The organism is Paenibacillus glycanilyticus (genome assembly GCF_051200795.1).
Taxonomy (GTDB): Bacteria; Bacillota; Bacilli; order Paenibacillales; family Paenibacillaceae; genus Pristimantibacillus; species Pristimantibacillus glycanilyticus.
In genome coordinates, this window is record NZ_CP195155.1 from 784,216 (window position 1) to 841,886 (window position 57,671).

A 57,671-nucleotide genomic window follows, 5' to 3' on the forward strand; every position below is an offset into this window, starting at 1 on the left:
ATTGGTCGCTGCCTGCCGGGAACCAGGTATCCTTGCTCAGCTTGATGCCAAGCTTCTCCTCCATAAAGCGGGTGTGAACGTTGTCTTCCTTGGTCTCGCCCTCTCTATACTTCTTCGGCATAAGAATCGTGCTGATCTCGATTGGCGGGTCGTATTTGCCTGCCGCAAAAGCCTTGTCGGCAGCGGATTGCTCCGCGGATGCCGATGCGGAAGGACTTGCGCCGTCGTTAGCGGAAGGACTTGCATTGTTTCCGCCGTTATTATTCGAGCAGCCAGCCAGAACGACGAGCGACATGGCAGCAGGTACGAGCCATTTTTTGTTGAATTTGCTCATTTATCTATCCCCCAACGTTGTTTGGTGTCTTCATGTGTAACTCTATCAAGAGTTTGGGGACGGCATCTATATGGCGATATTAGTTTTCGTAGGACTCTCTTAGGCTGTTGGCGCAAAATCAACGTCCATCCCGGTATTCCTGCGGAGTGACATCGAATTGCCGCTTGAACACTTTGATGAAGTAAGCGGGATCCAGGTAGCCGATGTCGGCGCTGATTTCGTAAATCTTCTTGTCGGTCGCCTTCAGCAGATGGCAGGCGCGTTCCATCCGAACGGAGGCTACGTAGTCGCTGATTCCTTCACCGGTCTCCAGCTTATAAATTTTCGACAGGTGAGTAGGGTGCAGGTTAACGTAATCCGCCAGCGCGCGCAGCGATACGTCGAGATGGAGACGCTTGTCCACGTAATCCCTAATCTTCTGAACGTATTGGGAGCGGGCGTTTTTTGCGTCGTGAGCCGTTCCTTCGCGCAGCTTCGCCAGAGCGTTAAGCGACCACTTCCGCAGCTTGCCAATCGAAGCGAAGGCTTCTCCGCTTTGCAGCAGCTCCATATCCGGTCCGATCAAATCTGCCAAGGTGTGTCCGCTGCGGTGGGCAAGGTGCATGAAGGCGGAGCTGATCGTATAGCCCATCTCGAGGCAGTGTTCCCATGACTCGGAGCCTTTGTCCTCCAGCTCGTCGAACGCTGCGGCCAGCTTGTCCTCCGCAGCATCCCAGCGGCCGGCCTCCGCAAGGTTGAGGAGCCCGGGATGACCGTGAATGACATCCAGCGCGCCGAAAGCGGCCGTTTTCTTCGTACCGTCCACCTTCATGACGAATTCCTGTTCATCCCCAACGATTTGCCGGAAGTAGGAGACAGCTTGCCGGTATTGCTCCGGCAGCTCTTCCGGGAAGAGGAACGCATCCGTCACCACGATGGAGACAGCGCCCTTCAGGAACTGCTTCACCTTGGCCTGTATCTGCATGGCGAGCTTCTCGAGCAGGATGTCGGGCCGGTCTACCGCCGGATGCTCCTTGGCCTGCAGCAGAAAGGCCAGGTATCCGTGCTCCTCCCTGACGCTCCACACGCCCATGAATTCCTGGAGAATCTCTTCCGCGATATTCATAATGGCGTATTCCACAAGATGCTGCCCGTTGCCTCGGTATTGGCCGAATTCGTCCTCCAGACGCACGAGCGCCAGCGCGCAGGAACCGCTCCGGAAGGGCAAGCCGTACATGTCCAGCTTCCGGATCCATTCCTCTTCCGCTATGCGTTCCCCCCGGAAGGCGCCTAGAAGCAGCTGCCCTCTAAGAAGCGGAAGGTTCTCACGCAGGGCGAATTGCGTTCGCTCCTGGGAGCTGATGTTTTCCCATTCCGCCTTCAGCTGATCGATCGCGGTTTGCGCGGCGCCAAGCAGCTCCTCGTTGGTCGGCGGCTTCAGCAAGTAGTCTACGGCATGGTGCCGAAGCGCCTCCTTGGCGTATTCGAAGTCGGCATGGCCGGACAGGATGATGCACTTGATTCGCTTGTCTTGCTCCCGAATCCGTTCGATAAGCTCGATTCCGGTCATCTCCGGCATAAGCACGTCCGAGATGACGATATCGATCGGATTCGTGCCGATGATTTGCAGCGCTTCGCGGGCGGAATAGGCGCGGTGGACCTGCTCGATCCCAAGCGTATGCCAAGGCTTGTGCATGGACAGGTTCTCAACCCAGTGGGCTTCGTCGTCTACGATTAACAATTGCATGGAAGAGCCTCCTTGTATGTGTGCTGCGAATTGGGATTATGAAGCTTCCTTCGGAATCTCCCATACGATCTCGGTCCGGAAGCCGCCAAGCTCGGATGAGGAGAAGGACAGGGAGGAGCGGGGGCCAAAGCAATGGATAATCCGCTGATTGGTGTTCCAAAGCCCGTACCCCATATCGTCCTGCATGGGACCTCTCATTTTTTGATTCATGAGCTCCAGCTTCTCCTCATCCAGGCCGGGTCCGTCGTCATCGACGAAGATTCGCCAGAAGCCGCCGTCGATCCGTCCGGCAATGCGGATCTCCCCCGAGGAATAGGATTTGCTTACCCCGTGAATAACGGCGTTCTCCACCAAGGGCTGCAGCATCAGTCTCGGTACCTGTTGTCCCCGCATTTCTTCCGGAATGTCGATGGAATAATGAATCCGGCCGTTTCGCATTTTTTGAATATCCAAGTAGTTGACGATTAGCTGAATTTCGTCCTGAAGGCTGGATACCGGCTTCTCCATCCGGGTGATGTAACGATAATACGCGCTAAGGCTGTAGCCCATCTTGACGACGGCCTCTTCGTCCTTCATCTGCGCCATATTGATCATGTACCCTAGACAGTTATATAAAAAGTGAGGATTGATCTGCGCCTGAAGCTGCTTCATCGTTGCTTCCTGCGCGATCAGCCGCTCCTTCAGCACGTTGTCGATTAACGTCTCGATCTGCGCCGACATATCGTTGAACCGATAGAACAGGAAGGTAAATTCGCTGTTCGCCTTGGCATGGATGCGAGCCGAGAAATCGCCGAGCTGGACCTTCTTGAGGCCGCGGATCAGCTTCAGAATCGGACGCTGCACGTCCCGGTAGAGCACGATCGAGAAGAAAGCTCCGATAACGAGCAACAGGGCCATAGCCAGGTAAAACAGATTACGGCTGGACGAGATCGGGCCGAGAATCTGGTCGAGAGGCACGGGATCAACGAGATACCACTCCAGCTGCGGCGACTTCACCAGGCTGACGAGATAGCTTTGCCCGTTCAGCTTGATCGTCTTCTGCATCGTATCCTCCAGCTTCTGGCCGTCCAGGTAATGCTTCAGCTCCTCTGCAAGCTCCGGGGAGGCGCTTCGGTTCAGAATCGGCTTCTGGCCCGGGGCGTAGAAGAGGGGATCGCCTTGCCCGCCTTCCTTGTACGTATCCAGCATATTCTGTATGTTCGAGGCGCCAAAGCTGGCTCCCACGACCAGATTGCTGCCCGTAAGCTTCTGCTGGCCAAGCGAGTCGGCGTAATACCAGCGGAACGCCATTCCTTCGGTACCCGTCGCTCCTTCGCTATAGGTCCAATTCTTCGAAATATTGCGCTTTAAATATTCCTCGTCGTACGCAACGCTTGTGCTGGAATTTGAGAGCGCTTCCTTATGCAGCTGCGAATATACCGTGAATTCGACCGGCCAGATGTTGACGACGCCGGACTGAAGCGCCATTTTTTCCAGCACCATATATCTCGTCTGCATCCAATCATAGTTATCGTCCCAGATGTTAAGCCCGTTGTACTTCTGTACGTTGGGATCCTTCGAGAAGGTGAACACGAAATCCATCGTCTGGTTGATCCGGGATTCAATCTGGCTGGACAGGAAGCTGAGCTGCTTAATGTTCGAGTTGCGGATCTCCTTGCCGATGACGCCGGTGGCGACATTATTGGAATAAGCGAATAAAATGCCGATCGGTATAAACAGCAGAATAATAAGCCCCAAGTACTTGACGAACAGGCTGATCTGCAATGGCTGTCTCGTTTTCTTCATCGTTTCCGTTCCCCCCGGAGATATGCCTAACAAAACCCTATCGATCCTAACAATGTCCTATAGTGGGACGATGCGCTTGATTGCTACGATAGCTAAGCAAGGATTTGCTCCATTATACCAGTTAACGATTTTTAGAAAATAGATAGGAGAGAGTGCCATGGAAAATACAACAAACAGTCTCGAATTATCGACACCGCCGAAAGCCGGCAAAAGACGACGCTACAAGCAGCCATGGATTCTCCACTTTATGGTGCTGCCGGCCGTTCTGCTGTCGTTTGTCTTCTCCTACATCCCGATGTCGGGTGTCGTGATGGCCTTTCAGGATTATAAGGCCCGGCTTGGCTTCCTCCATTCGCCATGGGTGGGATTCAAGCATTTCCATTACATGTTCTCCAACGATTACTTTGTGAAAATCATCGGGAATACGCTGCTGTTCGCCAGTTCCAAAATCGTCCTGAACCTCATCATCCCGTTCGCCTTCGCGCTTCTGCTCAACGAAGTCCGCAACATGGGACTAAAGCGTTCCGTTCAGACGCTGGTGTACCTGCCTCACTTTCTGTCCTGGGTTACGTTGTCGGGCATACTGATCGATGTGCTGGGACAGACCGGTATCGTCAATCAGTTCCTGACAAGCGTTTTTGGCATTCAGCCGATCTTCTTTCTCGGGGACGGCAGCTGGTTCCGGATAACGATCGTCGTAAGCGACGTCTGGAAGGAATTCGGCTTCAACACCATCGTCTTCCTGGCTGCGCTCTCGGGCATTAATCCGGCCCTTTACGAAGCGGCGGAGGTGGACGGGGCGACCCGCTGGAAGCAGACGATGCACATTACGCTTCCGTCACTGCTTCCAATGCTGATCGTAGTCGCAACGCTGGCTATGGGCAACGTGCTGAACGCCAACTTTGACCAGGTGTTCAACCTGTACAGTCCGATGATCTATCAGCAGGGCGACATCATCGACACGTTTGTTTACCGTGAAGGCCTGTTAAGCGGCCAGTTCAGCTTCGCCACGGCGGTTGGTCTGTTCAAGTCGGTCATCAGTCTGGTTCTGATCGTGATCTCGTACCGGATTGCCTACAAATTCGCCGGTTACCGGATTTTCTAGGAAAGGGGAGGGGAACCCATGTATCACAAAACGATACCCTACCGCGTATTCAGCGCTTTTAATAACGTCATTCTGCTCGTCATCGGGATCCTGTGCCTGCTGCCCATGTTCCATTTGCTCATGGTGTCCTTAAGCTCCAGCGCGGCCGCGAACGGAGGCTTGGTCACGTTCTGGCCGAAAGGCTTCACCTTCGAGGCGTATGCCAAGACGTTCGACAATAAGAACTTTCTTACCGCGCTGTGGGTAGCCATCGAGCGGACCTTGCTTGGCACGGCGCTTGGCCTGTTCGTAAACGCGATCGCGGCTTATGCACTGTCAAAGGACACCAGGGTATTCCGCGCGAGAAACATGTACCTGTGGTACTTCGTCATTACGATGCTGTTCAGCGGCGGCCTCATTCCAAGCTACATTCTTATCCTGAAGCTGCATCTGATCAATAACCTCATGGCGCTTATCCTGCCGGGTCTTGTGGCGGCTTACAATATGATTCTGCTCTTGAACTTCTTCCGCACGGTGCCCAAGGAGCTGGAGGAAGCGGCGTTTATGGACGGCTCGGGCCATCTTCGGAGCTTCTTCTCCATCTATCTGCCGATCTCGCTGCCTTCGCTAGCGACGGTAGGCCTGTTCACCATGGTTGGTCACTGGAACGCATATTTCGACGGCTTAATCTATATGAAGGACGCGGCCAAGCTTCCGCTCGCAAGCTTTATGCAGACGCTTATCGTGCAGTCGGACATGACGTCATTCGACGCAGCGGCTATCGCGAACATGTCGCAGCGGACGCTCCGCGCTTCGCAGATCTTCATCGGCGCTTTGCCGATTCTGATTGTATATCCGTTCCTCCAGCGCTTCTTCGTAAAAGGCGTCGTCATCGGCGCCGTGAAGGAATAGACCGGAACTTCATACCGCAACAAAGTCATCCTCTAAACGCGGCCGCTCTCCTCGAGTGAGTGGTCCGATTAGAGGTTTTTTGTCAACAAACGCAACATTTATGAAAGGAGCACCAAATACGGATCGTGTTTGCGTTTCTTCCTATAATTAAGGATTGACTTTGATAATGAGAATTGTTATCATCACTTTAGTCAATTAACGAGATTACAGCGTAACAGCTTATAGGGGGACGTATTTGTGTTCGGTAAAGGGAAGAAGCTAGTTATTGTACTTCTGAGTGTAATGTCTCTTTCGCTTGTCCTTGCGGCATGCGGAGGGAATAAAGAAAATAACGGTAATGCGAATAACGCGGCAACGGAAAGCGCATCGCCGACACCTGCGGCGACGGAGACGGCAGCGGCACCAACGGAGCAGAAGCTGACGGACGGCATGGGCCACGAGGTTACGATTCCGGCTAATCCGCAGCGAATTATTGCTTCCTATCTGGAAGATTACCTGGTCGCTCTTGGCGTGAAGCCGGTTGCGCAATGGAGCGTAGCAAACGGTATTCAAGAGTACCTGCAAGGCGATTTAAAGGATATTCCGACAATTGCTTATGATCTTCCATTCGAAGCCGTAACAAGCTTTACTCCGGATTTACTGATCCTTGGCTCGAACAGCACGGTTGACGGCGGCAAATACGATCAATACGCGAAGATTGCCCCAACCTTTGTTCTGGGCGACGAAGTGAATAACGATTGGCGCAAAGCGCTTCTGAAAATCGGTGAAGTGCTGCAGAAGAAAGATCAAGCTCAAAAGGTGCTTGACGATTACAATGCGAAAGCGTCAGATGCGAAAACAAAGCTTCAGGCAGCTATTCCTGACCAATCGGTTGCGGCAATCTGGCTTGTAGGAAACAAATTCTATGTGGTTAGCGATAAACTTTCGAGCGGCACGGTTCTTTATAACGACCTTGGCCTGAAAGTTCCGAATGTCGTGAAAGAAATTTCCGCTTCCGGAACGGGCAGCTGGAATGAAATTTCCCTTGAGAAGCTTGCCGATCTGGACGCTGACCATCTGATTCTGGTCAACAGTGACAAAGAAACCGGCTCTGAAGCGTTGAAAGATCCGATCTGGCAATCTATTCCGGCTGTTAAGAACGGTCATGTGTATGAATATGACAGGACGTCCAGCTGGTTGTACTACGGACCGGTAGCAAGCTCCCAAATGATCGACAATGTCTTGAAAGATCTCGTGAAATAATGAAATACGGAGTAGTAGGGATTAGAGGGAGCTGCTGCTCCCTTTTTTGCCGTTCTGAACGGCGTTTCGCCTTGCGTTAGTAAAGAGAGTATAATTTGCTCTATACAGTACTTATATTAATTCAGTTGGAGCGGAGATAAGACGATATGGCTGAGAACTCTAGGCTACATAACTCTCAATTGGAATCCGAACCCGCGTTGGCGGACCCGGAGGTTGAACGGCTGTATTCCAGGCCGATTACTGCGATTCTCATCATTCTCGGCGGTCTTGTTGCGCTGATTCTGGCGCTGGTTCTGTCGGTTTCCTTTGGCGCGATGGACATCAAATTTTTGATGGTATGGGATGCCATTTTTCATTTTAATCCGGATTTGAAGGAGCATCAGGTTATTCACGAGCTGCGCTTGCCGCGGGTACTAGGCTGTATGCTGGTAGGCAGCGCTTTTGCGGTTGCGGGCGCGATTATGCAAGGAATGACGCGTAACCCGCTTGCCGATTCCGGTCTGCTTGGCCTGAACTCCGGCGCCGGCTTTGCGCTTGCTTTATGCTTTGCTTTTGCTCCGGGTCTTTCTTATTCCTACATTATGTTGTTCTCTTTCCTTGGCGCGGCAGTCAGCACTATTGTTGTCGTTGTTCTTGGGGCATCCGTACGCGGAGGGCTGACGCCAATGCGGATGGTACTTGCGGGCGTAACGCTGTCCGCCTTGTTAACCGCATTAAGCGAAGGGATTGCGCTGTACTTCCACATTGGCCAGGAGCTTGCCTTCTGGTATGCCGGAGGGGTTGCAGGTATCCGCTGGGAGCAGTTGAAAATTATGTCTCCGTGGGTGGGCGTTTCGCTTATCGCTGCGATGGTGCTGTCCCGTTCCATCACGATGCTGAGTCTAGGCGAGGAAGTGTCCAAGGGTCTTGGCCTGCGGACGGGACCCGTTAAGCTGGCAGGCGTTATCATCGTCATTATGCTGGCGGGTTCGGCGGTATCGGTGGCAGGGGCGGTATCTTTTATCGGCCTTCTTGTTCCGCATGTGGCCCGCAAGCTGGTAGGCGTGGATTACAAATGGATTATTCCAACCTCGGCCGTGCTTGGCGCTTTGCTTGTTGTGCTTGCGGATTTGGCTGCCAGAACGGTCCATCCTCCATATGAGACACCTATTGGTACAATGATTGCGCTGATTGGCGTTCCATTCTTCCTGTACCTTGCCAACAAGGAAAGGAGGGAGCTGTAAGCGATGAAAGGGACGATGATTTCCTTAGCCGAAGTACGCAGAAAGCGGCGTAATACTCTTGTTATTTCCGTCATGTTAATCGGTATTCTTGCAGCATTTCTAATAAGCATGAACACCGGGGTTATCCGAATGTCGCCTCTTGACGTGGTCAAAACGCTCTTTGGCTTCGGAACCGCCCAGCAGCATCTGGTGCTGTTTGATTTCCGGCTGCCTCGTATTATCATTTCCATTCTGATCGGCATGGGGCTGGCCGTATCCGGCGCCGTTCTTCAGGCGCTGACCCGAAATGCGCTGGCTGATCCCGGCATTATCGGAATTAACTCCGGCGCGGGCATGGTTATTCTGCTCTATGTCGCGTTTTATTCTTCCCCGACAGCAGCGCCGGCGTATTTGCTGCCGATTCTCGCTTGGCTGGGAGGCGGCGTTGCCGCATTGCTGGTCTTTATTATCTCTTACCGCAAGCATAAGGGACTGTCCTCGAACCGGCTTGTGCTGAACGGCGTAGCGATAAGCTCGGGCTTCTCGGCGGTGACGATTCTGGTCTCCTTGCGGATTAATCCGGAGCAGTATCAATTCGTATCGACATGGCTAGCGGGGAGCATCTGGAGCAAGGACTGGAGCTACGTAACGGCATTGCTGCCATTTATCGTAGTATTGCTGCCTTTCGTTTATTTCAAGTCTCAAACGATTAATGTCCTTAACCTAGGCGCGCCGCTCGCGACGGGTCTGGGGGCAGCCGTTGCCAAGCAGCAGATCTGGCTTCTGGCCGCTGCCGTTGGCCTGGCAAGCTCGTGCGTAGCGGTCAGCGGCAGTATCGGCTTTGTTGGGCTGATCGCGCCGCATTTGGCCCGAAGGCTGGTCGGGCAGCGCTATCAGATCCTGCTTCCCGCCACGGCGCTTGCCGGAGGACTGCTTGTCCTTGTAGCCGATACGCTCGGCAGATGGATTCTGCAGCCGTCGGAGATCCCGACAGGTATCGTTGTTGCGGTTATTGGAGCTCCATATTTCCTCTACTTGATGTTCCGGACAAAAGGATAAGCGTGCCCGATGATGGAGGCTGTATTCCCGTGCGTATAGGCAAAGAGGCAGTTACCAAAAGCCATATCATTGGCTTAGGCAACTGCCTCTTTTTCGTTTTAACTAACGAAACGTCATAGTCTTATTTTGCCGATTTCGTCCTCTTATGAAATCTAACGAAACCTGGTATCGTTATTTGCCTGTTTAAGCTGCCTTGCGAGGCATTTTCGTGAAAATAGCGTGTCTACGTTTCGTTAGAAACTCGTAATGCTGGATTTTGGCCAAATAAGGATTCTACGTTTCGTTAGAAGGACGATGGATGCGGGGGAGGCGTTGTTCTGCCCGTAATCTCGTCGTAGAAGTGGGCTTGAGCAACTTGGAAGTAAGGGTAAAGCCATAGCAGGCCAATACCACAGGTTAATATAGAGAGAATACCCCATCCGATGAATGTGAGCTGCAGAACAAACAAATCAATTTTACGGCCATTCATTAATTCCTTGCTGCGGCGAATTGCTTCCAGCGCGCTGATATCCGGATTATCCTGCAGAATATAAAAAGCTTGCGAATAGCGATAAATGGCGATTATGCCTGGGACGATGAGTAAAAGCATCCACAAAAGCGTGAAGATTATCATGAGAATATAAACCTGGAACGCTTTAAGAAATTGTGAAAAGCCGCTGAAAATTTCAGTGACTGGAGGCTTCTTATTTCTAGCGATGCCAATACAGAAAATGACCATTCCAAGCGTAAGCGCTCCGGAAACTAAAAAATTCACAATTGGACCGATAAAAGGGATTTTGTCCAATAGGTTAAGAATAACGCTCAACGCGGCATAGATAGCTGCAGCCCCAACAGCTTTGCCCCAGTTGCCTTGCAGACTCTCTCTTGCTCTTGCTCGAAGTTCTGAGTACGTTGCGTTCATTGCGAAAAAACACTCTCCTATTTGTCTCTGTCTTTTGAGCGGTTCCGTAAATAAAGGCCGGCAGTCCCTCAAGGATTGCCGGCCTTAACGATTACTTCACATTGTCGTCGATTGCTTTAACGAAATGCTCGTTGCCATCAGAAGTGCGCTTAGCTTCGTGGCTTCTTGTTGCTTCTTCGACTTGACCAAACGCCCAGTTGCTCTTCGCAACATCCGGGAAGGATGGTTCCACGTCAGTCAGCGGGCCTCTGTACAGAAGGCGGTTGATCAGCGTTACGGCTTCAAGACGTACGATGTCTTTGCCCGGTTGGAACGTACCGTTCGGATAACCCGTTGTCAGGCCGTTGCGGAACAATGCCTCGATTGCCGAGGAGGACCAGCGTCCGTCGCTGTCTCCGAATTGCGGAGTGATTGGCATAGACGTCTCCAGCTTCAGGTAACGTACCATAACCATAGCCAATTCTTCGCGGGTTACAGGCTGGTTCGGACGGAAGGTGCCGTCCGCAAAGCCTTTAAAGATACCGCTGTCCGTTACGATCCGGATATAGCCGCTAGCCCATTGGGTAGAAGGCACATCCTTGAATTCGGCTTTCAGCGTTGTCGAGCCGCCGTTCAGGAGGCGTGCGATTATGGCCGCAAGCTCCGCGCGGGTCAGCTTCTGGCTTGGTTTGAATTTGCCGTCAGGGAAGCCGAGGATGTAGCGTTGATGCTTCACAATCTCGTCTCCGGTCTTGAACAGCAATACTTTCACGGATGCCTTTGCCGCTTCAGGATTGAGAAGCTCTTGGCTCGCTTTGCCTTCCGCGGAGATCGTAACAAGAAGTTCTGTTTCCTTAATGGAAGGATACTTCACTTCAACATTGCGTACGCCTTTATCTCCGATGTTCAAGTCTCCCACATTCCAAGTCACTTTATTGCCTTCTACCTTGCCGCCGTCGGCATTGGTTACCGTTGTGCCCTCAGGAAGGGTCAACGTCACGGTTGCGCCGGTAGCTTGCTTCGTACCGTTGTTCAGGTACTCCACTTTAATCTTGCCTGCAGTTCCTTCTTCCTGTCTGTCCTTGTCTACGGATACGTTAACAACGACGTTTGGCTTGCCGACAGGAGCAACAGACGCTTTGGACATCTGAATGTCATGGCGGACAATCGCAAACTCGACAGGGATCGTTGGGCTCGTATAAGCGATATAGCCTGGAGCCGTTGCAACGATGTAGTAATCGGTTGTCGGATAAACCATGTACGCGTATTTACCGCCGTCTTTGCTTGTCTGCGGGTTCGCGTTGTCGCTTGGAGCAAAGCCTGCGATTGCAGGCAGCTTAACTTCCGTGCCAGGCGTATTGCCGTTTGTAATATTGCGCGGCGTGTTTGCGTAATACAGCTTTACGGTTGCTCCGTCAATCGCAGCATGGGTGTTGATGTCGGTAATGTCGCCATACGGGTCAATGAGCTCGTTAAGAATGTTCATTTCGCCATCGGCTGCCAGCTTGATTGTCGGAAGCGTGCCGTTGTTGTCTAATGCGTTAATGATGATGTCTTTGAAGCCGCCGTGTTCCGCATCCGGAACCTTGAAGATGATTGCAATCTGATACTCCGTATTCCGTTCAAGGCCAGGAATATTAAATACGCCGCCGTTCAAAGGTGCCGTGTATTCTTTATGATCCGGTGCCGGACCAATCAGCTTCACGGTTACCTGGTTCATGAAATCCTGTTGAAGCACGTCATTTTGACCGGTTGGAAGCTTTTGCGTAAGGAGGCCGGTAATGGTCTTCGTAGATTCAAAAACCTCGCCGGGATTACCGCTTACCGCGCCAACTTCAACGGTTTGCTTGAAGGAAACCTCTTTGGTCTGGCCGCCTATTTGAACGGTCTTGATGACTTCGATATCGTAGCTTTCGTCACCGCGCGGAACGGCGATGCTATACTTGCCATCAGCGTCGGTAATGGCTTCGGCCGCGAAATCGATAATGCCGTCGCCGTCAAAGTCTTTCGTGATTTTAACGACTGCGCCTGCAACAATCGTACGCGTTCCGTTATCCGTTGTTGCTACAACGCCCGTTACGGAAGCAGGCTCGAAGGTAATGATAATCTGCTCTTGCGCGTAAATGCTGCGTTCTACGTCATTGGCCGTAGCCGTTACCGGAACGCTTTGCGATAAAATACCTTCGATCTTGGACGATTGGTAATCTATCGTGGCTTTGCCCGCTGCATCCGTCACCGCGGTTGGGGAACCGCCAAGGAAGGTTCCGAGCGATGCGGAGAAGGTGATGCTGACATCCTTGAGCGGTTTGCCGTCAATGTCAGTCAGAATAGCCGTCAGTTTCGAAACCGTATGGCCGTCACCTACGATGGAGCTAGGGTTAGCGCTAAGCTTCAAGATGTATTTCACAAGCTCGAAGTTTTGATGAATTGTTGTTTCAGCCGCCAAGCCCGGCAAGGCATTAATCACTTGATTGCGTGTTGCGTAGCCTTGCTTCTCTACGACAATCAGGTAATGCTCGGTACGGACATTCGGGAATTTGTAGTAACCGGAAGCATCCGTAGTTATATTAGCCACTTTATTGGTTCCTGTCGGATCATACAGGGTTACCTTTGCTCCTTCAATCGGAGCTTGGGTGTTGCGATCTTTAACCGTTCCGTCAACGGAAACGGTGCGGATCACGGTAAAATCATTGTTTAGAAGCCTGGAAGCTGCTTCAGCCGGTAAAACCTCGTTACCCTTCGAAGAGGTGAAGGTTACCGAATGAGCCCCGCTCGTTACTTCGGAAGGAAGACGGTATTGCACGTTTTCCCATTTCTTGAATCCGTCTGTCTGGTAAGTATCGCCGTTAGCCAATGTCAGCGTAACCGAATCGTTGTCCGTTCCGTTATCCGGACCGTCGAAATCAAAGGTTGCCGTAACTGCCGTTGCGGTTACTTCCGTAATAGCCGAGATTTTGAGCGGTTTGTTAGGCGCTACGGTCCATTCGGATGTATCCGTAACAGAACGGTCGCCAACCCAGCCGTCAAGCAGACGAACGGTTAAAGCGATGGTAGCCGTATTGGAGTCAAATTGTCCGTCATTGGCTTTAAAAGTGAAGCTGTCCGTGCTGCCGTAACCTGCGGCTGGCGTATACGTGTAAGTACCGTCGTTGTTGATAACAACCGTACCATGCGCTGGCGGAGTTACAACCGTGAAGGTAAGAGTATCGCCGTCTACATCGCTCGCCTTAAAGCTGCCCGTTACGCTGGAGCCGGATTCAACAGCTTTGGAATCATCCGATGCCGTTGGTGCGTCATTCACGGCAGTAACCGTAATCTCTACAGTCGCCGGCGCGGAATCGGCCGTTCCGTCGGTTGCTTTAAAGGTGAAGCTGTCCGGTCCATTGTAATTAGGATCCGGCGTATACGTGTAAGTGCCGTTCGGATTCAGAATAACCGTACCGTGCTCAGGCTCCTTTACAAGAACGTAGGTAGGCGTTGTACCGTCTACGTCGTTGCCGGTTACTGTACCGGTTACCGGCTGATCTTCAACCGTTGTGTTGGTTCCTGCATTTGCCGTCGGCGCGTCGTTTACAGGAGTTACGGTAATGCTGACAGTAGCTTCCGCGGATTCCAACTGTCCGTCATTTACCTTAAACGTGAAGCTGTCCGGGCCGTTGTAATCCGGGTCTGGCGTGTAAGTAAAGGTACCGTCCGGCTTCAGATTAACGGTTCCGTGTTCCGGTTCATTCACAAGCGTGTAGGTCAAAGTATCGCCGTCTACGTCGCTTGCTTTTACCTTATCGTTGACCGCCGTGTCCTCTGCCGTGCTGACGGAGCTGTTCTCCGAAGCCGGTGCATCGTTGACCGGAGTAACGGTGATGTCCACTTTAGCAGGAGCAGAGTCATCCGTGCCGTCGTTAGCTTTAAACGTAAAGCTGTCCTCGCCGTTAAAGTTCGGATCTGGCGTATACGTATAAGTGCCGTCCGGCTTCAAATCAACCGTGCCATGCTGCGGCGGGGTTACAATCGCGTAAGTCAGCGGGCTTTCTTCCACGTCGCTTCCCGATACCGATCCGTTAACAGGAGTATCTTCGGCCGTTGTTTTCGTTCCGGCGTTTGCCGTTGGCGCATCGTTGACCGGCGTTACCGTGATGTTCACGGATGCCGTATTCGAGTCTTCCGAGCCGTCATTCGCCTTAAACGTAAAGCTGTCCGGTCCATTGTAATTAGGATCTGGCATATAGGTGAACGTTCCGTCCGGATTCAGAGTCAAATCGCCATGAGCAGGCTGGTTGACTACCGAATAGTGAAGCGTATCGCCGTCGCCGTCTGTTGCATGAACGCTGCTGGTAAGAGGTTTATCTTCCTCAGTCTGCACAGTATCGTTTTGGGCAACAGGAGCTTCATTTACTTCATTAATCGTGATGCTTACGGTAGCAGGCAAGGAATCAAGCTTGCCATCGTTAGCTTTGAAGGTGAAGCTATCCGAGCCAGAGTAATTATGGTTCGGAGTATAGGTGTAAGTACCGTCTGCATTCAGTACGATCGTACCGTTAACAGGCGCCGTATCAAGCACATAAGTCAATGTGCTGCTATCGATATCCTGTCCCGTCACCACTCCGCTTACCTGCTGGTTCTCATCGGTTGTTTTGCTCGAATGGTTTGCGGTAGGTGCATCGTTAACGGCGTTAATCGTCAGAGTAACGGTTGCCACGTTGGAGTCCGCTTTGCCGTCATTCGCCTTAAAGGTAAAGCTGTCGGAACCGTTGTAGTCTTGGTTCGGCGTATACGTGTAAGTACCGTCTGCATTCAGTACGACCGTACCGTTAACCGGCGCTGTGACAAGCGAATAGGTTACAATGTCATTGTTCCCGTCAGTTGCAGTTAATGCACCGTTAACCGGAGTATCTTCATCTGTAGATTTACTATCATCTTGCGCTACAGGAGCAGCGTTGGGAACTGCTGTAACGGTAATAGTGACAGTTGCCGTGTTAGAGCCCAAGTCGCCGTCGTTGGCAGTAAACGTAAAGCTGTCCGTTCCAACGAAACCATTGTTAGGTGTGTAGGTGTATGAACCATCAAGTTGTAAATCAACATGCCCATTAGTCGCATCTTGCTCAGGCCAATAGGATATAAATTCACTATCTACATCTGACCCGGTGACAGAGCCATTAACAGGGGTGCTTTCCAGGGTGCTTATGCTGGAATCATAAGCGACTGGTGCGTCATTTATAGCATTTACCGTAAGATCAACCGTAGCTGTATTAGAGTTCAGGAATCCATCATTTACTCTGTATGTGAAGCTGTCGGGACCGTTGTAATTCGCGTTAGGCGAGTATGTAAAAGAGCCGTCCGAGTTTAAAATCAAGGTACCATTTGATGGTCCTGTTACTTTGGAGAAGGTAATTGCCTCACCGTCGATATCGCTGCCTTTATCGCTCAGGGATTTGTTAAAGCTTGTATCTTCGTCGCCTGAGAAGGATGCATCCGCAGCGGTAGGAGCAGAATTCACTTTATCCGTTGTATCCGTTGCCGTCTTGGCCGGATTGCCGTCGGAGCTGACCGTGTCTGCCGATACGGTTACTATTCCGTATTTTAGAGCAGAGAAGTCAAGCTGTGTGGCATATTTCCCGTCGGACCCAACGGTTGCCGCATAATTTCGTTCCGTGCCCGAGGAATCCTTCACCGTAAGGGTGACAGGCTGTCCAGCGCCCGCATTGGTGGATCCGGAGATATTAACCAGTTTAAGATTATCTTGTCCTGCGGTCAGTTTGCCGTCTCCACCGTCGTCAATAGAAACGTTGATGGTTGGGGAAGCGCTGTTGTCTACCTGCTTCGGATCGCTGAATGTACCTCCAGGAGCGCCGAAGTTAATCGAGAATTGTCGATCGCTCATTGCGCTCGTATTCCCTACGACGAGATCAAGTCCGTTGATTGGAGAAGTATAGTTGACAATAACAGAGGCGGTATCTTCAAATGAAGTTCCGTTCAAAGAAGATCCTCTTCCTTCGAATCTGGTTCTGCCATTCGTCAAGGTGGAAATCGTTAGCTGTGTGTTTTTATTCACAGAATAACTCGCAAAGCCGGACAATTCGACGTATTCTTTGGAAGTTGAACCGCTTCCGTCAATATCGATAACCGTCACAAAGAAGTTTTTAATGGAAACCGGATTACCGGTTGCCTGGTCAATAAAATCTAAGTGGAAGGTCAGATATCCATAGTTTTGACTTGTTGTCACCCATGGATTAAAACGATTATTGAGGCCGCTGACATTATTATCAAGTACATTATTGCTCAAAGAGGCGTTGCTAACACCCTTGATTGTCAGTTTAGCGTCAATAGTGTTGCCGTCTTTTGTAAATACGTTGGTGTATTTGTAGACAGCATCTTGCTTTCCATCATTGCCGGAAAGCTTGGTGTAATTGGTGAAATCCATCGCATTACTCTTAATGTCAACCACATTTACCGCTGCTTTGGTGGCAGTTGGATGCGTGACTGCGAGCATGACGCCGAATACAAGAAGCAATAGGGCAATTCTTGTAAAGGCCGATGATCGAGCCAACATAGACTCACTTCCTTCCTATTCTTATAGTCTTTCTGAATGTGTCAAATTTTAGGAATAAAGTCCCTGATAGGTTCGACACCCGACTAGTTCTAAATAACTATAAATGACAGCAGGCGACAGCGTCAACTTGAAATTTTCTAGTAATATCCATTTTTTCGACACGAGATTACATTCCTTAATCTGGAATATTGCTATTAAAGGAGAGATAAGCGAGAATAACTTATTTTAGGCGGAAATTATTAACTGCTGAAGCTTTAAATAATAGAAAAACAGCTAAGTACGTCAAAGAATAATAGAATAAAAAATAGTATTTTTTTGATTTACATATCTAGTAAACGAGGGGATCCGGGAACTTTTTTTCTAGAATCCAAGAAGGCAAGGATAAAAGAGAGTAACAAATTTCACGAATTCTTAATGGGGTGTATTTACAATTTAAGGAATGATGTTTATTATATAAATAAACGTTCATATATTTAATTCGAAAGGAGATCTCTCGAGCATGGCAAGGACTGTCAATGAGCAAGCCAGACAAGAGAAAAGGGAGCTTATCTTACAGGCAGCCGTTACTGCTTTTCCCGAGAATGGCTTCTCCAGTACTACATTTGCACTGCTGGCCAAGAGCTTGGGGATAAGCGCGGCAACGATTCTGCTTTACTTCGAAAGCAAGGAGGAGCTGTTCCGATGCGCCGTGCTGGAGCCGCTCGAGCGGTTCCGCCAGCCATTTCTTGCGTTCATGCAAGGGGAGGGAACGCCTCTGGACAGGATCAAGTCCATGATTGACGTGCATATCCGGATTGCGGCCAGCAATTCGTCCTTTCTGCGGCTGGTGCAATACGTGCTGGGGCAGCACCAACGGTTCCCGGAGGAAGCGGAAGCGATGTACCGGTTCGCCAATGATTATACGGTTGGGCTTACCACGGTTATAGCGGAAGGCCAAGCGGCCGGCCAGCTACAGTCCTACGATGCGCATGAAGTCGCGTGGGGGTACTTTTGTTTTATTCAAGGCGTGGGACTGGTGAATACCGATGATCCTTCTTCACCCGTATGGGATGGGATGCGCCGGGTTGGATTGCAGCTGTTTGCACCTGTAACAAACCAATAATCTTGGAAACAAGAGGTGGATTGCCGATGGAGCTAATCGAGATTGACCAGGTCAACAAGGTGTATAAGAAGGGGAAAAAGCAAGCAAACATCGATATCAGCTTTTCCATCCGGGAAGGCGAGATTCTCGGACTGCTTGGGCCTAACGGAGCGGGCAAAAGCACGTTAATCAAGCAGATCGTTGGACTGCTGGCTCCAACCTCCGGCGAAGTCCGGTACGCAGGCGTTAACGTACTCAAGCAGGCGAAGAAGGTGGCCTCGCAGTTCGGTTATTACGCGCAGGAGCCGCATGCCCTTGGCGCGCTGACGGCCAGAGAGGCGTTGCTCTTCACCGGGATCCTTCGAGGCATGGCCAAGAAGGAGGCCGAAAAGCAGACGATGGAGCTGCTGGAGCGGTTCGGCATGGCGGAGTTCGCGGGCCGGCCAATCAAGAAGCTGTCCGGCGGACAGAAGCGGATGGTCGGAATCGGAACAACCATTATTGGCGATTCCCGCGTGCTTGTGCTGGATGAGCCGACTAACGAGCTTGATCCTCTGAACCGGCGGCTGGTATGGGATATTATCGTGGAGCGGAACCGCCAAGGGGCTACCATTCTTCTCGTCACCCATAACGTGCTGGAAGCGGAGAGAGTGGTAGACCGGGTTGCTTTTATCAACTACGGAAGACTTCTGGAGATCGATAGCGTTCCTCACCTGAAACAAAAGGTGGACGGCAGGCTGAAGCTGGAGCTGACGGCAGTGGAAGGCGAAGCGGGGAATCTGATGAAACGGCTGGAGGAGTGGGGAGATATCCAGCAGACTGCCGAGAACCGGCTGCGGCTTCTGATCGATAAGAACCGGGCGGGTACGATGCTGGACTGGATGGTTCATGCGAACGATCTGCCTATTGACGAATACGCCATGCTTCCTCCCAATCTGGAGGATGTCTATCTCTATATTGACAGTCAGAAGGAGAAGGCTGCAGGGTATGCTATCCGTGAGGAAAAGGTGGGGAGCTTCATTGGCTAACGCTCTTGCTTTTGTCAAAGGACGAATGTGGACCGAGCTGTATATCCTATTGCGAATCCAGGTTGCTATCGTGCGGGAGCAATGGATATGGATCTTTATTATGGCGACGATCTTTCCGCTTACGACGCTGTTGTTCATGAAGTTTATGTACGGAATCTCCTCCGGGGAGATCATGGTGAATGTCATCGTCGGCAATATCGTATTCGCCATTATTATGATGGGCTTTAACGCGCTCGGGCAGGAGATCTCCTGGCAGAAGCATGCCGGGTATTTTACCTTCTACTCTTCTCTTCCGATCTCCAAAGCCGTCTTTGTCGTCACTCAGCTGGTGCGAGGATTGATGACGGCAATGCCTTCGGTTATCATCATGGCGTTTATCGGACAGTTTGCTTATGGCATCAGGCTTCATTACGAGTGGGGGCTTATTCCGATCTTTCTTCTGGCCGTATTAAGCATGGTCGGCGTTGGGGCGGGAATCGGGTTCTGGTCTCCGGACCACCAGATGACGAATATGCTTGTGCAGGGGCTGATGATGTTTGTCGGGTTCCTGTCGCCGGTTATGATGGAAGCCAGCCAGCTGCCGCCGGTTCTGCGGTATATCGGGGTTATTTTTCCGACCACCTATTCCGCTTCCGCGCTCCGGGAGATGCTGACGAAAGGCTGGACGCATGAAGTAACCGTAGACATGTTCATTCTGATTGGTTTTATCGTTGTGTCGTTTGCCTTTATTTCGAGAATGATCAACTGGCGTGCAGCCGATTAGCTCCAAGGATAGCATTAACCGCTGGCCTCCAAGGCGGCGGTTTTTTTATTATCCGGCTTTTGGCCTTGGCCTAACGGAATGATACAATAATTTACGGTAATGAAAGAGTGGAGGGTGCTCGATATGACAACGATTGAAATACGGGAAGCGGGACTACGGGATCTTCAGGATCTGGCCGAGCTGTTCGAGGTGCTGATGGAGGTTCCTTCTAATATAGAAGCGATGGGCAGGCAGCTGGCAAAAGTGACGGAGGATCCGCATTATTTTCTCGCGGTGGCTTGCGACGGCGATAAGGTGATTGGAACGGCAATGGGGATCGAATGTTATGATCTCGTCGGGAGCTGCCATCCTTTCCTGGTCGTGGAGAATGTTGTGGTGAATCCCGATTACAGAGGACAAGGCGCCGGAAAAATGCTGATGAAGCGGCTCGAGCAATTCGCAGAGGAGCGGGTGTGCAGCTACATCATTTTTGTGTCCAGCGGTTACCGGGAAAAGGCTCATCAGTTCTACGCGCGCTGGGCTATTCCGGCGATAATCAAGGGTTTAAAAAACAGCTTAGGGTATTGGGATAACGGCAGCGGAAAAGGCAGCTTATCAAGGCTGGGTGCTTCGGCAGCCGGCTTTTTGTTTATCCATTTTTAAATGGAAAAGGTATGGGATTTTACCAAATTCGGCATTCTAGATAAATCACGGATAACAGAACATTCCTATAATGAGAAGATGGCTTAACTATAGTCAGGAGGTGTTGCCGGTTGCCGCTGTACCGCAAGCTGGCGCCAACGGTGCTCAAGGTCGCTGTCTTGGCCATCATCGTCGTATTTATCGTTCGCAACATCCCGCTTAAGCTGGAGGATCTTACTTCCTTCCTGGTACATGCGAACGACCGGTTTTACTTGTCCTTGCTCTTATTCTCGATCTTTCTGATGCTTCAAGCCGGTATTTGGGTGTTAATCGTCAATGCCTCCTTATCCGATACCGGCCGCTTAAGCGGCAGTTCGGGACTCTCGATGTTAGGCGGTCTCCGTATTTTTATTGAAACCCAGTTCGGCAAGTATATTCCCGGAGGCTTCTGGAACGTTGCCGGAAGGATTGTCATGGCGACCAAAGCCGGTGTACCGCTGGATGCCCAAGTCGCAGCTATCGTATACGAGAATATTCTGCTCGTTGCGGCGGCGCTGGTCTACGCCATGATGCTGATTGTCAGCCTGCATATTGTCCCGGTCTGGGTGGGGCTTTTGCTGGTTATCGTGTTTGCTCTTATTTATTTGTTCTACAGCCCGCTGACGGTAACGGTCAAAAGCTTGTTCGTCAAAGCTTCAAAGTGGAAATTCCTTCAGAAGATGATCGGAAAAATGACCAAGTCGTTTGGCAGCGCGCAGATGGCCGGCTCGGAGGTCAGCCTGACGCGGAATCAGTTTTTTGCTTATTTGGCATGCTTTCTGGCCAGCCACTTTGTCATGGGTATCGCTTTTTGGCTATTAACCAACAGCTTTGACAAAGGTAAGGTAGGTTTGTTTTACGCTGCGGGAACGTTTGCGACTTCCTGGCTTCTCGGGCTTGTAAGTCCGCTGCCCGGCGGGCTTGGCGTAAGGGAGGGCTTCCTGGTCTATTTCCTCTCCATGAAGCTTGGGACGGAGACGGCGCTCCAGATTTCGGTTATTGCCCGGCTTTGGAACATTATGGCGGAGGTGCTGTTCTGGGCGGTTATTCGGGTTGTATGCTATCTGACGCGAGGGGAGAAGGTATATGAAACGTAGGAAGATCGTGCTGGTCGCGGGGGTTTTTCCGCCGGGTGTCGGAGGGATGCAGAACTACTATTACAATCTGTCCAAGCATACAAAGCATGAGATGACCGTTATCGCGCCGGAATATCCGGATTGTGCTTCCTTTGACGAAGATCAGCCGTACCGGACCATAAGAGGAGCGTTTATGCGTGGGGAGCGTGCCGATGTGTTCAGTTGGGGACGGCTGTTCCGGCAGGTCAAAAAAACGCTGCGCAGCGAAGAGCCGGATGTCACGGTGTACGGCTATGTGTTAATCGGCTTTATCGGATTGCTATTTCGGGTGTTTGGCCGGCGCAGCTATATCATCTCGGCTCATGGCATGGATATGCTGATGTTCCGTCGTTATTTCGGCCTTAATCAGGTGGTGAAGCTTATTCTGCGCAAGGCGGATGGCGTGATGGTGAACAGCGAGTTTACCCGCCGCCTGGTCGAGGAGTACGGAGTAGAGCCGGACAGAATCGGAATTGTTCATCCCGGCGTTGAAAGCCTGTTCGAGCCAAAGGCGGTTAACGAGAAGTTAAGGCGGGAGCATGGGTTGGTAGGGAAATATGTGCTGTTGTCGGTAGGGCGGCTTGTTACCCGGAAAGGACATGATAAGGTGATCGAAGCGATGCCTGCGATTTTGCGCCATATTCCGGGTGCCGTTTACGTCATTGTAGGAGAAGGGCCGGAGCGGGACAGACTGGAGCAATTGGCCGGAACGGTTGGCGTGTTGAGCAAGGTTCGGTTCGTGGGGGGAGTAAGCGGCACGGAGCGGCTGAACGATTATTATAATCTGGCCAATCAATTCATTATGGTAAGCCGGCAGCTTGAAAAGGGTGACGCTGAAGGATTCGGCATCGTCTATCTGGAAGCAGCTTCCGCCCGCGTGCCGGTTATTGCCGGGCGCTCCGGCGGAGCTTCGGAAGCGGTGCTCGACGGGAAAACGGGTCTTCTTGTGGAGCCGGAGTCCGTTATGGCCATTACGGATGCCGTCGTAAAGCTGGCAAGCGATACGCCGCTGCGCGAAAGACTGGTCCGCGAGGGCTATAAACGCGCCAAGCTGCAATTCCAGCATGATGCGCTTGCGGAGGTTTTTGATCAATATGCGGGACGCATCTGTTCCAGTCCGGTTGCCGCAAGCTACAAGCGGGCAGGGAAAAGAGCGGCCCAGCGGATGTAGTTCTTGCGAAGGGAAAAACGCTGTAAAACTGGCGGTAGACCAGCTTTACAGCGTTTTTTCTTGTGCTTTACTTTTTTAAACGGTGGATCAGCCATACGGAAAAGCTGAGAAGTCCTACCATTCCGCCGGCGAACGAAACGCCGCTCCAGCCCCATTCATGCCAGGCAAAGCTGCCTACGGACGATCCAATCGCACCGCCAAGGAAGGTGGTGACCATTTGTACCGTATTCAGACGACTGCGTGCCGGTGGCTCGAGAGCGTAGATGCGGGTCTGATTGGCAACCTGAGTGCCTTGCACGCCCAGATCGAGCAAAATAACGCCTGCGATAAGCGCCCATAACATGCCGCCGAGCAGCCCGAAGAACAGATACGCGATGATATTAAGCGCGATTAACGCGCCAATCATCCACTTGGTCGGGATGCGATCGGCAAGTCTGCCAACGAAGGGAGCGCCTAATGCTCCGGCCGCTCCGATTAAGCCGAACAGGCCGGCGATCTGGCTGCTGTAATGATAAGGCTCGCCTTCAACGTAGAAGGATAATGCCGTCCAGAAAATACTGAAGGCGGCGAAGTTGGCAGCTCCAATCAATGCGGACTCCCGCAGTGTGGAGTACTTTTTCACGAGCCTTCCCATGGATAGCAGCAGCTCGGTATAACGCAGTTCGGCGGTGGCGCGGGCTACGGGAAGCTTGATGCGGAGCAGAAGCAGCAAAGCTAGCATGGCTGCAGCGGCTACGGCGTACATAAAGCGCCAGCCCCAGGTTCCGCCGATTAAGCCGGACACGGTCCGGGTAAGCAGGATGCCCAGCAGCAGACCGCTTGTTACGGTGCCGACGGCTTTGCCTTGCTCGCCGGGAGCCGCGAGTGTGGCGGCAAGCGGGATGAGGATTTGCGGCACAACGGTTGTCAGGCCAACGGCAAAGCTTGCGATAAACATCCAGGCGAGATTTTGCGCGGTGGCTACGCCAATCAGGGAAAGACAAACCAATGAGAGCAGAACGGTAATAAGTCCCTTGCGTTCCTTGATGTCGCCCAGCGGCACAAACAGGAACATGCCCAAGGCGTAGCCGATCTGGGTGCAGGTGGACACAAAGCCAACTTCATCGGGAGCTACGCCAAAGGATCGGCCGATATCCGCGAGGAGCGGCTGGTTGTAATACAAATTCGCGACGGTCATACCGGCGGTAAAAGCCATCAGAAGCAGCAGTCCCTTGGAAAGAGATGCTTTGTCCGCCGGTGCTGCTGGCGATTGAAGCGTATGAGTGGATGACATAATGACGGTTCCTTTCGAGCATGAAGATTTGACTGTCTTAACAATCTTACTCGTAAATTTCTTAATGTAAAGCAGAAGATGGCTGCGGGTAGATTAAGTTTTTGTGGCATGGTACTATTTGGGTATAAATGGGAATTGAGCGTATTGGGGGAGGGGGAGTTGGCATGATCTATTTAGGAAGCGTTATTCTGGGCTTTATCTTTATTTTGCTTATCTATCGGATATTCCGCTATAAATTAACGAAGTACAATCGCGAGAATGTTGGTCTAAGCATGATTGCGTGTTTGGAGCTTGTTGTATTTCGCAGAGAGTTTGTTGAGTACCGGGCAGCTTATATTCTTCTCGTTTCCGTTGCTTTACTCTTCGCGGCTGTGTTCGGTTATGGTTTATTGTTTAAAAATAATGGGGTTAACGAGAGGCCGGGCCATCGTTGATGCTGCCTAGGGTAGCTTAACGATACGGCGTATCGTTAAGGCCGTGAAAAAGCAGCTAGTTAGCCGCCTTAACGATGCCGCGCATCGTAAAGTCGGGCCGTATTGGGCGGACGTGGTCGAAAGTGTGCATCCACGCATTGCTTAACGATACGGCGTATCGTTAAGGCCGTGAAAAAGCAGCTAGTTAGCCGCCTTAACGATGCCGCGCATCGTAAAGTCGGGCCGTATTGGGCGGACGTGGTCGAAAGTGTGCAGCCACGCACTGCTTAACGATACGGCGTATCGTTAAGGCCGTGAAAAATCAGCTCGTTAGCCGCCTTAACGATGCCGCGCATCGTTAAGGATGCCCGTTTTGGGTGGATGTGGTCGAAAGTGTGCATCCACGCACTGCTTAACGATACGGCGTATCGTTAAGGCCGTGAAAAAGCAGCTAGTTAGCCGCCTTAACGATGTCGCACATCGTTAAGACTGCCCGCAATGGGCGGAAGTAGCCGAAACTGTGCATACGCACGCGGCTTAACGATGCGGCGCATCGTTAAGGTTATGAAAAAGCAACTCGTTAGCCGCCTTAACGATGCCGCGCATCGTTAAGACAGCCCGTATTGGGCGGATGTGGTCGAAAGTGTGAATCCACGCACTGCTTAACGATACGGCGTATCGTTAAGGCCGTGAAAAAGCAGCTAGTTAGCCGCCTTAACGATGTCGCACATCGTAAAGACAGCCCGTTTTGGGCGGATGTGGTCGAAAGTGTGAATCCACGCACTGCTTAACGATACGGCGTATCGTTAAGGCTGTGAAAAAGCAGCTCGTTAGCCGCCTTAACGATGCTGCGCATCGTTAAGGCGACCCGTTTTGGGCGGATACTGGGTGCATATCGCCCAAAAGCGTGCGGATGCAGAGGCTGGGTAAATGATAGAGGCAATCCATACCACCGGTATGGACTGCCTCTATCATTAATCGCGGTAATGCGTAACCTGATTGCGCCCGTTGTTTTTCGAGAGATAGAGCGCTTGATCGGCCTGCTGGAGCAGGGAAAGCTCGGTGTCCGCGGCAGAAAAGGTTGCTGCGCCGATGCTGATGGTAATACGCAGATCGCCAAGCGGAGTCGTCTCCGTGGCCGCACGGTACCGCTCCGCGGCAGCAAGTGCCTGCTCCTGATCCAGTCCCGGCAGCAGAATGACAAACTCTTCTCCGCCGAACCGGGCGACGACCGCCTCAGCCGGCGACTGCTCCTGCAGCAGCTGGGCCAGCCGTGTAAGAACAAGGTCGCCGACAGGATGGCCATACGTATCGTTGATGCTTTTGAATCGGTCGATATCTGCGATACAAAGCGAGAACGCGGCTTCCGTCTGCTCTGACAGCTCCGTATACTTTTGCAGCTGCTCTTGGAAATACCGCCGGTTCTTTAATCCGGTTAACGGGTCTGTCGACGCCAGGGCCTCGAGCCGTTCATTGAGCTCCATTAGCTCTTGCTGCTTTTTCTCGTATTGGGCATGCAGCAGCTCCAGCCTGTGATTCGCTTCATTCGTCTGCTGATACAAGACCTCCAGCTGCTGCTTGGTTTTCATGATATCCTTCTCATGCTCAATCCGTTTCCGCATCTCAAGTGCCACGCAGTCGATCACGGCGTTGCCGTCCCGGTTCCTCTTGATGCCGTTCAGAAGAACGGGAAGATCCTTGCCGTCCTTCGTCCGAAACGAGAAATACATCTCGTCCACCTGGCCGTAAAGCTGAATGTAGGGGTAGAAGTACGTATGGAAAAACATTTTATTCGCCACCGACATCGTGGACTCGATATGCCGTTCCAGCAATTCCTCACGGTCGTAACCCAGCATCGTTAACAGTGTCTGATTGACCGATTGAATTAGCCCCTTGTCGGTAATCGCGAAATAACCGCAGGGAGCTTCATTTAACAGGGTATCCATTCAAATACTGCCTTTCTTTCAAGAGATAGCCAAATAATCCTTGATATACTGCGTTGTCTCCTCCGGATGACTGAGATGCGGATAATGGCCTGTTGCTTTCATATGCCTTAACGTGCTGTTCTTCAGCTGCGTATGCATGTACTCTCCGACCTCCGGAGGCGAGATGCTGTCATCCGTGCATTGCAAAATAAGCGTCGGGATTGAAGCGGAGGCCAGCTCCGGCCGGCAATCGGACAAGAAGGTCACTTCCGCGAACTGCCTGGCGATATGCGGATCTCTGGAGCAGAAGCTTTTCTCCAGCTCTGTCGACAGCTCCTGGCGCTCCTGATTCTGCATGACGATAGGGGCGAGGTAGCTTGCCCAGCCGATAAAATTCATCTGCATCATCTGCAGCAGCTCGTCAATCTCGCTGCGGTCAAAGCCTCCGTAATAGCTTGGGAGATCGTTGACGTACCGAGGGGAAGCGCCAAGCATAACAATCTGCCGAAAATATTTCTTTTCCCGGATCGAAGCAAGCATGCCAATCATACCGCTGACGGAGTGGCCAACGAATATGGCATCCTCCAAACGAAGCGTATCCATCACATCAAGCACATCTTCGGCATAGCCGTTTAAGCTGTTGTATTTGTCTGGGCTGTAATCTTTGATTTGGGATGCTCCGGAGCCGACGTAATCGAATAGAACAATCCGGTAGTCCTGTTCGAAAAGGGGGACCATATGCCGCCACATATTCTGGTCACAGCCAAAGCCGTGGGCGAATACGATAGCCTGTTTACCGTGGCCTAGCACTTTTACGTTATTGCGCGAGAGAATATCCATATTCATAGACGGTCTCCTCTCTTGAGAGAAGTGTAAAGCTATGAATATTATATCGGATTATTCTGGAATTGGGATGAACAATTGTAGATTTGTGTCGAATTTACTAGAGGAAGGATGAGGAAGGTTTCGGGTGCTTCCGAAGCTGAATGGGAGTGTGCTGGCTGAAAGATTTAAATTCCTTCATGAAATGGGATTGGTCAAAATAACCGCCTTCCATCGCGACATCCGTCAAGGAGGATGCGCCTCTTACGATGCTGCCGAGCGAACGCTGGAAACGGATAATCCGATTGTACAGCTTGGGGGAGATGCCGAGGGACTGCTCGAATTTCGTGCGGATATAACGTTCGGAGTAGCCGGTATCCTCTGCCAGCTCGCGGATCGTAACGCTGCCGTTTGATCGCTGCATGGAGGTCAGGCAGTAATCAATCATCCGGATCGAACGGACATCGCCGGACAGAATGGGCATACATAGCTTTTCAAAGCCTGTTATCCGCTCGGAGAAACCTTGAAGCTCCGCAATAATAGCGCCTGTATTTTTGTATTTAGATAAAGAATCCTTGAATGGGACCTGGATCTCGATGACTTCCTTCAACGGCAGATTAGGCAGCAGAAGGCTTAGCCTCGCGGACAGACGAACCCCGAAATAGGTCGTATCAGACTCGAAATAAAGCGCTTTTCCCTGCAGCACGGTGCCGCAAACCCTGGCGGAAGGTTTTCCGGGATGGCAGCAGAAGAGAAGGTCGACACAGCCGTCCGGCACGACATGGATCATCCGCCCGGACGCATCCGTCTTGAACTGATAATAGATAACGGGCTGGCCGCTATAATGGATTTTTCGTTCGATATAACCCGTCGTTTCCCATTCAAAACCGTACTGGATGCCGCTAACGAGTTCCTCCATCATCTGTGTTCGTTCCTCCCGCAACCTTAATCTCTCGCAACCTTAATATGCGTACAACAATAACAAAGGCATTGTTCTTTCGTCAATGAGTTTAAGTTATATTTTCTAACACAATTTTTGAGATAGTTCCGTTTTTTACAATTCCTCGCTCTATTATGTCAGGTAAATTAACGTCAAGGAAAGACGCAAGAGAATGGGGAGGCACACAAAGATGAAGAAATTAAAGGGTTCGCTTGCTAAAAAATCGGCGGTACTAGGCACGGCTTTAACGGTTGCGCTTGGCAGCGGGGTAGTCGCTCCGCTATCTGCACCAACAGCTGAAGCGCATGGAGGCTCGGAGGATTTTGTTCCGCTTCGCACAACCTTGGAGGAGTTTGGGGCTGAGGTGAAATGGGACAGCTTCGCGGGAACCATTACAATTACAAAGAACAGCACGCTGGTCAAGGTAAAACCGAATTCGAATATCGCCTTGGTGAACGGCCAACGCCTGGAGATGGAAGCCCCGGTCATTATGAAGAAAAGCCTGGCGTACGTATCCCATCATTTTATTAGCGAAGTATTCCAATCTGGTCTGGACCAGACGTTCCAGGTAGAGAAAAAGGCTAACCCGCTAAACCCGCTTACTTCCGCCGAGATTGCGGAGACGGTTAATATTTTGAAGGCGGAAGGGAAATTCGGGGACAACTACCGCTTTACCGAAATTACGCTCAAGGCTCCCCCAAAGGAGCAGGTGTGGAAGTTTGCGCTTGACGGCACGGATGTATCGGCTCACCGCTCGGCTGCGGTCGTTATTCTGGACGGCAAGCATGTCATTGAGGGGACGGTTGATCTGGCAACCAAAAAAGTGACCGCATGGCAGCCGGTCGAAGGCGCGCATGGCATGGTGCTGCTCGATGACTTCGGTACGGTTCAGACTGCTATTGAGGAAAGCGAGGAATATGCGGCTGCACTGAAGAAACGCGGCATTAACGATGTGAAGTAAGTCGTATCCACGCCGCTGACGGTTGGTTATTTCGACGGCAAGGACGAGCTGCAGCAGGACAAGAGGCTGCTTAAGGTAGTCGCTTATTTGAACACGGGAGACGGCAACTACTGGGCGCATCCGATCGAGAATCTGGTCGCGGTGGTCGATCTCGAACAGAAAAAGGTGATTAAGATTGAGGATGCCGGCGTCGTGCCGATTCCGATGAAGGCAACCCCGTACGACGGCAGCAATATGACAGCCGCAACGCCTTCGAAGCCGCTTGAAATTACGGAGCCGGAAGGCAAGAACTACACGATTACCGGCAATACGATTCATTGGCAGAATTGGGACTTCCACCTTCGCCTGGACTCCCGCGTAGGTCCGATTCTGTCGACGGTCACTTATAACGATCAAGGCAAAAAGCGCAAAATCATGTACGAAGGCTCGCTTGGCGGCATGATCGTTCCTTATGGCGATCCGGATGTAGGCTGGTACTTCAAGGCTTATCTCGATTCGGGCGAATATGGCATGGGGACTTTGACCTCCTCGCTTGCCCGCGGCAAGGATGTGCCGGACAACGCGGTGCTGCTTGATGCGACGATCGCCGACTACACGGGCGCTGCGATGAACATTCCAAACGCGATGGCGATCTTCGAGCGCTACGCGGGTCCGGAATACAAGCATCAGGAGATGGGACAGGACAATGTCAGCGCGGAAAGACGCGAGCTTGTTGTCCGCTGGATCAGCACGGTAGGTAATTACGATTATATTTTCGACTGGGTATTCGCGCAAAACGGCACGATCGGCATTAACGCGGGCGCTACCGGCATTGAAGCCGTAAAAGGCGTAGAGTCCAGCACTATGCATGACGAGACCGCTGCCGGCGATACGAAATACGGCACGCTGATTGACCATAACATCGTAGGTACAACGCATCAGCATATTTATAACTTCCGTCTCGATATGGACGTGGACGGCGAGCAAAATTCCCTGATGGAGATTAATCCCGTCGTGGCGGACAATACGGCCGGCGGTCCGCGCGAGAGCACGATGCAGACCGATACGCGTATTGTGGGGACGGAGCAGGAGGCAGCTCAAAAGTTCGATGCTTCGACTATTCGCCTAATCACAAACACGAATAAAGAGAACAAGGTAGGTAATCCGGTCTCCTATCAAATTATCCCGTATGCCGGAGGCACGCATCCGATTGCCAAAGGAGCCAACTTCAGCAAGGACGAATGGCTGTTCAACCGCGTTAACTTTATGGATAAGCAGCTTTGGGTTACGCGCTATCACGAGAATGAGCGTTATCCGGAGGGCAAATACCCGAACCGGGCGAAGTCGGATACGGGGCTTGGATTGTTTACCTCGGATAATGAATCAATCGTCAATACGGACAACGTGGTCTGGATGACAACGGGCACCACCCATGTGGCGCGCGCAGAGGAATGGCCGATTATGCCGACGGAATGGGTGTATACGATGCTGAAGCCGTGGAACTTCTTCGACCAGACGCCTACGCTTAATTTGAACGGCAAAAAGTAAGCATGGTTTTGTACAGGGGTCTCTTGCGGGACTCCTGTTTTTAGTTGTTCCTTCGAGTCTAGCAAGCTATAATGTTAGAAAATATAACGTATAGGCTGGGATGCCGGGAAAGAGGAGCTGACAATGAATAGAGAGATTGTCCAGGTTGCCCATGACAACAAAGATTTGCATGAATTAATCCGGAAGCTGGACGAGGATTTGGCAGAGCGCTATTCCAATCCGGACGAAGTGTTTGCGGTGGATTTCTCGGATCCGAAGGTGAAGAACATGATCTTTATGGTCGCGTATATCCATGGAACGCCGGTCGGCTGCGGCGCTATTCGTCCGCTGGACGAGTCGACCGTTGAGCTGAAGCGCTTCTATGTAGACCCGAGCTGCCGGAGACAGGGGATTGCTGGCGCCGTTTTATCCGCTCTGGAGGATCGGGCAATCGCGATGAACCGCCGGATTATGCGGCTGGAAGCGGGAGCGCCGCAGCCGGAGGCCCTTCGTTTTTACGCAAGCAAAGGCTATTACGAGATCGACCGCTTCGGCGAGTATACGGATTGCGAATCCAGCCTCTGTTATGAGAAGGTGCTGTAACTTATGGAAGATGAACTCCGTCCTTAGAGGCGGAGTTTTATTTTGTCAGCTTTAGCTTGCGGCTAGTGATGGTTCTCGATTAACATTATCGGTAGAAAATGACAAATGGAACCCGGACCTTTAAGAAGGGAGCTGCAGAGGATATGAATGACGGTCTGTTTGGCGGAGCATTGGAGAAGGTTAATCCTTACTACTATTTAGGCGGATTTGTTGGCTGTATCGCCGGTTACGCCATGGCGAAGATTTATCTGATCTGGGCGATGATGTTCATTGACGGCGGATATGACCGATTCACCAGCGATGCATGGAATCCGGGCTCGACGCCGCTGTGGTATACGGCTACAAGTCATACGGGCGCATTTACGTTTGGGGTTACCGTACTTTTTATCGTAATCGGGGTTCTGTTCGTTAAGCTATGCAGGGTTGCCAATGATAGAAATGCAGCTCAAGCCTTCCAAAAAGGCAAGGAGGAGACGCGAGACGCATGAATACGGCCAATAAAATTACGCTCTCCGGTTACAACTACATAAAGAAAAACGTACATCTATTAAACGCTTGAGGTGAAACAACCATGACAATCACACATGACGATAAAGAGAAGATGATCCGCGAAGCGGAAAAGTTCAGCCGTTCCGTACTGGAGAACGATACAAGCGGCCACGACTGGTGGCATATTCACCGGGTCGTGCAGATGGCGAAGCGGATCGCCCGCGAAGAAGGGGCGGATCCGTTCGTCTGCACGATTGCGGCGCTGTTGCATGATGTGGCGGACGAGAAGCTGAATCCTTCGAAGGAAGCGGGACTGCAGAAGGTTGAAGCGTGGCTGGAAGCCAATCTGCCGGAAGAAGAACATCGCGCGCACGTGATGGATATTATCTCGAACATGTCCTACAACGGAGGGAAAAATCCCCCGATGCGCACCCTGGAAGGGAAGGTTGTGCAGGATGCCGACCGGCTTGACGCCATTGGAGCTATCTCGATCGCGAGAGCTTTTGTATACGCGGGCTGGAAGGGCACGCCGATCCATGATCCGGCTACTCCGCCCCGCGGCGAGATGACCGCGGAGGAGTACCGGAACGGGAAGAGTACGGCGATCAATCATTTTCACGAGAAGCTTCTGAAGCTCAAAGACCTGGTTAATACGGATGCTGCCAGAAAGATAGCCGAAGAACGTCACCTCTACATGGAGCAATTCGTAGAACGGTTCTACGAGGAATGGGACGGGAACCGGTAGAGCAGGTAGTGGCCGAATGACGTCATTGCACGAATTGCAGTATATTCCCCTAATTAAGCCTTATACATAGAAATATCCTGCACGAAGTGCAGGATATGGGCAGCTAAACCGCCCCATTCAGCCATAATCCATCTAATATACTGTATTCTGTACAGCATAATTCACCAGACGCCCTCTCTCACAGTCCATATCCTGCATTTCGTGCAGCGGGATCTATTCAACTGACCCTCACGCGATATAAAACAGAAAAATAAGACCCCTAGAGGTCTTATTTTTTCGTCTTGATTTCATTCCACTCGCTTAAGTAAGGAACATGGTTAAGATTCTGCGGCTCATCGTCCAGCCAAGCCATGAACTCGAGCTCATTGCCGTCATGGTCGTTGAAATAGACGCTTGCAGCCGGCATCCACGCGTGGACGAAAGGCTCCGGTGGAGCCTCTTGTTTGCCAAAGCCCGGAAGCGGGTGGATTCCCCGTTCGACCAGCCAGTCCGAAGCCGTAAGCAGCTGATCAAGCTGAACGCCAAAAGCGAAATGACGCGGCTGCAGCTTTTGTCCTTTGGGCAGCTCCTTTAACGCAAGCAGGTCTCTGCGTTCTCCTACATAGAAAAAAGCAGACCTCCGCTCGGGCTTATGCAGCGCAAGGGTTAGCCCCAGCTTCTTATAGAACTTGATGGAACGGTCTAAATCCGTCACCTGTAAATGGGTTTCGAAGATGGAATCAATCATGTCGGTAAACTCCTTTAAGAAATGCCTGTTTGTCCTATTGTAACTTATCATGCCGATGATATGACATTTGTCATCCCAAAGAGATTACGTTCATGCGTGGGAGTCAGCTGCTCGAAAAGGTAAGATATGTATACAAGGAAGACAACAACTTGAGAGAATAAACAGCACAACAAATCATAGATAGCGGGAGTGAAGCAGACAATGAGTTACGCAATCGAATTGGATCGGGTCTCGAAGATCTACCAAGGGAAAAAAGCGGTAGACCAATTATCGCTGAAGGTGGAAAAGGGCACGGTGATCGCGTTGCTTGGGCCAAACGGCGCCGGCAAAACAACAACGATCTCCATGATACTGGGGCTGAAGCAGCCAACCTCCGGAACGATCAAGCTGCTGGGCGGAAGCCCGAAGGACATCAAGGTTCGCAACCGGATAGGCGCGATGCTTCAGGATGTCAGCGTCATCGATAACTTGAAGGTAGCGGAGACCATTGAGCTGTTCCGCAATTACTACAGCAATCCGCTCTCCTTGCAGGAGCTGCTCCGGATCTCCGGCCTGGAGAAGGAAAAGGATAAAATGGCCGCCTCCCTCTCCGGCGGACAACAGCGCCGTCTAGGCTTCGCGCTTGCTGCGGCGGGCGATCCCGAAATTATTTTCCTCGACGAGCCAACGGTAGGCATGGACGTCACTTCCCGCCAAATGTTCTGGGATACGATCCGTTCGATGGCGGACAAAGGCCGCACGGTTGTTCTGACGACGCACTACCTGGAAGAAGCGGATAGCCTCGCAGACCGCATCGTCGTTATTAATCAGGGCAAGGTCGTGGCGGACGGCTCGCCAAGCCAGATCAAAGCCGAAACAACGGGCCGCGTCATTTCCTTTACGGCGGGTGCTTCCGTAACGAACGACCAGCTGCAGGCGCTGCCGGGAGTTATCGACGTGGAATGGAACGGAAGACGCGTGAAGCTTCATAGCCGGGATACCGACCGGTTGATTATAACGTTGATCGAACAGCGTTTTGAGATGAAAGATATCGAAATTCAAAGTGGCGGCCTTGAGGATGCATTCCAGGCGATTGTCCACTCTACGAACTAAGGGGGATCTATTATCAATGAGTCAATCCACAAGCATGAAGGCAAGGCTGGCGCAATGCAAAGCGGAGCTGCTGCGTACCGTCCGTAACCGCCGTTTCGTTATTTTCTCGTTTATTATGCCGGTTGTGTTCTACTTTATCTTTACCAATACCGTTGGCGATAATGTGCAAGTTGGCAATGTCGATTGGAAAGCCTATTACCTGATGTCGATGACGGTGTACGGCGTGGTTGGAGCGAGCTTGACCTCCTATGCGCAGCGGCTGTCGAGAGAACGGAGCCAGGGCTGGCTGTCCCTGCTCAAAATCACGCCGCTTCCTTCCTGGTCTTATGTATTGTCCAAAGTATTGTCGCAAGCGGTTATTAACCTGGCTATTATTATCGTTATGTTTGTGGTTGGCGGAGTCTTCAAAGACGTTAACCTGAGCGCTTCCACCTGGATCGCTTGCGGACTGTTTATCTTTATCGGCGGCTTCTCGTTTATGGGTCTTGGCACCTTGATCGGCTCGATCAAAAATGCGGATTTTGTTCAAGTCCTTTCCATGATATGCTATATGGGACTTTCCATTCTGGGCGGTCTGTGGTTCCCGACGGACACGATGTCCAGCACGATGAAGACCATTGCTCACCTGACGCCGACCTATCGTCTTGGCCAAGGGGCTTGGGACGCCGTTGCCGGCGTGTCGATTAACTGGACCGGCGTAGGAATCCTGGTTGCTTATGTCGTGGTATTCCTTGCGATTTCGTCTTATATCATGAAAAAACAGGAAGCGGTGTAATGCAAAAATACTTGCATGATTTACGTCGATTAATAATGAAGCGGCCCCCCGAAGGAGGGCCGCCCATTTTCTTTATGCTGTTATGGCTTATCTATATTTTATTTCCGGTCATGGCACTCGCCGAACGGCCGCCCGAAGAGCAGTGGATAGGCTTCCCGCTTATTGTTTTGTTTATCGCAAGTTACATCGCGGGGCATTTGAGCAAAGCCTGGCGTATTTGGGCGGTTATTATTCAATTGCTCGTGATCGGGTATTTCAGTTGGCGGTATGATGAAAGCTTTATGTATATGGGCTTTTTTACGGCATCGCTTGTCGGCATGCTGCCAAACCTTCGTCAGATCGGAATTGCCATGTCCGGCGTGCTTCTGTTGTACGGGATGGAGGTCTGGCACTATGAAGAAACGAACGGCCTGGAAGGGCTCTATAATTTATTGCCTGCTATGCTTGCGGTACTGCTGGTTCCTTTTGTCATGTTTATCGGGCGACGGTCCAGAGTGCTTCGCGCGCAGCTTGAGCTTGCCAATGATGAAATTTCGCGTTTATCCATTCAGGAGGAGCGGCAGCGGATTTCCCGCGAGCTTCATGATACGCTGGGCCATACCCTTACGATGATTACGCTCAAGAGCGAATTGGCCGAGAAGCTTATTGCCCACCATCCGGACCGGGCGAAGCAGGAAATCCGGGATGTTCAGCTTACCTCCCGCGCTGCGCTGAAGCAGGTCCGGGAGCTGGTTACGGGAATGAATACGGTAACGCTGCAGGATGAGCTGTCGAATGCGAAGCGGATACTGGCAGCGGCTTTTATAACCATCAAGGTGCAGGGCGATCCCGTTTCCGCTTCCTTAAGCCCGCTTATCGATAATATGCTGGGCATGTGCCTGCGCGAAGCGGTAACCAACGTCGTGAAGCATAGCGAAGCCCGGCAATGCGTGATTGATTGGGCAATGACACCCGATCAGTATCGCTTGGTTATCCGGGATAACGGGGTTGGCTGTGATCTAGCGGAAAAAGGACCGGCGCATAACGGACTTAGAGGGATGCAGGAACGGCTTAATCTGGTGGACGGCAAGTTTGAATTCAAGTCCACGAAAGGCAGCGGCAGCGTTATTACGATTACCGTGCCTAGAGTACACTCGTCATCGAAGAAGGGAGACTCCACATAATGAGAGTGCTTGTAGCCGAGGATCAGGGAATGCTGCGAGGTGCGCTCAGCGCCCTATTGGATTTGGAAGAGGATATCGAGGTCGTTGGACAAGCGGAAGACGGTGAACAGGCACTCGAGATGATTCGCAGCTTGAAACCGGATATTTGCGTGATGGATATCGAGATGCCCAAGCTGACCGGACTTGATGTTGCGGAACGCCTTCGTGCGGATAAACATCCTTGCCTCGTTGTTATTCTGACAACATTTTCGCGCTCCGGGTACTTCCAGCGGGCGATGAAGGCAGGAGTGAAGGGCTTCCTGCTCAAGGATTCCCCGATCGATGAGCTGTCCGCGGCGCTTCGCAACGTCAATGGAGGGAAGCGGGCGGTTAGTCCGGAGCTTGCCTTATCGTTCTGGGAAGCGGAGAATCCGCTTACCGAGCGGGAGCGGGAGGTGCTTCGTCTGGCGCGGGAAGGTCTGCCTGCCGGCGAGATTGCGTCCCGGCTGTTTCTATCCGCGGGTACCGTGCGCAATTACTTGTCCGAAGCCATTCAGAAGCTTGACGCGAAGAACCGGATTGATGCGATCGGAATCGCGGAGAAAAACGGCTGGCTCGATTAGAAGGCTGCTTGGCTTGCAATCGTACAGGTTCATCGGCTGGTTGAAGTCTGCAAATCGAAGGAAAAAGCAAAAGTACAGTTCATTCCGATGAAAAAATGCTCAAATGAGCATCTTGCCGCGGATGAGCTGTACTTTTTCATTTTAAAGGATCGGAGGATTATCTTACCCGCTTAATCAGGAACGCGTTGTCGGCTTTGTTAAAGCCGATCTGAGGGTAATAGTCCATGGCGGATGGCGCGGACAGCAGAAGAAGGGCAACCTCTTCGCCTATGTGCTCCCGCAGCTGGTTCACCAGCTCCGTGCCGATGCCCAGACGTTGATGCGTCTTGCTTACGGCCAGATCGGAGAGATAGCAGCAATAGGAGAAGTCGGTAACCGCCCGGGCAATGCCGACAAGCTCTTCGCCATCCCAAGCCGAGAGAATGAGATCGGCGTTGTCGATCATTTTCTGAATGCGGGCTAGATCATCGACCGGTCGTCTGATGCCGGAGCTTCGGAATACTTCGGCGACTTGCACGGCTGTAAGGGGAGCTCCAATGCGGTATTCAACTGGCATGGCGGATACACCTCTTTTTACGATTTGTTTATTAAGAAAAATATAGGGGATTGCTCGTTCTGTCAACGGTCTTTTCGTCAAGCCTCATTGAACCAGACCTCTTTGATGATCCCGATAAGCCGCTTGCGCGCTGCCGATGGATATGCCGTGTCCCGCCGTTCAAGCAGACCAATAGGGATTTTATGCTCCTCCCAGTCAACGGCAAACGGTAATACTCCATCTGGCAGAGGGGTGGAAGCAAGGACAACGCCGATAAACGGCGAACGTGCCGCAAAGCCCGGAATGGCAGAGATTTGGCTGACCGAATGGAGCATCGGCATGCTGTCGAATCTGGCGAGCTGCCTCGATAAGTGCAGATAGTACAGACAAGTTGGCCCGCCAACTACCATCGGATAGGGCAGCAGCTCCTGAAAAGGAAGACGGCCTCCGCCGCGCTGGTGAAGAGGATGGTCCTTGGCCGCCGCAAAAACAATCCTCTCCTCAAGCAAAGGTTCGAAGCGCAGGCCAGACAGGTCGGGAGGCTCGCCGCATATCGCAAAGTCCAGCTGTTTATGGCGAAGCTCGCCGGCCACCAGGTCGGTGTTGCCAATCACGAAATGGCAGGCGATCTGCGGCTTTTCTTCCCGGAACCGCCATAACGCTTCCGGCATGATCTGCCGGGCAAGCATCTCCAGCATGCCAATGCGAAGGGTGCCGGTCTCCTCCCGCAGAATCGCTTTTGCCTGATCCGACGCATAATGCCAGTGCTGAACAAGTTGCTCTACCTCCGCGGCGTAGATTTGCCCGGCGGGGGTCAGCTCGGCTTCCCAGCCCCGGTCAAACAGCTGGAAGCCGAGCTCTTTTTCCAGGCGCTGAATCTGGTTCGTTATGGTGGACTGGGCATAATTCAGCTTGGCTGCCGCCTTCGCGAAGCTGCCTTCCTGCAATATCGTTTGAAAAGCGGTTAGTTCCTTCAGATCCATTTCGAAGCATCTCCATCTACGAATTTGAATGAGTTGTTTGATTAATTCAATTATATAGATGAAACGATTAGATATACAATAAAGTCATCTCATTCAGGGAGTGATGACAGATGCCTTTTATCCGGGTCAGTTATAGGGAAGATCAATATAAGCAGGAGGAGCTGTCGGCGATCAGCCATGCGATTCATCAGGCGCTAACCGAGCATTTTCGCGTGCCGGCGGATGATTATTTTCAGGTGTTTCATGGCCATAAACCAGGGGAGTTCTATTATGATCCGGCTTATCTGAAGGTCTCGCGTACGGACCGGCTGCTCTATATCCAGATTACTTTGAAGTCCGGACGGACGGAGGAACAGAAGAGGAGCTTTTATGCCAGACTTGCAGAACTGTTGCCAGCTTGCGGAGTGAGGGCAGAGGATCTCTTTGTTGTGCTTGTTGGCACGGAATTTGAGGACTGGACGTTTGGGAACGGAATAGCCCAAATGCTTGAACGGAAGAGGGAGGAGGCGCAACGCGATGCATAGAAAAATCGATACGGCTCATATCGCGCCTGCCTATGGAGATACCTCGTTTGCCCGTTATACGGAAGATATCCTGTTCGGAGACTTGTGGCGGAGGGAAGAACTTTCACTGCGCGAGCGGAGTTTGATTACCGTAGCGGCTTTGGTGGCCGGCGGGCATATGGAGCAGCTCCCTTATCATCTGCAGCTTGCCAGGGAGAATGGTTTATCGAAAGAAGAGCTGACGGAAGCGGTCACGCACTTGGCTTTTTATGCGGGATGGCCTAGGGCCGCTTCCGCAATGGACCGTATTCGGAATCAACAGTAAATGTAACCGCAGGTTATGGCATCGCAAGATGCTTATCCTGCGGTTTTTCTTGTCTTGACAAGCAAGGATGAACATGAAAATAATAGTAAAAAATGGATAAATTTATTTGGTTAGGGAAAGGAGCTGCTGCGATGAATATTACAGCGCTGGAAGGCAAGCGGATTAAGCTGCTTCCCCTAGCGGAGGAGCATGCCGAGCCGTTATTTGCCTGCTCGCGCTCGGACGAATTATGGGAACAGCTGCCCGTCAAAGTCCATACCCTGCAAGAGATGGAGCGTTTTGTACAAACGGCGATACAGGGAAGAGAACGGGGGGAAGAGTATCCGTTCGCGGTTTTTGATAAGCAGCTGAACCGGCTTGTCGGGACAACGAGATACCTCCGTATCGCCCCGTCCCACCGCAACCTGAATATCGGCTGGACCTGGTATTCGCCCGAAGTTTGGCGGACAGCCGTTAATACCGAAAGCAAATATTTGCTCCTGAAGCATGCTTTCGAGCAGTGGGAGGCCGTCCGGGTCGAGCTTATCACAACAACCTCGCATCATCGCTCCCAGCGGGCGATAGAACGGCTTGGAGCAACGCGCGAAGGCGTGCTCCGCAAGAAATATAATGGCAAGGATTATGTTATATTTAGCTTTATTTCGGAAGAATGGCTTCCGGTGAAGGAACGTTTGGAGAAGCTTATGGACAGGGAGGTAATGCCGTGAGTTTTGCTCCAAAAAGGGATTTATGGCTGTCGGTTACGATCTGGGTTACGGTAGGCATCCTGGCGTTCTCGGCAATCTCGATGCCCCAGCTCAAGCTGGAATAATCTTGACTACCGAATAGCGAGGCCCCGATGAAGGGGCTTTCTTTTTTTTATTTATATTGTGTATAGTAATGGCGACAGATATTAGGCGGGGGTGTCCGGGTTGTTCCAGTTTAATCGCATGAACACGTTGCGGAATCAGATTTTTCTCGGATTCGTGCTCGTTATGCTGCTCGTCCTTGCTTCGGTAGGCTTTTTTACTTACGGACAAGTCTCGGAGCTGCTGCGCAATAATGCCGAAAATCATATTCAACAGACAGCGGTGCAGGCGACCGGCAAGATGGACGTTCTGCTCCATCAGATGGAGACGTTTACGATGCAGGTAGCCACCAACGCATCGATTCAGAGCCTGATGGCCAAGGAAGCGGGCGGCACCAACCTGACCTTCGAGGAGCGTCAGGTGCTTCAGCATGAAATCCGGAAGCAGCAGGCGTATGTAAGCGGCGTTCAGTCCATTGAATTGTACTCGAATGGCTTCCGGGTATTGTTCCCGCTGACGGATATCAGCCTGTACAACCGGGTGCCCAATGAATGGATCCGGGAGGCGGACCGTGCCGCAGGTCAGCTCGTATGGTTCGGCATCGATAAGAATAATCCGAATCAAATTACGGCGATCCGCCGCGTACGCCTGATTGACCAGTCCTTTTCCAATGCCGGGTATTTATTGGTCCGAATCGACAAAAAATATTTTGAGCTAATCGATGCGAATACATCCTCGGACGGCAAAGAGGAAATGGGGCTGATCGACGGCTCCGGCCAGATTATCGCGGCGAACTTCTCGGCTGACATTCCGCAGGACGTTCTTCAGAAGACGGACGGGAAGACCATCAGCATGCATGGCCGATTGTATATTCCCATTCAGAAGCAGCTTGAGGCAGCGGCAGGCTGGAAGGTGTTAATCCTGACGCCGGCCGAATATGCCGCTGAAGGAGTATCGGTGCTGCGCACGGCTATACTCGTATCGGTTATGGTTGGGGTCCTGTTGTTCCTGATCTTAACCTTTATCCTGTCGACCATGATTACGAGCCCGATTCTTAATCTGATCAAGGCGATGAGAGGCGCAAAATACGGTTCGCTGAAGCCTATACCGGTAACGTCCTCCACGCTGGAGATTAACGAGCTGAACAATACGTACAACCAGATGGTCGCTTATTTGAACGAGCTGATCGAAGTGGTGTACGAGAAGGAGATTATTCAGAGCCGAACGGAACTGAAGGCGCTGCAGGCGCAGATCAATCCGCATTTTCTTTTCAACACGCTGGAAGCGTTATATTGGGCGCTTGAGGACAAGGAGGAAGAAGAGCTGTCCCAGGTCGTTGTGGCGATGTCCGGGCTGTTCCGGTATGTGATTAACCGGGCGGACGATGACGAATGGGTAACGGTAGCCGATGAACTGGAGCATGCGGAGCGTTACCTGAAAATCATGGAGATGCGCTTGATCGACCGGCTGAAGTGGTCGATCGAAGGCGATGAGAGTCTTCGGGGCGTTCCGATTCCGAAGCTGCTGATCCAGCCGCTTGTCGAGAATGCCATCTCGCATGGGGTAGAGCAGCGAATCGGACAAGGCTCGGTTGTGATCGGCATAGAGAAAACCGAACGGCCGGGATACATTCGGATTTCCGTTACGGATAACGGCCCGGGCATGAGCTTTGACAAGGTGCAGTCGCTTTATGCGGCGATGAAGCAGGGACATGTCCATGATGCGAAGGGAAATGGGGTTGGCATCTCCAACGTCGACCGAAGACTCAGGCTTTACTACGGGGAAGAGACGCATGGCCTACAGATTCAAAGCGAGCAGGGAGCGGGCACAAGGATGTCTTTTGAAATACCGATTGAACATGGGGGCGAAGCAAATGAAGACGATTCTGATCGTAGACGATGAGCCAAGAACAAGAGAGGGCGTGCGGAAGGTGTTAGAGTCGTGGTCGGCAGGCCGCTACGAGATCACAACATCGTCCAGTGCCGTGGAAGCATTGGAATGGCTGGAGGCCAATGAAGCCAATCTGGTTATTACCGATATCCGGATGCCGGAGATTAACGGGCTGGAGCTTGTGGAGAAGCTGAGGGACAGGCAGCATCCGCCGGTTGTCATCGTCATTTCCGGCCATCCGCAGTTCGACTATGCCCATAAGGCTCTGCAATTTGGCGTTATCGAGTATTTGCTCAAGCCGCTGGACAAGAAAAAGCTGGTGGAAGCCGTGGAGCTTGCGTTCCGCAAAGAGGAAGAGCTCAACCGGATTGAACGCATGGAGCGGCTTGTCGATACGAAGCTGCTGGAGACGACCGAACAGGAGACCCAATACAGCGCGCCGGTGAAGGAAGCGATTCAGTATGTGGACGAGCGTCTGCATGAGCCGGTTACGATGCGGGATATCGCCGATCATCTGCATATGAACGCAAGCTATTTCAGCGTCCTGTTCAAGGAGCAGACCGGGCTGACCTTCAGCGATTATTTGACAAGACGCCGGGTGCAAAGAGCCAAGGAATTGCTGACCAATACGCGTCTGTCGATCAACGAAATTGCCGAAAAAGCGGGCTATCAGACGGCCAAATATTTCGTCAAAGTGTTCCGTTCGCATGAAGGAGTAAGTCCCGGGCAATATCGAAAAAATGTCTCGCACGCGGAGGAGACAATCCAATAAAAGTAGTATTTTTCCCAACTCACCATACCTTATGCTGCTGTGAAAGCGCTGTTACAATTTGTTTAGCAACACAAACACATCAGTCAAAAAGGGGTTGTAAACGTGTTCAAAAAATCGAAGTGGATGACACTCGGACTTATTCTCTGTCTCGCCATCGTAACGGCAGCATGCGGCAACAACAGCGGCAGCAGCTCAAATAATGGTAATACGGCTTCTAACGGGGGCTCCTCTGAAAGCGGTTCCGACAAAAAGGTAACGATCAACTTCATGCACCTTTGGCCGGAAGGCGTATCCGCGGGCCAGAACAAAATCGTTAACCAAATCATCAACGATTACCAAAAAGAACACCCTAACGTAACGATCAAGCAAGAGGTCCTCGATAACGAGCAATACAAAAACAAATTAAAAGTCCTCTCTGCATCGAATCAGCTTCCTGATGTGGGCGTAACTTGGGCGGCCGGCTTCTTGAAGCCGTACGTAGACGGCAAGCTGTTCACGCCGGTTGACGATCTGCTCAGCGGTGAGCTGAACGGCAAATTCGTAGCGGGTACAACGGAAGCTTACGCGATCGACGGCAAAACGTATGCGCTTCCGCTGGAGTTCAACATCGCTCCAATCTACTACAACAAAGAAATTTTCAAGAAGTACAATCTTGAAGTTCCAACGACATACGAGCAATTCAAGCAAGTCGTGAAAACGCTGTCCGATAACGGCATAGCTCCAATCGCGCTTGGCAACAAAGACCGCTGGACGGGTTCCCTGTGGTACATGTACCTGGCTGACCGTATTGCGGGTCAAGAAACGGTAGCCAACGCCATTAAAGGCACGGCGAAATTTACGGATCCGGGCTTGCAGCAAGCCGCTTCCGAAGTGCAATCCCTGGTTGACGCAAACGCATTCGTCAAAGGCTTTAACGGCCTGTCGAACGAAGAAGCGAAATCCGAATTCCTGAACGGCAATGCCGCAATGTACCTGATGGGTACTTGGGAGCTGCCGAACTTCACCACCAACGAAGACATTCCGCAATCGTTCCGCGACAGCGTTGGATTCTTCAAGTTCCCAACGGTTGAAGGTGGCAAAGGCAACGCGGACAGCTGGGTTGGCGGTCCTGGCGTAGGCTTGTTCGTAGGGGAAAACTCCAAAGTAAAAGAAGAAGCAAAAGCATTCGTGCAATACTTCGTAACGAAGTGGGGCGAGCAATCGGTAACCGGCGCAGGCGTTATTCCGGCTACGAAGATCGATACTTCCTCGATCCAGCTGCCGCAGCTGTACATCGATCTGTTCAACGAACTTAACAAAGCAAGCAGCATTACCTTGTTCGCGGACGTTCAATTGCCGGCTAACGCGGCTGAGACTCATCTGAACATGATCCAATCGCTCTTCGGCAAAGCCGTTAACCCAGAGAAATTTGCATCCGAGCAAGATGCGGCCATCGCGAAAGGCAACTAGTTCAGACATCCAAAAATAAAGAGAGGCCTATCCGGACGAACGGGTTCGGAAATACCGGGTAGGCGGCTCTCCTTATTTTTGACAGAGAAAGGAGTCGGCCAAATTGGATAAGGTGCTATCTAACAAGAAAGTCATCGCTTTATACGTTCTGCCATCCCTTCTGCTCATTCTGGCCGTCGTGTATATCCCAATCGTACTGACGGGCTACTACGGATTGAACGAATGGAATGGTATTGGCGCAATGAAGTGGGTGGGCCTCGACAATTACGCAACGCTGGTTAAGGATCATGCTTTCTGGAGCAGTGCGGGACATTCGCTTCTGCTAGCCGTATTTTCGATGTTGAGTCTTATCGTTTATCTCGTCGTAGCCATGGTGCTTGCGGCAAAAATCAAAGGAGCAAACCTGTTCCGCAAAATTTACTTAATCCCGATGCTGCTGTCCTCGGTGGCCATCGCTCAGCTGTGGCTCAAAATCTATCATCCTACTAACGGCATTATGAATAGCTTGCTGGAATCCCTTGGCGTTGCAAATCCTCCCGCTTGGCTGGCAGAGACGGATCTTGTTTTGTTCGCTTTGTTTATTCCGATTCTGTGGCAATACGCGGGCTTCTATATTCTGATCTACTATGCGGCATTGAAGAACATCCCTTCTTCCTTGGAAGAAGCGGCTAAGATTGACGGGGCGAATTCGTTCCAAATCGCTTGGAGAATCAAATTCCCTCTTGTTATGGAAGTTGTGAAAGTAACGGTTGTCTTGGCGGTTGTAGGTTCCCTGAAATACTTCGACTTGATCTATGTCATGACGGACGGCGGGCCGAACGGCTCCAGTGAGGTAATGGCGTCGTACATGTACCATAAAGCTTTTAAAGCTTACGACTTCGGTTACGGCAGCGCGGTTGGCTTCTTCCTGCTTATTATCTGTCTGGTAGCAACATGGATCATCCGCAAGGCAACAGCCAGCAAAGACACGATCCAGTATTCCTAAGTAATAAATTCTTTAAGCTCATGCTTACGAGGTAAGAATCATCACAAGCAGCCATTCCAGGCTGTTTGTGTGACAATTCTTTAGGCTCATGCTTACGAAGTAAGAATCATCACTGGCAGCCTTGTTTAGGCTGCTGGTGTGACAATTCTTTTCAGGAGGTACGCTTCATGTCATCGACAACTATGAAACTGGGCGGAGAAGCGAAATCCGGTTCGAGAATAGGAATGAAGGTCGGCTACGCTGTACTGTACATTGTTCTCATCGCCGTAGCGGTGTTCCAGGTTTACCCGCTCATCTGGCTTTTGTTCTTCTCTTTGAAAAACAACCAGGAAGTTTTTAATCTATCGCCGTTTGCTTTGCCGTCGCCTCCGCATTGGAATAACTACAGCAAAGTGTGGAATGCGGGCAATATCGATACGTATTTCCTGAACAGCGTATGGATTACGGTAGCGGCAACGGCCGCGACGATTGTGCTTGGCAGCCTGGTGACGTTTGCGATTACCCGCATGAAATGGAAGCTCAGCTCGCTTGTCCTAGGCCTCTTTATGGTCGCGATGATGATTCCGGTTCACTCGACGCTGATTCCGCTGTTCAGCATGTTCAACAAGGCGCATCTGATTGATAATCCTTTGTCACTCATTCTGTCTTATGTCGCGTTTAACATGCCGATCACGATTATGATTCTGCTTGGCTTTTATGTCGCTCTGCCGAAGGAAGTCGAGGAGGCGGCCATCATTGACGGGGCCAGCATTCATAAGGTATTCTTCAGCATCGTGTTCCCGATGACCAGCTCCGTGCTGGCTACAACGGGCATTATCAACATGATCTATAACTGGAACGAATTTATATTCGTCAACACGTTTATCAGCTCGGACAAGTTCAAAACGCTGACCGTTGGCGTACAGAACTTTATCGGCCAGTACACTACTGACTGGGGCGCAATCGGCGCCACGCTGATGATCAGCATCCTGCCTATCCTTATCACGTTCCTGTTCCTCAGCGACCGGATCGTAGAAGGTATCGCGGCCGGCTCGGTTAAAGGGTAATTAAATAATTCAAACGAGGCTGTGCCATCGTCATTTTTAATGACCTTGGTACAGCCTCAGCTTTTTCCTCCTCATACGTTGGATTTACTCCATTGAAATCAGGGGGAAAGGAAGAACACGGAGGCTACGTTGGATTCACTCCAGTATAAGGGGCCAGAATGAGCAAGAATCGTCCAAATGAGCGGATTATCCTGTAGAGACTCCAATGTAGATCCAGTAAACAGTCAAAAATAGCCCGATACACTGTACGAAATCCAACGTAGTAGCCCTACTGTTACCCTATCGCCTCGAATGGCTGGTAGCGTCAAGAAGTTTGTGTAGTAGGGATTTCCATCGGGACGATGGAAATGAATATTTAGCTGTTGACCTTCTAGAGGGCAAAGCCCAAGCGAAGGCGCGGGAACTCATTCTTCTTTAAATGAATTGTTTGCGTAACGCTCACTGTACATGGCTTCAAACGCAGCTCTGGTACCAGGATCACTAAAACCACGAACGGCTCTACCACACCAATTCTCGTTGTAATCAATGGCTTGTAAGTAAATAATCTTCTCTGCAGCTTCAATGTTAGTTAGGCTGTTCATTGGTTTTAGCCGCTTTCGCAGTTCTTTGTTCATGCGCTCGATCGGATTCGTCGTGTAGATCGCATTTCGGACTAATGACGGGTACTTGTAGAATGTAAGCAAAGTTGGAAGCTGCTCTTCCCACGACTTCACTTCCTTTGGATACCGCTTGCTCCATGTACTTTTGAAGCCGTCAAACACAGCCAGGGCAACATCCCTATCCATAGCGGTGTAGACTTGTTTCAGGTCGCTCAGAAACGCCGTCTTATCCGCCATACGGATTTTTGGGAAAGTAGCACGGACTTTGTGGACGACACAATGCTGAACATCAGCCATTGGGTAGATCTCACGAAAAGCGTCTTCCAGACCAGGTAGGCCATCAAATACGCCGAGCAATACATCTGTGGCACCACGCTTCTTAAGGTCTTTGAGTACCTCGCGCCAACCGTTTGAGCTTTCGTGACCGCCAACGTAGAAGCCGAGGATTTGACGAATTCCTTTCTCATCAATTCCCATCACTAAGTACACGGCTTCGCTGCTTACCGTGTTACGTTTGAGTTTGACGTAGAGACCATCCAAGTAGAGGACGGAGTAGCGTTTCTCCAGGGGGCGTGTTTGCCACTCTTCAATGTCCTCCATAACCGTTTGTGTAATGTTACTGACCGTTGTTGGAGAGTAGTGTGTGCCAAACATACTTTCGATGAACTTAGCCACCTCGCGCGTACTCATACCACCTTTGTACATGTGAATAATGGCCTCCTCTAACCATCCTTCTCTGCGTTGGTATGGCTCGAAAAGTTGCGTCTGGAAGGTCCCTTTACGGTCACGTGGAACCCGAAGTGCGTTAATGGTGCCATAGCGCGTCTGGAACGAACGCTTGTAATGTCCGTTTCGGCTATTGGATGAAGTCGGTTTTTCAATGGTCATGTAATTCTTAATTTCTTCTTGAAGGAGCAGTTCAAGCTTTTCTTGGAGCAGCTTAGTAACAGTATTTTCAAGTAGATTATGAAAGGCATTTTCGGGTATATTAGTCATCGAGTAGGGTCCTCCTCTTGGTGATGTCGCAATCCCGAGGATACCCTACTTTTTTGCGTTCTGGAAAGACTCCAGATCTTGGTACACAGACTATTTTACGTCATCGAATGGCTCTCGAAACGCACCGTCTTAGTTCAGCCGTATAGCTTGCTTCCGGATATTTTGAACGAATCCGCCTGTTCTTTCATTCCGGCCTCGAAAGCCTCTTCGTTATTCAATCCTCGCGCTTCCGCGTATTCCCGAATGTCCTGCGTTATCCGCATGCTGCAGAACTTTGGTCCGCACATCGAGCAGAAGTGAGCTGTTTTCGCCGCCTCGGCGGGCAGCGTCTCGTCATGGTAAGCGATCGCCCGTTCGGGATCGAGGGACAAATGGAACTGATCGCGCCATCGGAACTCGAACCTTGCCTTCGACAAAGCGTCGTCCCGGAGTTTCGCCAAGGGATGTCCTTTGGCAAGGTCGGCGGCGTGCGCTGCTATTTTGTAGGCGATGACACCGTCTTTAACGTCTTCTTTATTTGGAAGGCCCAGATGCTCTTTAGGCGTTACATAGCATAACATTGCCGTTCCGAACCAACCGATCATCGCTGCTCCAATCGCCGATGTGATATGGTCGTAGCCCGGTGCGATGTCCGTGGTAAGCGGCCCTAGGGTATAAAACGGCGCTTCCTTGCAGATCTCCATTTGAAGGTCGACGTTTTCTTTGATTAGATGCATGGGGACATGACCCGGACCTTCAATCATGACCTGAACATCATGCTTCCAAGCGATATCCGTCAGCTCTCCAAGCGTCCTCAGCTCCGCGAACTGAGCTTCATCGTTGGCGTCTGCAATGGAGCCTGGACGCAGGCCGTCTCCAAGCGAAAACGACACGTCGTAGGCTTTCATAATCTCGCATATTTCTTCAAAATGGGTGTAGAGGAAGTTTTCCTTATGGTGAGCAAGACACCAGGCAGCCATGATGGAGCCGCCCCTGGAAACGATACCTGTGACGCGTTTGGCCGTAAGCGGAATGTAACGCAGCAGCACGCCGGCATGAATAGTGAAATAATCGACGCCTTGTTCAGCCTGTTCGATTAACGTATCGCGAAATACTTCCCAGCTCAGGTCTTCCGCTTTTCCGTTTACTTTTTCAAGCGCCTGGTAAATGGGGACGGTACCAACGGGAACGGGGGAGTTGCGGATAATCCATTCGCGTGTGGTATGGATGTTTTTGCCCGTGGACAAATCCATGATCGTATCCGCTCCCCAGCGGGTCGCCCACGTCATTTTCTCGACTTCCTCTTCGATAGAGGAGGTAACGGCCGAATTGCCGATGTTCGCGTTAATCTTTACATGGAAACGGCTCCCGATGATCATCGGCTCGAGTTCGGGATGGTTGATATTGGCTGGTATAACCGCGCGCCCGCGGGCCACTTCCGAACGGACCAGTTCCGGATCAACCCCTTCCCGAATCGCAATAAACTCCATTTCCGGAGTAATGATGCCTTTGCGGGCATAGTGAAGCTGCGTGACGTTTTTTCCCGGCTTTGCCCGTAGAGGCCGGTGAGTCAGGCCCGGGAAAATTTCCGCGCCATTCTTCTTTGCTCGTTCCTCGTTTGAAAATCCGTTATCTTCCGGCTTAATTACCCGGCCGTCGTAAGCTTCGGCGTGGCCGCGATCGCTGATCCACTTACTGCGTAGGATAGGGAGACCTTTGCGTACATCGGCCTCGTAGGACTCATCCGTGTACGGGCCGCTTGAGTCATACACCCGTACGGGCTCGTTTGGCTGCGGCAGTCCGTCTTTTCCCCGACTTTCGGATAATACGATTTCGCGCATCGGAACACGAATATCTTCCCTCGATCCTCTCACATACGTTTTGCGGCTGCCCGGCAGCGGCGTCGATAAAATCGGCATAAAAAACCTCCTAAGAGCATTCGATAGGTTCGGAATGTCCGCTAGGAGGCCGTTGTTTAGGGTAATGAGACTGTACGCGGCATAAGCTTCAGCAGCCGTTAATTAGACACGGGCGAATAGGCAGAGCTCACCCCGGAAGGGCAAAGCCCGCAACCCCGGGTCGCTCCCCAAAGGCAGCTTTCGATGCGGCCGGACGATTCGCCGGCAACAAAAAAAGCCGCCCCGTCGGGAGCGGCTTGAGGTGTCGAAATCCGTGCAAATCGAAACGGACGGATGACAATAGCATCCGTTTCCATCGCATATGGCTGACGCGCACAAGACCACTTTCCTACGCTGGCATAACCCAGATCAGGTTCAAAGGGACCAAGGCTAAGCCTTATCTCAGCCCTTGCGGGCGCCCCTAGTGGAATTCCTTGTCAAAAGAGTACACTCGAAAAAGGAAGCTGTCAAGCTGCCGTTCAAGCGGAATCTTTCATTTTAGGGCTGATAGGCAGGATGATTTGACCGTTTATTGAATAGTAATATACAATCTCGTACTTGATCAGGGGAGGTTGGATGAATTGGACAATCAGCCATGCAAGCATGCGGTCAGAAACCCTTCGGGCCTGAAGAACATTTTTGCGATGACGGTGCTGTGTTCACTCTTTCTTGTTAGTACGCTGCGGGGAAAAGACGATGATGCGGTCCTGTACGTTCCGGCCATAGTGTTTTTTTGCTTCTGCGCTGCCGTATTGCTCTGGTCCCTGTACCGGGCATTACAGAAACCGATTGATCTCTGCCTGCAGGGGGATGCGCTTTTGCTTAACGGAGCTGCGATTACGCCTGAGCAGATTAAGGTCATCATGATCAGGCGGGACTCGGTTCATCCGATTATCGGGATTAAGCCTCGTGGCGCGAGAACGGTTCCTGTCCGTATGTGCTTCAGATATGTGAACGAAGAGGAACAAGGCTTCGCGGATATCGCCGACTGGGCGAAGCGGAATAACGTAAACGTCGATTACGGGTTCTTTTTTAGATGGATATAGAGAGGTAAATGAAATGAGAAAATTAACTGGTATCTTGTTGATTGCGCTTGTCCTAATGCTGTCTGGTTGCGCGGGCAAGGGAGCCTTAAATGCCGATGGCGTGAGCAAAGCTCTTCAGAAGCAAGGCCTTGAAGTTCGCGAGTTATCGTCCGATGAGGTTAAACAGCTGGCATCCACTCCGGTTAATATCAACGGAGTTGAACCCGTAACCTTTGAATTAACTCTGCCTGCAGCAGATATGGCCCATCGTGAGTTTGTTTTTGCCTATGTATTTTCTTCGGAAAAGGAACGTATCCGTGTGGAGAGTTTAGACGGAACGCCTACTCCGATCAAGATGAATGATTTGTACCCGAATGTCATACGCAAGAAGAATCTGATCGTCAACTATTGGTCTTACAACAAGGATAATCCGCTGTTAATCAAGCAGATTAGCAGAGCGATCGATAAGCTGTAGCTCATATATCTCCTATTTGGAGGAGGACGGACATGAGTGTTCGCAAGATGAAAGCGCTGGTCTATAAGGCTTACGGTTCTCCGGAGGTTCTCGAGCTCAAAGAAGTGGATGTCCCCGTGCCGAAAGAGCATGAAGTGCTGATCGAGGTTCATGCTGCTTCGGTCAATTCATGGGATTGGGATCTGCTCCGCGGCAAACCGTACATAACCCGCATTGGCGGATTCCGCAAGCCGCGGTATCCGATTCTTGGTGCGGATATTGCCGGGAAAATAATTGCCGTTGGCGCCTCCGCCACGCGGTTCCGTCCTGGCGATGAGGTGTTCGGCGATCTGTCCGGCTGCGGCTGGGGCGGATTTGCCGAATACGTATGCGCGGGCGAGGAGGCATTAACTCCAATGCCGAAAAGGCTGAGCTTCGAGCAAGCGGCAGCGATTCCGCAAGCGGCCGTGCTTGCCCTGCAGGGAATGCGCGATAAAGGGAATTTGCAGAAGGGCCAGAAAGTGCTCATCAATGGGGCGGGGGGCGGTGTAGGTACGTTTGCCATCCAATATGCCAAGCTGCACGAGGCGGAGGTAACCGCCGTTGACCGTGCGGGCAAGCGGGACATGCTGCTGTCCCTTGGAGCGGACCATGTGCTGGATTACAAGAAAGAGGACTTTACCGCAAATGGGCGGCAATACGATCTTATCCTGGATGTAGTGGGAACCCGTTCCGTCTTCGAGGTGAAGCGCGCGCTTAAGAAAGGCGGTACATACGTTATGATAGGCGGCTTAATGCCTCGTCTTCTCCAGACGCTGCTAGCCGCACCGCTGATCCGCAGGTTTGAGAAGAAGAACATGACTATTCTGGTTCATAAGCCTAATCATGCGGATCAGCAGGTATGGAGGTCGCTTGCTGAAGCGGGCCATATTGCTCCCGTCATTGATCGGCTGTATGGCTTGCAGGATGCCGCCGAAGCTCTCCGGTACTTCGGGGAAGGGGAATTTAAAGGGAAAGTCGTTGTCCGCATAAAAAGCGAAAACCCCATGCCATAAAGGCATGGGGTTTCTTGCCGATCTTTTTATCCCATTATTTCGCGACGGTAACGGTAATCGTATCGCTCGCGGTAACGCCTGCCGCATTCACAAGCTCGCAGCGGTATTCGTAGGCGCCGGGCGTTTTGCCCGAAATGGCGGTTACGGCGGTTTGCGCCGCGGGAGTAGCATCCTTCAGCAATTGCGTATCGATGAGTATTCCGTTTTCGTATAAGCGGTATTCGGTAGCATTCGTGCCCCACCACAGATTCATCGTTACTTTGTAGCTTCCGTCTTGATCCCAGTTGTCATGGGACAGGACGGCTTTGCCCGGGGAAGCGTCGGTTACTTTAACGACCAGCGTACTGCTGGCTGTTTTGCCATAAGCATTAATCAATTCCGCCGTATACGTATAAGTTCCGTTAGCTTTGCCCGTAATTTGTGTCTGTACGGACTGGGCGGAAGGGGAAGCGTCCTTCAATTCGACGGTATCGATCAGAACGCCATTCTCGTACAGCCGGTATTCGGAACCGTTATTGCCCCACCACAGGTTCATCGTTACCGTATAGCTTCCGTCTTGAAGGCCGTTATCCCAGCCGTTGTTATGGGATAAGACCGGCGTTCCCGGAGCGCCGTCGGCAAGCGGCTTGCTTGTCACTTTGAACGTGTAGCTTGCAGTGGACGTATTGCCTGCTTTGTCGGTTACCGTATATTGTACCGTGTGGCTTCCGATACCAAGCTTGGAAGCTTCGATCGAATAACCGTCTGTAATCGCGCTATTGTCCAAGAGCAGCTGCTCCGAAGCAACGCCGGAAAGCGTATCGCTGCTTGCAAGGTCATAGACAAGGGTCGCCGTCTCAAGAACGTCCGCCACTTGTCCGCCGGATTGCGTTAATACCGCTGCCGGAGCGGTCTTGTCCAATCGAACATGAACCGAAGACACGCTGCTTTTGTTGCCTGCTGCATCAACCGCGTAATAAGAGAATGTATGATTGCCTTCTGCAGATAAGGTGACAGGCGTTGTGTAGTCTGAAAAGCTGTTATCGTTTAACGAGTAAAACGAATCTACTTTACCTTCCGAGTTGTCTTGAGCGGAGACGGTCACTTGAACATCCTGATTCAACCAGCCTTCCGCATTAGGAGAAGCGGACAGCGAAGCTTCAACGGTTGGCGGCTCGTTATCCGCCGGCTGTACAACCGTGAAATCCGCGAGGCTGCGCGGCTTGAGCTGGTATAAGTCTTTGAAAATAGCGGACACGCCGGTGATCGTTACCTTTTGACCAACGGTATAAGGGAAGCTGCTTTGCGTAAGGCCGGTACGTCCGTCAACACGGATATGATTAACCGTACCATTATCGCCGACAGCGTCAAACTCGAAGGAGCCGGATGGCGTGGCGGAGATGATGTTGGCAATCGTGACGTCTTTCAGCTGCAGCAGCTGGCCTTGATTGGAGCTGTCCACGGCGGTTGCCGGGCTTGGAGCCGGTAAAGCTGCCGTCCCCGTTTTTTCGATGGCGACAATATCTGCAAGCTCAAGCTCGGTATTGTAGAGTGCGGTAGTTGCCGTTACTTTAACTACATCGCCCGCATGATACCCGGCTGCATTCTGGTAGACGTAAATACCGCCCGTCTGATCCTGCAGGTAGAAGGCTTGTCCGCCGAAAATACCGGGCTCCGTCGTCACTACGCCTTCAACCGTAACGGTAGCGCCGACGGTTTTGGCACGGGATTCCGCGATCGTGATTTTGGCGGGAATTCCGCCTTCATCGCCCGGGAGGGGCTCAGCGGCTACGTTGCCAAGATTAACGGCTTCCGTCAGCAGGTTCGTGCTGTTTTGTCTAAGGCGAAGATTAGCCGCGCCGGTGGAACCGGCCTTTAAGCGAATGGTTAAATCCTTATAAGCATGCCCTGTGGCATCGGCCGTAACATTAAAATTCGCGCTGTAGCCGTAAGCCGTTGGCCAAGTTCCGTCCGCATTTTGCACCTGAGCGATTTGGGTGCCGCCGCTCGTTAAGTAAACGCCAATCTGATAATTGCTTATAGTCGAATTAGGAGCCAGGTTGTTAAATACGATGCGAACCGGGAACGGCGTTCCGCTGTTAGGCAGCGTTGCCTGATGCACAAAGCTGTATGCCGGGTTGGAGACAGCCGTTGTGCCACCGAAAGAACCGGCCTTGAATGTCGAACGGTCATACCATTTGTAGCCTGCATTTGGAGCTGACCATGGTTCAGGCTGCGGTTCCGTGGACAAGGCTGGAGTCTCGAAAGGAAGAATAGCGGTAGGCTGGTCGAGCTGCAAGCCGTTTACTTCACTCAGGCTTGTATAGCTTTCTTTCGTCGACAGCCAGTCGATAAGGTTAACGAGCAAGACGCCGTCATTCACTTCTTTGAAGCCGTCGTAAGTGGTTTTCTTCGCGCCCGTATCTTCGCGCAAATATTTAGGCGATACGTCCTCAACCGGGGAGGAGTCTCCGATAAAAGCCGCTTTCCCGCCGCCAAGCTTGGATACGGCTACATAAGGACCTTCCGCTGCGCCGCCGCCGTTGTATACCCCTTGGTCAACCGCGCTTGCCCAAGCTTCGTTTGTTTGAGGCAGATACACAATGCCTTTTGCTTTCGTCGGATCAATAATGGCAAGCGTCGAGCCGGCATGCATCGCTACGGCCGATACGCCCTCCGTAATGCCAAACGCCTGGTCTGGAGCCACAATGTTGGTTGCGTTAATGTCGCCAAGCGCATTGTAACGGAAGCGGATGCCGAAGTTATCGGCCAGCCAGTCCGAGCTTGCGACATTTTGCATCGCATAGGAATTGGCTTCTTCCGTGCTCATGCCTTGAGCCGGATTCGCCCATGCGCCGCGGCGGTAACCGTTGATGGACTCCGAACCGTCCCAGCGGTTTTTATTCCGGTCTGCGTTGTAATGGTCGCCGATGAAGAAGATGCTGCCGCCGCCTTCGACATATTGCTCCATTGCCGCTTGCTCCGAGGTTTTGAACGGAATATTAGGTTCGGCAATAACGAATACGTCATAACCTTTCAAATCGTCATACGTAAACGCGGTAGACTTGCGAAGCTCTTGGACATAGTAGCCATTGTTGGCAAGTCCGTTGGCGAAATCCGAGAATCCGCCGTCGATCACCCAGTCCGCAGCTCCCGCTGTCTGCGCGTGCGTGTTGTCGAACAACACCTTTTTGCCCGCATTCTCGTTGACGACCTTAGCGTTGATGTAAGGGGCAGGATCCGATGGTCCCTCCGCATGAGCGCTATTGCTTGTCCATTGATACTGAACCGGCACAACCAGCAGCATCATCAGCAATAACTTTAGCCATTTGTGTCTCACTTGAAGTAATCTCTCCACAACCATTCCTCCCAACAGCTATTTGTATCTTTCCGGCGTTTAGTTTACCACGTTATTCCAGAATTGTGTGATAGGGTATTGTAAAAAGGGGTCGCATGGACTAGGACAGCCATTAACGTATACTTGAAGAAAGGTTGAAAGGAGGAATACAACATGCGTGTCAACGGCAAAACCTTGGCGCTTAGAACCATTGAACCGGAAGATATGTACCGGCTGTGGCAATTAAAATACGGGGAAGAGAATCCGGAGTGGAAAAAATGGGACGCCCCTTATTTCCCTCATAACCGAATAGATTTCGAAGCCTTCCAAACCCAAACGGAGGTCCGGCTGTCCGCCGATGACGTTCCTTCCATGCTCATTATGGAATCGGAAGGACAGATTATCGGGGTCGTATCCTACTATTGGGAGGATAGGCCTTCGCTGTGGCTTGAGCTTGGCATTACGATCTACAGCCCGAAGCATTGGAGCGGGGGTTACGGAACGGAGGCTTTAACGTTATGGATCAACTATCTGTTCGGGGCAATGCCGCTCGTGCGAGTCGGGCTCACCACCTGGTCGGGCAATAACCGAATGATCCGCTGCGCCGAGAAGCTTGGAATGACGATGGAAGCAAGAATCCGCAAGGTACGCTTATATAATGGCGAGTACTACGATTCCATTCGGATGGGGATTTTGCGCGAAGAATGGGAAGGCCGATAACATTCGGTCGCTTGACCAGTGGATAGCAAGAACGCATTCAACTCTTTATTTTGGGAATAAATAGAAGTATTCCATCAATGAGGTGTTTGCTATTGAGAAAGCGGATATGGACAATCGTGATAATCCTTGGATTTACTTCGTTAGCCGGAACGCATGCTTTTGCCAAAGAGAATGACCCTGCAACCGAATTCGCCAATGCCATTACGCGTAATGACTATAAAAAAGCGCAAAGCTTTATCGATCAAGATTACGTACGCATTCCCGAAATACCGGAGCATGTTTCCGCTCAAAGCTATAAGCTTGAGCCTTCGCCAATAAACGGAGAGCAAATCCTTATGGTGAGCTTCTATGACGAGAAACGAAAAACCGAACGACTGGCTTATATTTGGGAATTGTCCGTTAACTACGGCCGTATCACCCAGATTCACGTATTATATGAGGGCTTCAACCCGCTGGCAGACGAGGCGCGCTTAATAAGAGAATATCAAACCAAATTCAAGCGCAGTCTTTTAACCCTAACCGAGCTGCCTTTCAGGAAAGTTACTGAATTTCATGGCTTTATCGAGGATGACAGCTCGATTGAGCTTTTGTATCGGAGCGATGAAATAAACGGTTTTCTCAAGGTCAAAGCAGCTCCTGTAACCGTAGATTTGGATCGGTTCAAATTTGATAACGATGATGTATATTACACGCTGAAAGATGGAACCAAGGCGCTCTATCGAGTAAATAATAACTTAGCCTATGAGTTGAGGTTTCACAAGAACGGGATGCAGTATATGCTCGCAATCGGTAACAAGAAATATTTAAAGGTTAAATACAAACCGGAAAACTTGCTGAAAATCGCGAATTCCATGGTATAAGCAAAGGCTGTCTCCCGTTAGAGGGGACAGCCTTTTTGTTTTCGTTTCTTATTGTGCTGAAAGGAGGATATAGTTTATTTATAACGTATTTTTCTAGAAATACTATAAAACTTAACGTTGAAAGCAGGGGCAGTAATGAAGAATAGACTACTGGCTTTTTTTATTGATTACATCTTGGTTCTGTTTATTTTTGTTCCAATTAGTATCCTAATCAATATTAATTCGACTGAAGAAAACTCTAATCGGCCATTTGAAATATTTTATCCGCTTCTGTTCCTAGTGCTGTTTGTTATCTCTAATAGAGATCTTATAGGCGGCAGAAGCATCGGCAAAAGAATTGTAGGGTTAGGTGTAAGGGATTATTCTAATCCTGATAACACGCCAGGGAAATGGAGGCTTTTTCTCCGGAATATATCTCTGATTGTGTGGCCGGTGGAACTCTTCCTATTGCTGATTAAGGGGAGAAGGCTGGGCGATTTGATCATGAGAACTAAGGTAATTGAACTCAATAAAAAGCAATCGGAAAATGGAAATGCGCTACCTGAATGAGCCGGTCTACGCATCGCTCCTTGCTTCGCCCCGAAGCAGCCGCCGAGCATATTCCTTCGGCGTGCAGCCGTTATATCGTTTGAACAGCTCGTAGAAATGCGCCATATTTTCGATGCCGACGCTTGCGGCGATGGAGGAGACGCTGGCGGGCTCTGCGACAAGCCTATGCGCGGCTTTAAGTATGCGCTGACGGTTTACGTAATCGACGAACGAAACGCCAACCGCTTTTTTGAAATATTTGGAGAAATAACTGTAATTCATCCGGGCGATCCGGCTTACCTCGTCCATGTCGATGCGCTCGTTCAAATGGCGGCTTACA

At 51.3% G+C, this 57,671-nt stretch carries 51 protein-coding genes and 1 riboswitch (2 of these 52 only partly in view); of the genes, 35 read left to right on the top strand and 16 right to left on the bottom strand.

What is annotated here, in order from left to right:
• The 3 genes from ACR9FF_RS03660 to ACR9FF_RS03670 all read right to left on the bottom strand — a co-directional run.
• Positions 1–334 carry the 5' end (the start) of an ABC transporter substrate-binding protein gene (locus tag ACR9FF_RS03660; protein WP_435169087.1) on the bottom strand. 1,373 nt of this gene lie to the left of the window's left edge, so 334 of the gene's 1,707 nt are visible here — the first part of the coding sequence; it begins with the start codon at positions 332–334; its stop codon lies beyond the left edge, outside the window.
• A gap of 118 nt (positions 335–452) precedes the next feature.
• Positions 453–2,060 (bottom strand): response regulator transcription factor, encoded by a 1,608-nt coding sequence (locus tag ACR9FF_RS03665; protein WP_435169089.1) that lies wholly within the window; start codon positions 2,058–2,060, stop codon positions 453–455.
• 36 nt (positions 2,061–2,096) lie between these two features.
• Entirely contained in the window at positions 2,097–3,845 is a 1,749-nt protein-coding gene (locus ACR9FF_RS03670) for a histidine kinase (protein WP_435169091.1), read from the bottom strand.
• A gap of 157 nt (positions 3,846–4,002) precedes the next feature.
• Between ACR9FF_RS03670 and ACR9FF_RS03675 the strand changes: the two genes are divergently transcribed.
• The 5 genes from ACR9FF_RS03675 (at position 4,003) to ACR9FF_RS03695 (ending at position 9,344) form a co-directional block, all read left to right on the top strand.
• A complete protein-coding gene (locus ACR9FF_RS03675; RefSeq protein WP_435169093.1) occupies positions 4,003–4,950 on the top strand; it encodes an ABC transporter permease in 948 nt (315 codons plus the stop codon).
• A gap of 18 nt (positions 4,951–4,968) precedes the next feature.
• Entirely contained in the window at positions 4,969–5,841 is an 873-nt protein-coding gene (locus ACR9FF_RS03680; protein WP_127496595.1) for a carbohydrate ABC transporter permease, read from the top strand.
• A 237-nt stretch (positions 5,842–6,078) separates the two neighbouring features.
• Complete coding sequence (locus ACR9FF_RS03685; RefSeq protein ID WP_435169095.1) at positions 6,079–7,083, top strand: iron-hydroxamate ABC transporter substrate-binding protein; 1,005 nt, start codon at positions 6,079–6,081, stop codon at positions 7,081–7,083.
• Positions 7,084–7,229: 146 nt separating this feature from the next.
• Entirely contained in the window at positions 7,230–8,306 is a 1,077-nt protein-coding gene (locus ACR9FF_RS03690; protein WP_435169097.1) for a FecCD family ABC transporter permease, read from the top strand.
• Between the two features lie 3 nt (positions 8,307–8,309).
• A complete protein-coding gene (locus tag ACR9FF_RS03695; RefSeq protein ID WP_201006632.1) occupies positions 8,310–9,344 on the top strand; it encodes a FecCD family ABC transporter permease in 1,035 nt (344 codons plus the stop codon).
• 283 nt (positions 9,345–9,627) lie between these two features.
• On the opposite strand, the gene ACR9FF_RS03700 is transcribed toward ACR9FF_RS03695, so the two are convergent.
• Positions 9,628–10,245, bottom strand: coding sequence for a DUF975 family protein (locus ACR9FF_RS03700; protein ID WP_435169099.1), 618 nt, complete (start codon positions 10,243–10,245; stop codon positions 9,628–9,630).
• Positions 10,246–10,336: 91 nt separating this feature from the next.
• Complete coding sequence (locus ACR9FF_RS03705) at positions 10,337–16,771, bottom strand: Ig-like domain-containing protein (protein WP_435169101.1); 6,435 nt, start codon at positions 16,769–16,771, stop codon at positions 10,337–10,339.
• A 499-nt stretch (positions 16,772–17,270) separates the two neighbouring features.
• Between ACR9FF_RS03705 and ACR9FF_RS03710 the strand changes: the two genes are divergently transcribed.
• The 6 genes from ACR9FF_RS03710 to ACR9FF_RS03735 all read left to right on the top strand — a co-directional run bounded on the left by ACR9FF_RS03710 (position 17,271) and on the right by ACR9FF_RS03735 (position 22,589).
• Positions 17,271–17,873 (top strand): TetR/AcrR family transcriptional regulator, encoded by a 603-nt coding sequence (locus tag ACR9FF_RS03710; RefSeq protein ID WP_435169103.1) that lies wholly within the window; start codon positions 17,271–17,273, stop codon positions 17,871–17,873.
• 26 nt (positions 17,874–17,899) lie between these two features.
• On the top strand, positions 17,900–18,880 hold the full coding sequence (locus ACR9FF_RS03715) for an ABC transporter ATP-binding protein (RefSeq protein ID WP_435169105.1): 981 nt from the start codon (positions 17,900–17,902) through the stop codon (positions 18,878–18,880).
• The gene (locus ACR9FF_RS03720; RefSeq protein WP_127496601.1) at positions 18,873–19,643 is read left to right on the top strand and encodes an ABC transporter permease; all 771 of its coding nucleotides are present in this window, start codon (positions 18,873–18,875) and stop codon (positions 19,641–19,643) included. Before ACR9FF_RS03715 ends, ACR9FF_RS03720 begins: the two co-directional genes overlap by 8 nt.
• Positions 19,644–19,766: 123 nt before the next feature.
• Complete coding sequence (locus ACR9FF_RS03725) at positions 19,767–20,285, top strand: GNAT family N-acetyltransferase (protein WP_435169107.1); 519 nt, start codon at positions 19,767–19,769, stop codon at positions 20,283–20,285.
• 110 nt (positions 20,286–20,395) lie between these two features.
• On the top strand, positions 20,396–21,400 hold the full coding sequence (locus ACR9FF_RS03730; protein ID WP_435169109.1) for a lysylphosphatidylglycerol synthase domain-containing protein: 1,005 nt from the start codon (positions 20,396–20,398) through the stop codon (positions 21,398–21,400).
• Entirely contained in the window at positions 21,390–22,589 is a 1,200-nt protein-coding gene (locus ACR9FF_RS03735; RefSeq protein WP_435169111.1) for a glycosyltransferase family 4 protein, read from the top strand. The genes ACR9FF_RS03730 and ACR9FF_RS03735 overlap by 11 nt, the downstream gene beginning before the upstream one ends.
• A 67-nt stretch (positions 22,590–22,656) precedes the next feature.
• On the opposite strand, the gene ACR9FF_RS03740 is transcribed toward ACR9FF_RS03735, so the two are convergent.
• Positions 22,657–23,862, bottom strand: a complete 1,206-nt coding sequence (locus ACR9FF_RS03740) for an MFS transporter (protein WP_127496605.1) — start codon at positions 23,860–23,862, stop codon at positions 22,657–22,659.
• A gap of 164 nt (positions 23,863–24,026) precedes the next feature.
• Here ACR9FF_RS03740 and ACR9FF_RS03745 point away from each other — a divergent pair, with 164 nt between their 5' ends.
• Positions 24,027–24,296 (top strand): hypothetical protein, encoded by a 270-nt coding sequence (locus ACR9FF_RS03745; protein WP_201006653.1) that lies wholly within the window; start codon positions 24,027–24,029, stop codon positions 24,294–24,296.
• Positions 24,297–25,249: 953 nt separating this feature from the next.
• Here the strand turns inward: ACR9FF_RS03745 and ACR9FF_RS03750 are convergent.
• From ACR9FF_RS03750 to ACR9FF_RS03760, 3 genes are all read right to left on the bottom strand, one after another.
• Positions 25,250–26,221, bottom strand: coding sequence for a diguanylate cyclase (locus ACR9FF_RS03750; RefSeq protein ID WP_435169114.1), 972 nt, complete (start codon positions 26,219–26,221; stop codon positions 25,250–25,252).
• 18 nt (positions 26,222–26,239) lie between these two features.
• Positions 26,240–27,046, bottom strand: coding sequence for an alpha/beta fold hydrolase (locus ACR9FF_RS03755; RefSeq protein ID WP_435169115.1), 807 nt, complete (start codon positions 27,044–27,046; stop codon positions 26,240–26,242).
• Positions 27,047–27,143: 97 nt separating this feature from the next.
• Positions 27,144–27,944 carry a helix-turn-helix transcriptional regulator gene (locus ACR9FF_RS03760; RefSeq protein WP_435169117.1) on the bottom strand — a complete coding sequence of 267 codons (801 nt, stop codon included), beginning with the start codon at positions 27,942–27,944 and terminating at the stop codon, positions 27,144–27,146.
• A gap of 208 nt (positions 27,945–28,152) precedes the next feature.
• Here ACR9FF_RS03760 and ACR9FF_RS03765 point away from each other — a divergent pair, with 208 nt between their 5' ends.
• The 5 genes from ACR9FF_RS03765 (at position 28,153) to ACR9FF_RS03785 (ending at position 32,266) form a co-directional block, all read left to right on the top strand.
• Entirely contained in the window at positions 28,153–28,923 is a 771-nt protein-coding gene (locus ACR9FF_RS03765) for a stalk domain-containing protein (RefSeq protein ID WP_435169119.1), read from the top strand.
• A 15-nt stretch (positions 28,924–28,938) separates the two neighbouring features.
• Positions 28,939–30,450, top strand: coding sequence for a hypothetical protein (locus ACR9FF_RS03770; protein WP_435172027.1), 1,512 nt, complete (start codon positions 28,939–28,941; stop codon positions 30,448–30,450).
• A gap of 123 nt (positions 30,451–30,573) precedes the next feature.
• Positions 30,574–31,032, top strand: a complete 459-nt coding sequence (locus ACR9FF_RS03775) for a GNAT family N-acetyltransferase (protein WP_435169121.1) — start codon at positions 30,574–30,576, stop codon at positions 31,030–31,032.
• 143 nt (positions 31,033–31,175) lie between these two features.
• Positions 31,176–31,520: a hypothetical protein gene (locus tag ACR9FF_RS03780; protein WP_435169123.1), complete on the top strand. Its 345-nt coding sequence runs from the start codon at positions 31,176–31,178 to the stop codon at positions 31,518–31,520.
• 83 nt (positions 31,521–31,603) lie between these two features.
• Positions 31,604–32,266: an HD domain-containing protein gene (locus ACR9FF_RS03785; RefSeq protein WP_435169125.1), complete on the top strand. Its 663-nt coding sequence runs from the start codon at positions 31,604–31,606 to the stop codon at positions 32,264–32,266.
• 268 nt (positions 32,267–32,534) lie between these two features.
• On the opposite strand, the gene ACR9FF_RS03790 is transcribed toward ACR9FF_RS03785, so the two are convergent.
• Positions 32,535–32,993 (bottom strand): VOC family protein, encoded by a 459-nt coding sequence (locus tag ACR9FF_RS03790; RefSeq protein ID WP_127496614.1) that lies wholly within the window; start codon positions 32,991–32,993, stop codon positions 32,535–32,537.
• 201 nt (positions 32,994–33,194) lie between these two features.
• Between ACR9FF_RS03790 and ACR9FF_RS03795 the strand changes: the two genes are divergently transcribed.
• The 4 genes from ACR9FF_RS03795 (at position 33,195) to ACR9FF_RS03810 (ending at position 36,625) form a co-directional block, all read left to right on the top strand.
• The gene (locus ACR9FF_RS03795) at positions 33,195–34,085 is read left to right on the top strand and encodes an ABC transporter ATP-binding protein (protein WP_116394006.1); all 891 of its coding nucleotides are present in this window, start codon (positions 33,195–33,197) and stop codon (positions 34,083–34,085) included.
• Positions 34,086–34,101: 16 nt separating this feature from the next.
• Entirely contained in the window at positions 34,102–34,860 is a 759-nt protein-coding gene (locus ACR9FF_RS03800; protein ID WP_435169128.1) for an ABC transporter permease, read from the top strand.
• A 74-nt stretch (positions 34,861–34,934) separates the two neighbouring features.
• Positions 34,935–36,023 carry a sensor histidine kinase gene (locus ACR9FF_RS03805; protein WP_244935696.1) on the top strand — a complete coding sequence of 363 codons (1,089 nt, stop codon included), beginning with the start codon at positions 34,935–34,937 and terminating at the stop codon, positions 36,021–36,023.
• Entirely contained in the window at positions 36,023–36,625 is a 603-nt protein-coding gene (locus ACR9FF_RS03810; protein ID WP_373864168.1) for a response regulator transcription factor, read from the top strand. The genes ACR9FF_RS03805 and ACR9FF_RS03810 overlap by 1 nt, the downstream gene beginning before the upstream one ends.
• Before the next feature lie 157 nt (positions 36,626–36,782).
• On the opposite strand, the gene ACR9FF_RS03815 is transcribed toward ACR9FF_RS03810, so the two are convergent.
• The gene (locus ACR9FF_RS03815; RefSeq protein WP_435169131.1) at positions 36,783–37,181 is read right to left on the bottom strand and encodes a GNAT family N-acetyltransferase; all 399 of its coding nucleotides are present in this window, start codon (positions 37,179–37,181) and stop codon (positions 36,783–36,785) included.
• Positions 37,182–37,258: 77 nt separating this feature from the next.
• A complete protein-coding gene (locus ACR9FF_RS03820; RefSeq protein WP_435169133.1) occupies positions 37,259–38,143 on the bottom strand; it encodes a LysR family transcriptional regulator in 885 nt (294 codons plus the stop codon).
• A gap of 110 nt (positions 38,144–38,253) precedes the next feature.
• Between ACR9FF_RS03820 and ACR9FF_RS03825 the strand changes: the two genes are divergently transcribed.
• The 8 genes from ACR9FF_RS03825 to ACR9FF_RS03860 all read left to right on the top strand — a co-directional run bounded on the left by ACR9FF_RS03825 (position 38,254) and on the right by ACR9FF_RS03860 (position 45,901).
• Positions 38,254–38,667, top strand: a complete 414-nt coding sequence (locus ACR9FF_RS03825) for a tautomerase family protein (RefSeq protein WP_435169135.1) — start codon at positions 38,254–38,256, stop codon at positions 38,665–38,667.
• Positions 38,660–38,971, top strand: coding sequence for a carboxymuconolactone decarboxylase family protein (locus ACR9FF_RS03830; RefSeq protein ID WP_127496620.1), 312 nt, complete (start codon positions 38,660–38,662; stop codon positions 38,969–38,971). Before ACR9FF_RS03825 ends, ACR9FF_RS03830 begins: the two co-directional genes overlap by 8 nt.
• A 131-nt stretch (positions 38,972–39,102) precedes the next feature.
• The gene (locus ACR9FF_RS03835) at positions 39,103–39,678 is read left to right on the top strand and encodes a GNAT family N-acetyltransferase (protein WP_435169138.1); all 576 of its coding nucleotides are present in this window, start codon (positions 39,103–39,105) and stop codon (positions 39,676–39,678) included.
• Positions 39,679–39,882: 204 nt separating this feature from the next.
• Positions 39,883–41,661 (top strand): cache domain-containing sensor histidine kinase, encoded by a 1,779-nt coding sequence (locus tag ACR9FF_RS03840; protein WP_435169140.1) that lies wholly within the window; start codon positions 39,883–39,885, stop codon positions 41,659–41,661.
• Positions 41,633–42,421 carry a response regulator transcription factor gene (locus ACR9FF_RS03845; RefSeq protein WP_201006694.1) on the top strand — a complete coding sequence of 263 codons (789 nt, stop codon included), beginning with the start codon at positions 41,633–41,635 and terminating at the stop codon, positions 42,419–42,421. Before ACR9FF_RS03840 ends, ACR9FF_RS03845 begins: the two co-directional genes overlap by 29 nt.
• A gap of 102 nt (positions 42,422–42,523) precedes the next feature.
• Positions 42,524–43,870: an extracellular solute-binding protein gene (locus ACR9FF_RS03850; RefSeq protein ID WP_435169143.1), complete on the top strand. Its 1,347-nt coding sequence runs from the start codon at positions 42,524–42,526 to the stop codon at positions 43,868–43,870.
• Between the two features lie 103 nt (positions 43,871–43,973).
• On the top strand, positions 43,974–44,855 hold the full coding sequence (locus ACR9FF_RS03855; protein WP_116394018.1) for a carbohydrate ABC transporter permease: 882 nt from the start codon (positions 43,974–43,976) through the stop codon (positions 44,853–44,855).
• Positions 44,856–45,022: 167 nt separating this feature from the next.
• Positions 45,023–45,901 carry a carbohydrate ABC transporter permease gene (locus ACR9FF_RS03860; RefSeq protein WP_116394019.1) on the top strand — a complete coding sequence of 293 codons (879 nt, stop codon included), beginning with the start codon at positions 45,023–45,025 and terminating at the stop codon, positions 45,899–45,901.
• A 404-nt stretch (positions 45,902–46,305) separates the two neighbouring features.
• Here the strand turns inward: ACR9FF_RS03860 and ACR9FF_RS03865 are convergent, their stop codons facing one another.
• A complete protein-coding gene (locus ACR9FF_RS03865; protein ID WP_317982533.1) occupies positions 46,306–47,496 on the bottom strand; it encodes an IS256 family transposase in 1,191 nt (396 codons plus the stop codon).
• 134 nt (positions 47,497–47,630) lie between these two features.
• Positions 47,631–49,394 carry a phosphomethylpyrimidine synthase ThiC gene (gene thiC, locus ACR9FF_RS03870; RefSeq protein ID WP_435169146.1) on the bottom strand — a complete coding sequence of 588 codons (1,764 nt, stop codon included), beginning with the start codon at positions 49,392–49,394 and terminating at the stop codon, positions 47,631–47,633.
• 308 nt (positions 49,395–49,702) lie between these two features.
• Positions 49,703–49,806, bottom strand: a riboswitch (TPP riboswitch).
• Between the two features lie 148 nt (positions 49,807–49,954).
• Here thiC and ACR9FF_RS03875 point away from each other — a divergent pair.
• Genes ACR9FF_RS03875 through ACR9FF_RS03885 form a run of 3 tightly spaced genes read left to right on the top strand, consistent with a single transcriptional unit; the run spans position 49,955 to position 51,907 of the window.
• The gene (locus ACR9FF_RS03875; protein ID WP_435169148.1) at positions 49,955–50,419 is read left to right on the top strand and encodes a hypothetical protein; all 465 of its coding nucleotides are present in this window, start codon (positions 49,955–49,957) and stop codon (positions 50,417–50,419) included.
• A 13-nt stretch (positions 50,420–50,432) separates the two neighbouring features.
• The gene (locus ACR9FF_RS03880) at positions 50,433–50,873 is read left to right on the top strand and encodes a hypothetical protein (protein WP_435169150.1); all 441 of its coding nucleotides are present in this window, start codon (positions 50,433–50,435) and stop codon (positions 50,871–50,873) included.
• A gap of 32 nt (positions 50,874–50,905) precedes the next feature.
• Positions 50,906–51,907, top strand: a complete 1,002-nt coding sequence (locus ACR9FF_RS03885) for an NAD(P)-dependent alcohol dehydrogenase (protein WP_435169152.1) — start codon at positions 50,906–50,908, stop codon at positions 51,905–51,907.
• A 34-nt stretch (positions 51,908–51,941) separates the two neighbouring features.
• Here ACR9FF_RS03885 and ACR9FF_RS03890 read toward each other — a convergent pair whose 3' ends face one another.
• Entirely contained in the window at positions 51,942–55,196 is a 3,255-nt protein-coding gene (locus ACR9FF_RS03890) for an OmpL47-type beta-barrel domain-containing protein (protein ID WP_435172028.1), read from the bottom strand.
• A gap of 201 nt (positions 55,197–55,397) precedes the next feature.
• Between ACR9FF_RS03890 and ACR9FF_RS03895 the strand changes: the two genes are divergently transcribed.
• From ACR9FF_RS03895 to ACR9FF_RS03905, 3 genes are all read left to right on the top strand, one after another.
• Positions 55,398–55,943 carry a GNAT family N-acetyltransferase gene (locus ACR9FF_RS03895; RefSeq protein WP_435169154.1) on the top strand — a complete coding sequence of 182 codons (546 nt, stop codon included), beginning with the start codon at positions 55,398–55,400 and terminating at the stop codon, positions 55,941–55,943.
• Between the two features lie 92 nt (positions 55,944–56,035).
• A complete protein-coding gene (locus tag ACR9FF_RS03900; RefSeq protein ID WP_435169156.1) occupies positions 56,036–56,803 on the top strand; it encodes a hypothetical protein in 768 nt (255 codons plus the stop codon).
• A gap of 135 nt (positions 56,804–56,938) precedes the next feature.
• Complete coding sequence (locus ACR9FF_RS03905; protein ID WP_435169158.1) at positions 56,939–57,352, top strand: RDD family protein; 414 nt, start codon at positions 56,939–56,941, stop codon at positions 57,350–57,352.
• A gap of 6 nt (positions 57,353–57,358) precedes the next feature.
• On the opposite strand, the gene ACR9FF_RS03910 is transcribed toward ACR9FF_RS03905, so the two are convergent.
• Positions 57,359–57,671, bottom strand: partial view of a helix-turn-helix domain-containing protein gene (locus ACR9FF_RS03910; protein ID WP_116394028.1) — the end only. Its footprint extends 614 nt past the window's final position; 313 of the gene's 927 nt are visible here — the last part of the coding sequence; the start codon falls outside the window, past its right edge; its stop codon occupies positions 57,359–57,361.

Bases quoted from the DNA above. Each gene is read 5' to 3' on its own strand.
- ACR9FF_RS03740 (WP_127496605.1), bottom strand. From the start codon at position 23,862: ATGTCATCCACTCATACGCTTCAATCGCCAGCAGCACCGGCGGACAAA.
- ACR9FF_RS03880 (WP_435169150.1), top strand. From the start codon at position 50,433: ATGAGAAAATTAACTGGTATCTTGTTGATTGCGCTTGTCCTAATGCTG.
- ACR9FF_RS03820 (WP_435169133.1), bottom strand. From the start codon at position 38,143: ATGGATCTGAAGGAACTAACCGCTTTTCAAACGATATTGCAGGAAGGC.
- ACR9FF_RS03825 (WP_435169135.1), top strand. From the start codon at position 38,254: ATGCCTTTTATCCGGGTCAGTTATAGGGAAGATCAATATAAGCAGGAG.
- ACR9FF_RS03675 (WP_435169093.1), top strand. From the start codon at position 4,003: ATGGAAAATACAACAAACAGTCTCGAATTATCGACACCGCCGAAAGCC.
- ACR9FF_RS03890 (WP_435172028.1), bottom strand. From the start codon at position 55,196: ATGATGCTGCTGGTTGTGCCGGTTCAGTATCAATGGACAAGCAATAGC.
- ACR9FF_RS03735 (WP_435169111.1), top strand. From the start codon at position 21,390: ATGAAACGTAGGAAGATCGTGCTGGTCGCGGGGGTTTTTCCGCCGGGT.
- ACR9FF_RS03830 (WP_127496620.1), top strand. From the start codon at position 38,660: ATGCATAGAAAAATCGATACGGCTCATATCGCGCCTGCCTATGGAGAT.
- ACR9FF_RS03775 (WP_435169121.1), top strand. From the start codon at position 30,574: ATGAATAGAGAGATTGTCCAGGTTGCCCATGACAACAAAGATTTGCAT.
- ACR9FF_RS03665 (WP_435169089.1), bottom strand. From the start codon at position 2,060: ATGCAATTGTTAATCGTAGACGACGAAGCCCACTGGGTTGAGAACCTG.
- ACR9FF_RS03810 (WP_373864168.1), top strand. From the start codon at position 36,023: ATGAGAGTGCTTGTAGCCGAGGATCAGGGAATGCTGCGAGGTGCGCTC.
- ACR9FF_RS03750 (WP_435169114.1), bottom strand. From the start codon at position 26,221: ATGGATACCCTGTTAAATGAAGCTCCCTGCGGTTATTTCGCGATTACC.
- ACR9FF_RS03755 (WP_435169115.1), bottom strand. From the start codon at position 27,046: ATGAATATGGATATTCTCTCGCGCAATAACGTAAAAGTGCTAGGCCAC.
- ACR9FF_RS03725 (WP_435169107.1), top strand. From the start codon at position 19,767: ATGACAACGATTGAAATACGGGAAGCGGGACTACGGGATCTTCAGGAT.
- ACR9FF_RS03715 (WP_435169105.1), top strand. From the start codon at position 17,900: ATGGAGCTAATCGAGATTGACCAGGTCAACAAGGTGTATAAGAAGGGG.
- ACR9FF_RS03695 (WP_201006632.1), top strand. From the start codon at position 8,310: ATGAAAGGGACGATGATTTCCTTAGCCGAAGTACGCAGAAAGCGGCGT.
- ACR9FF_RS03780 (WP_435169123.1), top strand. From the start codon at position 31,176: ATGAATGACGGTCTGTTTGGCGGAGCATTGGAGAAGGTTAATCCTTAC.
- ACR9FF_RS03895 (WP_435169154.1), top strand. From the start codon at position 55,398: ATGCGTGTCAACGGCAAAACCTTGGCGCTTAGAACCATTGAACCGGAA.
- ACR9FF_RS03745 (WP_201006653.1), top strand. From the start codon at position 24,027: ATGATCTATTTAGGAAGCGTTATTCTGGGCTTTATCTTTATTTTGCTT.
- ACR9FF_RS03670 (WP_435169091.1), bottom strand. From the start codon at position 3,845: ATGAAGAAAACGAGACAGCCATTGCAGATCAGCCTGTTCGTCAAGTAC.
- thiC (WP_435169146.1), bottom strand. From the start codon at position 49,394: ATGCCGATTTTATCGACGCCGCTGCCGGGCAGCCGCAAAACGTATGTG.
- ACR9FF_RS03860 (WP_116394019.1), top strand. From the start codon at position 45,023: ATGTCATCGACAACTATGAAACTGGGCGGAGAAGCGAAATCCGGTTCG.
- ACR9FF_RS03680 (WP_127496595.1), top strand. From the start codon at position 4,969: ATGTATCACAAAACGATACCCTACCGCGTATTCAGCGCTTTTAATAAC.
- ACR9FF_RS03710 (WP_435169103.1), top strand. From the start codon at position 17,271: ATGGCAAGGACTGTCAATGAGCAAGCCAGACAAGAGAAAAGGGAGCTT.
- ACR9FF_RS03795 (WP_116394006.1), top strand. From the start codon at position 33,195: ATGAGTTACGCAATCGAATTGGATCGGGTCTCGAAGATCTACCAAGGG.
- ACR9FF_RS03765 (WP_435169119.1), top strand. From the start codon at position 28,153: ATGAAGAAATTAAAGGGTTCGCTTGCTAAAAAATCGGCGGTACTAGGC.
- ACR9FF_RS03690 (WP_435169097.1), top strand. From the start codon at position 7,230: ATGGCTGAGAACTCTAGGCTACATAACTCTCAATTGGAATCCGAACCC.
- ACR9FF_RS03845 (WP_201006694.1), top strand. From the start codon at position 41,633: ATGAAGACGATTCTGATCGTAGACGATGAGCCAAGAACAAGAGAGGGC.
- ACR9FF_RS03865 (WP_317982533.1), bottom strand. From the start codon at position 47,496: ATGACTAATATACCCGAAAATGCCTTTCATAATCTACTTGAAAATACT.
- ACR9FF_RS03805 (WP_244935696.1), top strand. From the start codon at position 34,935: ATGCTGTTATGGCTTATCTATATTTTATTTCCGGTCATGGCACTCGCC.
- ACR9FF_RS03790 (WP_127496614.1), bottom strand. From the start codon at position 32,993: ATGATTGATTCCATCTTCGAAACCCATTTACAGGTGACGGATTTAGAC.
- ACR9FF_RS03885 (WP_435169152.1), top strand. From the start codon at position 50,906: ATGAGTGTTCGCAAGATGAAAGCGCTGGTCTATAAGGCTTACGGTTCT.
- ACR9FF_RS03705 (WP_435169101.1), bottom strand. From the start codon at position 16,771: ATGTTGGCTCGATCATCGGCCTTTACAAGAATTGCCCTATTGCTTCTT.
- ACR9FF_RS03815 (WP_435169131.1), bottom strand. From the start codon at position 37,181: ATGCCAGTTGAATACCGCATTGGAGCTCCCCTTACAGCCGTGCAAGTC.
- ACR9FF_RS03700 (WP_435169099.1), bottom strand. From the start codon at position 10,245: ATGAACGCAACGTACTCAGAACTTCGAGCAAGAGCAAGAGAGAGTCTG.
- ACR9FF_RS03760 (WP_435169117.1), bottom strand. From the start codon at position 27,944: ATGATGGAGGAACTCGTTAGCGGCATCCAGTACGGTTTTGAATGGGAA.
- ACR9FF_RS03835 (WP_435169138.1), top strand. From the start codon at position 39,103: ATGAATATTACAGCGCTGGAAGGCAAGCGGATTAAGCTGCTTCCCCTA.
- ACR9FF_RS03800 (WP_435169128.1), top strand. From the start codon at position 34,102: ATGAGTCAATCCACAAGCATGAAGGCAAGGCTGGCGCAATGCAAAGCG.
- ACR9FF_RS03785 (WP_435169125.1), top strand. From the start codon at position 31,604: ATGACAATCACACATGACGATAAAGAGAAGATGATCCGCGAAGCGGAA.
- ACR9FF_RS03905 (WP_435169158.1), top strand. From the start codon at position 56,939: ATGAAGAATAGACTACTGGCTTTTTTTATTGATTACATCTTGGTTCTG.